At 33.4% G+C, this 57,671-nt stretch carries 49 protein-coding genes (1 of these 49 running past the window's edge); 31 read left to right on the plus strand and 18 right to left on the minus strand.

The window, feature by feature from the left end; translation table 11 throughout:
* Nucleotides 1–86: 86 nt before the first annotated feature.
* Nucleotides 87–1,013: a DUF58 domain-containing protein gene (locus DM444_RS09650; RefSeq protein ID WP_111286047.1), complete on the minus strand. Its 927-nt coding sequence runs from the start codon at nucleotides 1,011–1,013 to the stop codon at nucleotides 87–89.
* Nucleotides 1,010–3,586, minus strand: coding sequence for a M1 family metallopeptidase (locus DM444_RS09655; RefSeq protein ID WP_111286049.1), 2,577 nt, complete (start codon nucleotides 3,584–3,586; stop codon nucleotides 1,010–1,012). The genes DM444_RS09650 and DM444_RS09655 overlap by 4 nt, the downstream gene beginning before the upstream one ends.
* A gap of 974 nt (nucleotides 3,587–4,560) precedes the next feature.
* Between DM444_RS09655 and DM444_RS09665 the strand changes: the two genes are divergently transcribed.
* The 4 genes from DM444_RS09665 to DM444_RS09680 are packed head-to-tail and all read left to right on the plus strand — an operon-like array spanning nucleotide 4,561 to nucleotide 8,939.
* Complete coding sequence (locus DM444_RS09665) at nucleotides 4,561–4,986, plus strand: DUF4625 domain-containing protein (protein WP_162614945.1); 426 nt, start codon at nucleotides 4,561–4,563, stop codon at nucleotides 4,984–4,986.
* Nucleotides 4,983–5,453 carry a DUF4625 domain-containing protein gene (locus DM444_RS09670; protein WP_111286055.1) on the plus strand — a complete coding sequence of 157 codons (471 nt, stop codon included), beginning with the start codon at nucleotides 4,983–4,985 and terminating at the stop codon, nucleotides 5,451–5,453. The genes DM444_RS09665 and DM444_RS09670 overlap by 4 nt, the downstream gene beginning before the upstream one ends.
* Nucleotides 5,454–5,463: 10 nt before the next feature.
* Nucleotides 5,464–7,671, plus strand: a complete 2,208-nt coding sequence (locus DM444_RS09675) for a TonB-dependent receptor (protein WP_239455649.1) — start codon at nucleotides 5,464–5,466, stop codon at nucleotides 7,669–7,671.
* Nucleotides 7,672–7,721: 50 nt separating this feature from the next.
* Nucleotides 7,722–8,939, plus strand: coding sequence for a hypothetical protein (locus DM444_RS09680; RefSeq protein WP_111286057.1), 1,218 nt, complete (start codon nucleotides 7,722–7,724; stop codon nucleotides 8,937–8,939).
* A gap of 83 nt (nucleotides 8,940–9,022) precedes the next feature.
* On the opposite strand, the gene DM444_RS09685 is transcribed toward DM444_RS09680, so the two are convergent.
* A complete protein-coding gene (locus tag DM444_RS09685; RefSeq protein ID WP_111286059.1) occupies nucleotides 9,023–9,604 on the minus strand; it encodes a DUF4082 domain-containing protein in 582 nt (193 codons plus the stop codon).
* A gap of 195 nt (nucleotides 9,605–9,799) precedes the next feature.
* Between DM444_RS09685 and DM444_RS09690 the strand changes: the two genes are divergently transcribed.
* Both DM444_RS09690 and DM444_RS09695 read left to right on the plus strand, forming a co-directional pair.
* Nucleotides 9,800–10,507 carry a LytR/AlgR family response regulator transcription factor gene (locus DM444_RS09690; RefSeq protein ID WP_111286061.1) on the plus strand — a complete coding sequence of 236 codons (708 nt, stop codon included), beginning with the start codon at nucleotides 9,800–9,802 and terminating at the stop codon, nucleotides 10,505–10,507.
* A complete protein-coding gene (locus tag DM444_RS09695) occupies nucleotides 10,504–12,585 on the plus strand; it encodes a tetratricopeptide repeat-containing sensor histidine kinase (RefSeq protein WP_111286063.1) in 2,082 nt (693 codons plus the stop codon). The genes DM444_RS09690 and DM444_RS09695 overlap by 4 nt, the downstream gene beginning before the upstream one ends.
* Nucleotides 12,586–12,807: 222 nt before the next feature.
* Here the strand turns inward: DM444_RS09695 and trxA are convergent, their stop codons facing one another.
* Nucleotides 12,808–13,125 carry a thioredoxin gene (gene trxA, locus DM444_RS09700; protein WP_008466289.1) on the minus strand — a complete coding sequence of 106 codons (318 nt, stop codon included), beginning with the start codon at nucleotides 13,123–13,125 and terminating at the stop codon, nucleotides 12,808–12,810.
* A gap of 231 nt (nucleotides 13,126–13,356) precedes the next feature.
* Here trxA and DM444_RS09705 point away from each other — a divergent pair, with 231 nt between their 5' ends.
* The 5 genes from DM444_RS09705 to DM444_RS09725 all read left to right on the plus strand — a co-directional run bounded on the left by DM444_RS09705 (nucleotide 13,357) and on the right by DM444_RS09725 (nucleotide 19,803).
* On the plus strand, nucleotides 13,357–15,828 hold the full coding sequence (locus DM444_RS09705; protein WP_111286065.1) for an AsmA family protein: 2,472 nt from the start codon (nucleotides 13,357–13,359) through the stop codon (nucleotides 15,826–15,828).
* Between the two features lie 96 nt (nucleotides 15,829–15,924).
* A complete protein-coding gene (gene dcm / locus DM444_RS09710; protein ID WP_111286067.1) occupies nucleotides 15,925–17,160 on the plus strand; it encodes a DNA (cytosine-5-)-methyltransferase in 1,236 nt (411 codons plus the stop codon).
* Nucleotides 17,157–18,470 carry a phospholipase D-like domain-containing protein gene (locus DM444_RS09715; protein ID WP_111286069.1) on the plus strand — a complete coding sequence of 438 codons (1,314 nt, stop codon included), beginning with the start codon at nucleotides 17,157–17,159 and terminating at the stop codon, nucleotides 18,468–18,470. The genes dcm and DM444_RS09715 overlap by 4 nt, the downstream gene beginning before the upstream one ends.
* A 95-nt stretch (nucleotides 18,471–18,565) precedes the next feature.
* Nucleotides 18,566–19,330 carry an HNH endonuclease gene (locus DM444_RS09720; protein WP_111286071.1) on the plus strand — a complete coding sequence of 255 codons (765 nt, stop codon included), beginning with the start codon at nucleotides 18,566–18,568 and terminating at the stop codon, nucleotides 19,328–19,330.
* Nucleotides 19,327–19,803: a hypothetical protein gene (locus tag DM444_RS09725; RefSeq protein WP_111286073.1), complete on the plus strand. Its 477-nt coding sequence runs from the start codon at nucleotides 19,327–19,329 to the stop codon at nucleotides 19,801–19,803. The genes DM444_RS09720 and DM444_RS09725 overlap by 4 nt, the downstream gene beginning before the upstream one ends.
* 55 nt (nucleotides 19,804–19,858) lie before the next feature.
* On the opposite strand, the gene DM444_RS09730 is transcribed toward DM444_RS09725, so the two are convergent.
* Nucleotides 19,859–20,092 carry a hypothetical protein gene (locus DM444_RS09730; protein ID WP_111286075.1) on the minus strand — a complete coding sequence of 78 codons (234 nt, stop codon included), beginning with the start codon at nucleotides 20,090–20,092 and terminating at the stop codon, nucleotides 19,859–19,861.
* Nucleotides 20,093–20,435: 343 nt separating this feature from the next.
* On the opposite strand from DM444_RS09730, the gene DM444_RS09735 reads away from it, so the two are divergent.
* The gene (locus tag DM444_RS09735; RefSeq protein WP_111286077.1) at nucleotides 20,436–20,750 is read left to right on the plus strand and encodes an HPF/RaiA family ribosome-associated protein; all 315 of its coding nucleotides are present in this window, start codon (nucleotides 20,436–20,438) and stop codon (nucleotides 20,748–20,750) included.
* 77 nt (nucleotides 20,751–20,827) lie between these two features.
* Here DM444_RS09735 and DM444_RS09740 read toward each other — a convergent pair whose 3' ends face one another.
* Nucleotides 20,828–21,484 carry a hypothetical protein gene (locus DM444_RS09740; RefSeq protein WP_111286079.1) on the minus strand — a complete coding sequence of 219 codons (657 nt, stop codon included), beginning with the start codon at nucleotides 21,482–21,484 and terminating at the stop codon, nucleotides 20,828–20,830.
* 318 nt (nucleotides 21,485–21,802) lie between these two features.
* Between DM444_RS09740 and DM444_RS09745 the strand changes: the two genes are divergently transcribed.
* The 5 genes from DM444_RS09745 (at nucleotide 21,803) to DM444_RS09765 (ending at nucleotide 25,967) form a co-directional block, all read left to right on the plus strand.
* A complete protein-coding gene (locus tag DM444_RS09745) occupies nucleotides 21,803–22,291 on the plus strand; it encodes a nuclear transport factor 2 family protein (RefSeq protein WP_111286081.1) in 489 nt (162 codons plus the stop codon).
* A gap of 263 nt (nucleotides 22,292–22,554) precedes the next feature.
* Entirely contained in the window at nucleotides 22,555–23,937 is a 1,383-nt protein-coding gene (locus DM444_RS09750) for an ammonium transporter (protein ID WP_111286083.1), read from the plus strand.
* 207 nt (nucleotides 23,938–24,144) lie between these two features.
* Nucleotides 24,145–24,822: a tRNA (guanosine(46)-N7)-methyltransferase TrmB gene (gene trmB / locus DM444_RS09755; protein ID WP_095929742.1), complete on the plus strand. Its 678-nt coding sequence runs from the start codon at nucleotides 24,145–24,147 to the stop codon at nucleotides 24,820–24,822.
* 42 nt (nucleotides 24,823–24,864) lie between these two features.
* Nucleotides 24,865–25,503, plus strand: coding sequence for a LysE family transporter (locus tag DM444_RS09760; protein ID WP_111286085.1), 639 nt, complete (start codon nucleotides 24,865–24,867; stop codon nucleotides 25,501–25,503).
* Between the two features lie 137 nt (nucleotides 25,504–25,640).
* Nucleotides 25,641–25,967 (plus strand): MGMT family protein, encoded by a 327-nt coding sequence (locus DM444_RS09765; RefSeq protein WP_111286436.1) that lies wholly within the window; start codon nucleotides 25,641–25,643, stop codon nucleotides 25,965–25,967.
* Nucleotides 25,968–26,183: 216 nt separating this feature from the next.
* Here the strand turns inward: DM444_RS09765 and DM444_RS09770 are convergent, their stop codons facing one another.
* Entirely contained in the window at nucleotides 26,184–27,509 is a 1,326-nt protein-coding gene (locus DM444_RS09770; protein WP_111286087.1) for a sensor histidine kinase, read from the minus strand.
* Nucleotides 27,510–27,654: 145 nt separating this feature from the next.
* Nucleotides 27,655–29,019: a sigma-54-dependent transcriptional regulator gene (locus DM444_RS09775; RefSeq protein WP_111286089.1), complete on the minus strand. Its 1,365-nt coding sequence runs from the start codon at nucleotides 29,017–29,019 to the stop codon at nucleotides 27,655–27,657.
* Nucleotides 29,020–29,178: 159 nt separating this feature from the next.
* Between DM444_RS09775 and DM444_RS09780 the strand changes: the two genes are divergently transcribed.
* The 3 genes from DM444_RS09780 (at nucleotide 29,179) to DM444_RS09790 (ending at nucleotide 33,797) form a co-directional block, all read left to right on the plus strand.
* Nucleotides 29,179–30,417, plus strand: a complete 1,239-nt coding sequence (locus DM444_RS09780) for an efflux RND transporter periplasmic adaptor subunit (protein ID WP_111286091.1) — start codon at nucleotides 29,179–29,181, stop codon at nucleotides 30,415–30,417.
* 114 nt (nucleotides 30,418–30,531) lie between these two features.
* A complete protein-coding gene (locus DM444_RS09785; protein WP_111286093.1) occupies nucleotides 30,532–31,239 on the plus strand; it encodes an ABC transporter ATP-binding protein in 708 nt (235 codons plus the stop codon).
* A gap of 131 nt (nucleotides 31,240–31,370) precedes the next feature.
* The gene (locus DM444_RS09790; RefSeq protein WP_111286095.1) at nucleotides 31,371–33,797 is read left to right on the plus strand and encodes an ABC transporter permease; all 2,427 of its coding nucleotides are present in this window, start codon (nucleotides 31,371–31,373) and stop codon (nucleotides 33,795–33,797) included.
* 65 nt (nucleotides 33,798–33,862) lie between these two features.
* Here the strand turns inward: DM444_RS09790 and DM444_RS09795 are convergent, their stop codons facing one another.
* Nucleotides 33,863–35,464, minus strand: a complete 1,602-nt coding sequence (locus DM444_RS09795; RefSeq protein WP_111286097.1) for a L,D-transpeptidase family protein — start codon at nucleotides 35,462–35,464, stop codon at nucleotides 33,863–33,865.
* Nucleotides 35,465–35,893: 429 nt separating this feature from the next.
* On the opposite strand from DM444_RS09795, the gene DM444_RS09800 reads away from it, so the two are divergent.
* The 4 genes from DM444_RS09800 to DM444_RS09815 all read left to right on the plus strand — a co-directional run bounded on the left by DM444_RS09800 (nucleotide 35,894) and on the right by DM444_RS09815 (nucleotide 38,416).
* The gene (locus DM444_RS09800; RefSeq protein ID WP_111286099.1) at nucleotides 35,894–37,024 is read left to right on the plus strand and encodes an Mrp/NBP35 family ATP-binding protein; all 1,131 of its coding nucleotides are present in this window, start codon (nucleotides 35,894–35,896) and stop codon (nucleotides 37,022–37,024) included.
* Between the two features lie 81 nt (nucleotides 37,025–37,105).
* Nucleotides 37,106–37,345: a NifU family protein gene (locus DM444_RS09805; protein ID WP_057116000.1), complete on the plus strand. Its 240-nt coding sequence runs from the start codon at nucleotides 37,106–37,108 to the stop codon at nucleotides 37,343–37,345.
* Nucleotides 37,346–37,560: 215 nt separating this feature from the next.
* Nucleotides 37,561–38,040 carry a hypothetical protein gene (locus DM444_RS09810; RefSeq protein WP_111286101.1) on the plus strand — a complete coding sequence of 160 codons (480 nt, stop codon included), beginning with the start codon at nucleotides 37,561–37,563 and terminating at the stop codon, nucleotides 38,038–38,040.
* Between the two features lie 58 nt (nucleotides 38,041–38,098).
* Complete coding sequence (locus DM444_RS09815; RefSeq protein ID WP_091490641.1) at nucleotides 38,099–38,416, plus strand: 2Fe-2S iron-sulfur cluster-binding family protein; 318 nt, start codon at nucleotides 38,099–38,101, stop codon at nucleotides 38,414–38,416.
* A gap of 20 nt (nucleotides 38,417–38,436) precedes the next feature.
* On the opposite strand, the gene DM444_RS23605 is transcribed toward DM444_RS09815, so the two are convergent.
* Nucleotides 38,437–38,676, minus strand: coding sequence for a hypothetical protein (locus tag DM444_RS23605; RefSeq protein WP_162614946.1), 240 nt, complete (start codon nucleotides 38,674–38,676; stop codon nucleotides 38,437–38,439).
* Between the two features lie 163 nt (nucleotides 38,677–38,839).
* Nucleotides 38,840–39,058, minus strand: coding sequence for a hypothetical protein (locus DM444_RS09820; RefSeq protein ID WP_111286103.1), 219 nt, complete (start codon nucleotides 39,056–39,058; stop codon nucleotides 38,840–38,842).
* A 134-nt stretch (nucleotides 39,059–39,192) separates the two neighbouring features.
* Here DM444_RS09820 and DM444_RS09825 point away from each other — a divergent pair, with 134 nt between their 5' ends.
* Nucleotides 39,193–39,585, plus strand: a complete 393-nt coding sequence (locus DM444_RS09825) for a hypothetical protein (protein WP_111286105.1) — start codon at nucleotides 39,193–39,195, stop codon at nucleotides 39,583–39,585.
* Between the two features lie 130 nt (nucleotides 39,586–39,715).
* A complete protein-coding gene (locus DM444_RS09830) occupies nucleotides 39,716–40,258 on the plus strand; it encodes a hypothetical protein (RefSeq protein ID WP_111286107.1) in 543 nt (180 codons plus the stop codon).
* Nucleotides 40,259–40,345: 87 nt separating this feature from the next.
* Here the strand turns inward: DM444_RS09830 and DM444_RS09835 are convergent, their stop codons facing one another.
* The 4 genes from DM444_RS09835 to DM444_RS09850 form a co-directional block, all read right to left on the minus strand.
* Nucleotides 40,346–41,335 (minus strand): aspartate-semialdehyde dehydrogenase, encoded by a 990-nt coding sequence (locus DM444_RS09835; RefSeq protein WP_111286109.1) that lies wholly within the window; start codon nucleotides 41,333–41,335, stop codon nucleotides 40,346–40,348.
* 191 nt (nucleotides 41,336–41,526) lie between these two features.
* Nucleotides 41,527–42,003, minus strand: coding sequence for a hypothetical protein (locus DM444_RS09840; protein WP_111286111.1), 477 nt, complete (start codon nucleotides 42,001–42,003; stop codon nucleotides 41,527–41,529).
* An 80-nt stretch (nucleotides 42,004–42,083) separates the two neighbouring features.
* Complete coding sequence (gene mscL / locus DM444_RS09845; protein WP_111286112.1) at nucleotides 42,084–42,461, minus strand: large conductance mechanosensitive channel protein MscL; 378 nt, start codon at nucleotides 42,459–42,461, stop codon at nucleotides 42,084–42,086.
* Between the two features lie 68 nt (nucleotides 42,462–42,529).
* Nucleotides 42,530–45,001 carry a bifunctional UDP-N-acetylmuramoyl-tripeptide:D-alanyl-D-alanine ligase/alanine racemase gene (locus tag DM444_RS09850; protein ID WP_111286114.1) on the minus strand — a complete coding sequence of 824 codons (2,472 nt, stop codon included), beginning with the start codon at nucleotides 44,999–45,001 and terminating at the stop codon, nucleotides 42,530–42,532.
* 285 nt (nucleotides 45,002–45,286) lie between these two features.
* Between DM444_RS09850 and DM444_RS09855 the strand changes: the two genes are divergently transcribed.
* Nucleotides 45,287–45,892 carry a hypothetical protein gene (locus tag DM444_RS09855; protein WP_239455651.1) on the plus strand — a complete coding sequence of 202 codons (606 nt, stop codon included), beginning with the start codon at nucleotides 45,287–45,289 and terminating at the stop codon, nucleotides 45,890–45,892.
* Here the strand turns inward: DM444_RS09855 and DM444_RS09860 are convergent.
* Nucleotides 45,887–46,591: a porin family protein gene (locus DM444_RS09860; protein ID WP_111286116.1), complete on the minus strand. Its 705-nt coding sequence runs from the start codon at nucleotides 46,589–46,591 to the stop codon at nucleotides 45,887–45,889. The two genes, DM444_RS09855 and DM444_RS09860, sit on opposite strands and share 6 nt — an antisense overlap.
* A 224-nt stretch (nucleotides 46,592–46,815) precedes the next feature.
* Between DM444_RS09860 and DM444_RS09865 the strand changes: the two genes are divergently transcribed.
* The 4 genes from DM444_RS09865 to DM444_RS09880 all read left to right on the plus strand — a co-directional run bounded on the left by DM444_RS09865 (nucleotide 46,816) and on the right by DM444_RS09880 (nucleotide 53,106).
* On the plus strand, nucleotides 46,816–47,169 hold the full coding sequence (locus DM444_RS09865; protein ID WP_204251676.1) for a hypothetical protein: 354 nt from the start codon (nucleotides 46,816–46,818) through the stop codon (nucleotides 47,167–47,169).
* A gap of 163 nt (nucleotides 47,170–47,332) precedes the next feature.
* On the plus strand, nucleotides 47,333–49,540 hold the full coding sequence (locus tag DM444_RS09870; protein ID WP_111286118.1) for a TonB-dependent receptor: 2,208 nt from the start codon (nucleotides 47,333–47,335) through the stop codon (nucleotides 49,538–49,540).
* A gap of 159 nt (nucleotides 49,541–49,699) precedes the next feature.
* A complete protein-coding gene (locus DM444_RS09875; protein WP_111286120.1) occupies nucleotides 49,700–51,808 on the plus strand; it encodes a prolyl oligopeptidase family serine peptidase in 2,109 nt (702 codons plus the stop codon).
* 302 nt (nucleotides 51,809–52,110) lie between these two features.
* A complete protein-coding gene (locus DM444_RS09880; RefSeq protein ID WP_111286122.1) occupies nucleotides 52,111–53,106 on the plus strand; it encodes a Gfo/Idh/MocA family protein in 996 nt (331 codons plus the stop codon).
* Between the two features lie 196 nt (nucleotides 53,107–53,302).
* Here DM444_RS09880 and DM444_RS09885 read toward each other — a convergent pair whose 3' ends face one another.
* Nucleotides 53,303–54,274 (minus strand): outer membrane beta-barrel protein, encoded by a 972-nt coding sequence (locus DM444_RS09885; RefSeq protein ID WP_111286124.1) that lies wholly within the window; start codon nucleotides 54,272–54,274, stop codon nucleotides 53,303–53,305.
* Nucleotides 54,275–54,451: 177 nt separating this feature from the next.
* On the minus strand, nucleotides 54,452–57,671 hold the 3' portion of the coding sequence (gene dnaE / locus DM444_RS09890) for a DNA polymerase III subunit alpha (protein WP_111286442.1). The gene runs 1,319 nt beyond the window's last position; only the last 3,220 of its 4,539 coding nucleotides appear in the window; its start codon lies off the right edge, out of view; the stop codon is at nucleotides 54,452–54,454.

Genomic DNA, 57,671 nt, shown 5'->3' on the forward strand with positions numbered 1-57,671 from the left:
TCTGCGTTATTGCGGTTGCAAAGATATAACAGAATTTCGTTTCTGCAAGTGTTTTTGTAAAAAAAATGAAATAAATTTTCAAATCTTTATCCAAAGTTTTGTTTTTCAACCAAATATGTAGTCAATATTTTTTCAAAATTATCGCCCACATTTACCGAAACATACTTAATTTGGTTCTTCGCACAGGTTAAAGCCAAGTTTTTAAAGTAAGCTTCTACCCTTTTTTCATATTCTTCTTTTACATTGTCAGCAAAAATCGAAACCTCTTCGCCCGATTCTAAGTCAATGAATTTTCTTGGTGCATTATCAAAATCAAATTTTAATTCAGTTTGATTATCAACCACATGGAACAAAACTACTTTATGTTTGTTGTGTTTCAAATGTTGTAATGCGTTGAATAATTTCTCGTCATCTTGCGTCTGGAACATATCTGTAAACAAAATAATCATAGAACGACGATGCATTTTCTCTGCAATTTGGTGCAGATAGGTAATCGTGTCGGTCGTTTTCTTTGCTTTTGGCTGTTCTAATAATTGTTCCAATTTATTCAAAAGCATTCTGTGATGGCGATCGCTTCCTTTTTCTGGAGCGTAATATTCGTAATGATCTGAGAAAACGCTTAAACCAACGGCATCACGCTGTTTCTTTAGAATATTCATCAAAACCGCCGAAGCCAAAACTGCAAAACCAATCTTCTTTTCATAAAAAGGCTGATTCGATTTCAGTTCAGGATAATGCATTGATGACGAATTATCGACAATCAAATGGCAACGCAAATTGGTTTCTTCCTCAAAACGTTTCGTGTACAAACGATCGGTTTTGGCAAACAATTTCCAGTCGATATGTTTGGTGCTTTCGCCTGCATTATAAACTTTATGTTCGGCAAATTCGGCCGAAAATCCATGAAACGGACTCTTGTGCATTCCAGATATAAAACCTTCCACAACCTGATTTGCCAGCATTTCCAGATGCTGAAAACTCGAGACTTTCTCTATTTCCGATTCAATTTTCATTCGGTTTCTTTTTTAATATTTTGTGCTTTATAAAGCAAATCTGTCGCCTGAAACAATTTACGCTTCAAGATCGGACTAAAATTAGGGTTTTCTTTTAAGAATCGCTGTACTTCATCAAAAGCATATTTCGACGAATATTTTCCAACGGTATTATCGAGCCAATCTTTCGGAAAGAAAATATCTCCCGTACGCTGGATTTCGTCTACCAAATCTAGTGAAAATCTAATATACTTTTGTACACTTCCTTGACGAAGCGGATGATTTATATTTGACAAAGCCACAGAAACCCAAGATTCTTTTTCGCGATTTGCATCATCTTTTAATGATTCTATAAAAGCATTTCGAACTGATTCGTCTTTAGATAAAGATGGAAGCAAAAATTCAAATCGCTTTTGTTTGTCTGGATTTGAAATTGAATTTCTAGTTGTTTCCAAAATTTCATCGGCTTTTTGATGTTTGAAAATAGCCAGATTCATTGCCATATTCGTGTAATCGTCTTCATTTAATTTCAAACCTGTAATTGAGATTTCTCTATTCCAAACCTTATACAAACTCGCTTTTCCTGACTCAGAATAAGCAACTGAAGTAAATAAGCCAAACAATGTCTTTTTGATATTAGACGATAAATTAGTCTGCAAACGCTCGTATAGAATACCTACAAGCTGTTTTTGAACTTCATTTTGCTGTTTTTCGGTGAAAAATCTCCAATAAATAGTGTTTAGATTGTTAGAAACAATTCGCAAAACCAATTCATTTTCTTCTGATTGAATTCCTTTTAAAAAGCATTCATAAGCTTGATTTGGAGAGACGTTTCCAATTAAAGTATTTTCATAAAGATTGCTGTACGCCGAAGCCCTTGCTACCTCATCTTTTAGGTCTGCAATATAATTTAAATTATTCCCGTCAAGCGGAAAAACACCATATCCAAAACCATTATAATTGTAAATGATAGCGAGCGGTTTTTCAAGTCCGATAGCCTCTTTTAGCATCAAACTTTTATCTGTGATATTTGCCGTTAGCACTTTTACATCATTGGTATAAACTAAACCTATTTGAAAAACCTGAGGCCAGATATTATCTGATTTATCTTCAGCTTGCTGTATAATTTCAAACTTCTTGATTTTATTTTGCGTGTCATATTCTATTTTATCTGAAAAAATAGCTCTTCCAGATTTGTTTACCCAGACTTCGCTCCATTTCTTCATATCCAAAGGCGTTTCTGCATCAAGAATTTCTACGAGATTATTCCAATCGGCATTGTCATTGGCATAATTCTGAATGTATTTTTGAATTCCATTCTGAAAAGCTTCTTTTCCCATTGAAGCTTCTAATTGACGCATCATAATTGGTGCTTTGTTGTAAATCATAGCGCCATATAGCGAACCAGCATCTTTCAAATTTGCCAAATGCTGTCTTATCGGATGCGTTCCCAAAGATCGATCTTCCGCGTAAGCGCTAGCATAATGTGCTGTAAAAAACTGCAGATTATGATTGACTTTCGGGAAAATCGGATTCATAATTTTATCTGCCATAAAATTGGCGAAAACCTCTTTCATCCAAACATCGTCAAACCATTTCATGGTTACCAAATCACCAAACCACATGTGTGAGGTTTCGTGTGCAATCAATTTTGCACGATTTAATTTTTCGCTATCGGTAGCACTATTATCCAAAAACAAAGTTGATTCTCTGTATTGAATTGCACCAACATGTTCCATTCCGCCATATTGAAAAACGGGAATCGAAGCGAAATCTAACTTCTGAAAAGGAAATTTATAATTGGTATATTTTTCTAAAAAATCTAAAGATTGTTGATGTAAATTGAAAATTGTATCGACACTTGCTTTTATTTTATCAGCGCCATTTTCACGATAAAGCATTGTCATTTCCAGATTTCCTGGCTTTTGCGTCACGCTGTTGAATTTTCCTGCAACGAAAGAAAATAAATACGTACTCATTTTATCAGATTCTCCAAAAGTATAAGTTGTAAAACCTCCTTTTTCTAATTTCTCTTTTACATCGGCTCCAGCCAAAACTTTCCAATCTTTTGGAACAGAAAGACTCAGTTTATAAGTTGCTTTTAAATCTGGCTGATCGAAACATGGAAATAAAGTACTCGCACGATCCGGAACTAATAACGTGTATAGAAAATCATCGTTTCTATTTAAAGATAAATTCCCTGCGATAAACGAAATCTTAATTGTATTTTTCCCTGAAATCAAATTTCCAACAGGAATTACAATATGCCCTTTTTCGTGAACAATTGCGACCGTTTTCCCGTTTGCTTCAACTGTTTTGATGTTTTGCGATTTCTCTTTAAAGTCCAAATACAAAGGCTCGCTCACATCTGACAAGATTGCCTCTAAAACCAATTTTGAAACAATATCTTCACTTTTCTGATTCGGAATTTCAAAAAACAAAGTGTATCGAAGATTTGAAATCTGTTTTTTACGAAAATGTGCCAATTGCTCTGAAACACCATTTTCTAAAACAAGATTTCCTTTTGTTTTTGATTGTGAAAATCCAATCATAATTGTCATAAAAAAAGCAAGAAGGCTGTAGAAAATTTTCATTTTTAAGGAATATAAGATTTGCTAAAATAAGCAAATGCATTGATTTTTCATAAACAATTACTGCAACAATATTGCATTTAAAAATAAGATTTCTATATTTGCAACAGTATTGCATTAATTCTGGTTTTTAAAAACCATCAGAAGCAATTTCAACGAATGAAAAAGAAAATTAAATTTATAAATCTCTTGATGCCGTTAATCGTATTGTTCGCAATACTTTTTCCTGCTGTCCACTCGTATGAGCATATTTTGGACACGCATTCGCAGAAAGAGAAAATAGAATTTTCAGTTTCAGAAAAACCACAATTTAAGGCAAAACTTCATTCGTTTCATAAATGTTCGATTTGCGATTTTAAATTTAGCGCAGTTGGCACATTTGAAGTTGCTATTTTTCAATTCTATAAAAATATTTCTGTTGTAAAACACCTTAATTTTTACAACCAACAGCATTTTACATTTTTCAAAGGGTCGCTTTTCTCACTGCGAGCCCCGCCCACTTTTACACTTTAATTTTTTGTGCACAGGTCGCATGCCAATTCGGTTATTAATTTGTTTTTAATGATTTAAATCTCAAAACTTTTTACAGCAACCTCATTCATTTACAGCAGTTAATACTTTGTATTGACATTTCATTTTTGCATTGGAATTCAAAATTTCTTTGCTAGAATATTGCTTTTTCTGCACAAAAAAGTCCCCTTTCAATTTTATCGATTACGGCATTTAAACTAAAACTTAATTCGGGTTTTTAGTTTGTGTTGTGCTGTTTTTCAATCATTCAGAAGATATTTCACCCCGCTGGGGCTCTTCTAAAATGGCAAATCGATTTCTATAAATATTTCGTCCCGCTGGGACTTAGTCAAATGGCAAATTTTCTAATTCTATTCCGTTTCTCTGGGACTTGAATATTAGAATCATTATACCTTTTTCGTAACCCAAATACCCTTTATAAAATGATTAAAATCAAATCAGAAAAAATGAAAACAACAAAACTCATTCTGGCTTCGCTTTTTGCCGCAATTGCTTTTACAAGCTGTAGCAATGACGATTCAGAACCAGCCATTCCTTCGATTGACAAAATCGAACTAGGTCTTAACAACAGCGAAACAGCAACTATTGGCCAAGATTTCCATTTTAATGCTGAAGTAACTGCCGCTGATAAAATCAAAAATGTACAAGTGAAAATTGTACAAAAAAGCACTGAAACGTATTCTAAAACTTGGTCTCACGAAATTACTTGGACTCAATATGCGGACTCAAAAAACGCTACAGTTCACAAACATTTTGACATTCCTGAAGATGCTGCAGAAGGAAAATACGACTTCATCATTATTGTAAACGATCAAAACGGAAGCAAACTTGAAGTGAAGAAAAACCTAACGATTATAAATCAAAAAATATGAAAAATTTAAAATTCCTATTAGGCATTTTTGCTCTTGCCTTTATTTCTTCCTGCTCAAGCGATAACGCAGAAATCGACACCGAATATCCTGTAATTGATATTTCAGTAACAGATGCTTTTCCTATTCAATGCAGTACAATTGAACGCGGAAAGACCTTCACTTTCAAAGCCACTTTTAATGACAATGTCGAATTGGGTTCTTATAGCTTAGATATTCACCACAATTTCGATCATCATACTCATAGCACAGAAGTAACAACTTGTGAAATGGAAGCTGTAAAAACTCCAGTAAAACCAATGCTTTTCATCAGCAATTACACTATTCCAAACGGAGTAAAAAGTTACGAAGCAACGGCGCAAATCACCATTCCTGCCGACGTTGATCCGGGAGATTACCATTTTATGATCCGCTTGACGGATAAGGAAGGCTGGCAAACGCTGAAAGGTTTAAGTATTAAAATTTTATAAGATCAAATTAATGAAGAATGCCCTATCCATTTATTGGAAATATTGTTTTTTACTCATCAGTTTATTGGTTGCGACCGAAGCTGTTTCTCAAAATAAGCCTTCAGATAAAAAACCAGAAATCAAGGAGCTTGACGAAGTTTTAATTAACGGAAATTCTGCCGAAAAACGCAAAAAAGAAGCATCGCTGAATGTTGAAACAGTCAATAGCAGTTTTATTCAGCGTAATCTTGGCGGAAGTTTGATGCAGTCTTTGCAGAAATTACCAGGTGTTAAAACTATTTCAATTGGTTCGGGAGGTTCGAAACCGCTTATTCGTGGTTTGAGTTTTAATCAGGTGATTGTGGTTGAAAATGGTTTGAAACACGAAGGCCAGCAATGGGGCGCCGATCACGGACTGGAAATCGATCAATATGCTGTAAATCGGGTAGAAATTATAAAAGGCCCTTCTTCATTTATTTACGGATCTGATGCTGTTGGTGGTGCTGTAAACATTAAACCGCTTCCTCTTCCAACTAGAAACTCTTTTGGTGGAAGCGTTGACCTTACAGGAAAAAGCAATAATGCGCAATTTGGAAGTTCTATTAATTTATTTGGAAGAAATGAAAACTGGTTTTTCGATAGTCGAGTAACCACAATGGATTATGGCGATTATCGCGTTCCAACCGATGTGGTTCATGTGTATAGTTATGCTGTTCCATTATACAAAAATCATTTGCGAAATACAGCTGGGCGCGAACTCGATTTTCATTTGAGTTCGGGTTATTCTGGTGAACATTTTAAATCGGTTTTTTATTTCAGTAATGTGCATACCAAAAGCGGATTTTTCGCGAATGCGCATGGACTCGAACCGCGAAATGTAGATCTAGAATTACACGATAAATCGAGCCGAGATATTTTGATGCCGTATCAGCAAGTCAATCATTTGAAAGTTGGCAATACGACTTCTTTTCAATTGGGAAATCATGCTTTTGAGACGCAGATTGGTTTTCAGAATAACTTTAGAAGAGAATATAGCCATTACGTCAATCACGGTTATATGCCTCCAATTTATCCTAAAGACATGTACGCTCCGCAAGATTTGGAACGCCAATACGATAAAGATGTTTGGTCATTTTCTGCTAAAGACGAATTCAGAATTCAAAACCATCAAATTACGGTTGGTTCTAATGTAGTTTTTCAGCAAAATGAAATTGGCGGATGGAGTTTTTTAATTCCGTCTTTCACACAATTTAATGCTGGATTATTTGCATACGATAAAATTGAACTGAACGAAAAATGGTTTTTAAACGGCGCTGTTCGTTACGATTACGGAAAAATTAAAATGAAGTCTTATTACGATTGGTTTCAAAGTCCCGTTTCTGAAAACAATCAAACGGAATTGGAATATTTACAGCGTTCTCAAGATTTGACAAAAACCTTTGACAGTTTCACATGGTCGATTGGTGCAAATTACAATCCTGGAAAGCTTTCATTGAAGGCCAATTTGGGCTCGAGTTTTAGAATGCCAATTGCCAAAGAACTGGCTTCAAACGGTGTAAATTATCATTATTTCAGATTCGAAAAAGGAAATCCAAATCTAGATGCAGAACGTTCCTATCAATTGGATTTGGGAATGGAATGGAATCAGCAAAACTGGTCTTTTCAGCTAACTCCATTTGTGAATTATTTTCCGAATTTCATTTATCTAAATCCGACTTCAGCTCATGATATTTATTATGGCGCAGGAAATCAGGTTTTTGAATATGAGCAAAGTAAAGTTTTCCGCTATGGCGCAGAATTACAGACAAGATATTATTTCCTGAAATCTTTAAGTGCAGAAATCGCTGCTGAATATCTTTATTCGGAACAAAAATCTGGAAGCAAAAAGGGTTATACGCTTCCATTTTCACCGCCGCCTTCGGTTTTGCTTGGATTGAATTACGAACCTCAAATCTCCTTCTTAAAAGAACCTTATTTTTCTGTTGACTATCGTTTTACAGCAGAACAAAATAATATTGTTCCGCCAGAGAAAAAAACAGCTGAAAGTCATGTTTTTAATGTGGCTTTTGGCTCAAAAGTAAAAACAGGAAAACAGGATATCAGCATCAATATTCAGATCCAAAATTTATTTAATACAAAATATTTAAATCACACCAGCTTTTATCGACTTATCGAACTTCCTGAAGCGGGAAGAAACATTATTGTTTCTATGAAAATTCCCTTTTCGGTTTCACGATAAGTCTGACCATTCAAAATCAATTATTTACAAATTTTAAATCCTTTATTACAATGAAAAACAAGTTTTACAAATTGCTATTTTTATTTGCTTTATCGCTTTTTGCGGTTTCGTGCAGTAACGACGATGACAACCACGACGATCATGATCACGACACTTCTGAAGAACATACATTTGTTCGAATTTTACTTTCTGACGAAAAAACTACAGAGTTAACGCTTTTTGATCCTCATGAAGATAAGATCAGTTCTTTTACAGCAAAATTTGCGAAATCATCTTTGTACACAACAGAATCTGGACGTTATGCAGGAATTGTTCACAGAGACAATAATTTTGTAGAAACTTTTGACAGCGGATTGGAATTACACGGCGATCATATTGATGTTGATGATGTTCCTAAATTTGGAGTTTTAGCGACAAGCGCATTAAAACCAACGCATTTTAAAAGTAAAATTGGCGAAATCCTAACTTTTAACGATGGAGACGGAACGCTTTCTGTTGGTAAAGAAGCAGATGTAAATACCGCTGGTTCAACTTTTAAAACGATAAATGCAGGTTTATTGGCGCATCACGGTGCAATGGCAACTTTTACAAACGGAACTTATGCGATTACCGTAAAAGATAATTCGGTTACAGGAACGCTTCCAGAAAAAGTAAAAATTATCGACAACACTGGAAAAACACTTTTTGATGCTAAAATTCAAACAAAAGGAATTCACGGAAATGCTTCAGACGGCGTTTATGCTGTTTTTGGTTCTGCCAGCGGAATTTTGGTTGTAGAAAGTAACGGGAACCAAAAACTAATCGATCATCCAGAAGATTTTGGAACGGCTTGGTTTGGAAGTATTTTAGAAACGGCTTCAGCTGGAAAATTCATTGGTTATAATGCTGCAAAAGGCTCTTATTTAATTGACGTTGTAGCCAATACAGTAAAACCAATTGTTCAAAACACAACAATTATGCAGTGCAAAGTAAGCTACGATCATACAAAACTAGCTGTTTTATTGCATTCTGGAGATTTTAAACTTTATGATATCAGCAGTTTACAAGTTGCAAAAGAAATTAAAGCAACAACAGAAACGGCTACAGATGCGACATTAAAACCTCAAATGGCGGTTACAGATCGTTTTGCTTATATCACTTCGCCAACAACTGGAGAATTAATACAAGTAAACCTTTCTACATTGGCAATCAAAAAGACTAAGGTTTCCAGCACACCTTATATGATTACGATTTTAGGTTATGAAAACAGTGAAACTCATAGCCACTAATTCATTATTTAAAAAAAAACGAAAAAGGTTTGACAATCGTCAAACCTTTTCCTTTACTAATTCAAAGCTATCCAAAATAAGAATTATTCAGTTTGTTGAAAATCAAAGCTTAAATCTCCTGCATTGTAATTTGCCGAAACATTTGTCGGGAAAATTTGTGCAGTTCCAGAAACCCATCTGTATTCGTTGAATGTAATGTTTCCAGCAACAATAGGATACGTTACGTTCGAATTGTCAGCTTTGTTCTTTTTATACCAATCGTTAGAATTCATGGTAATCATGTATTTTTTGTCTTTTTCTAAAGCCAATTCGCTGATTTCTTTAGAAACTTGTACGTCTGCCGTTTCAACATTTAAAGTCTCAGAACGCAAAACAGTTTTTGCTGTATAATCCCAAATCGTTACCCGCACAGACGGGTTTGTCGACGGAAGCTTGAGCGTAATCGCTTTAATTTTTCCTTTGACCGTAGGCGTAAATACCAATCCGAATTCATAATCTCCAGAATTAATGAAGTTTGATACTGTACTAAAACCTGTTGCAGTATAATAAGCGTCAAGCGGATTCTCTTTTTCAAATTTTGGTGTATTGTCATTGTCGTCGCTGCTACAAGAAATAGCCAAAGCGGCAGTTAGTAAAATGGTAAAAATGGTTTTGAAAGCTCTCATAATAATCTAGTCTTAAAAAATTGGTTAAATGGTTCTTATTTAATTCAATAACATTATTTTTGTAAAACTCAAAAGTTCGTTTTTTTCCGTTTCCGAATGATTTACAGGACAAATTTGAATCAATAAAATCATTGGAAAAACCACCAATAGACGAACAGCATTTTAAATAGACAGACAACATAAATCTAGGTTCGAATGATGAAAAAATACAGTTGTATTATTGTTGATGATGACGAAATTGATAGGTTAACTGTATTGTCATTTGCCAAAAAGTTTCCTGTTCTGGATATTTTGGGTGTTTTCGAAACTGCCGAAGAAGCGCTTTCGTTTCTAGAAAAAGAAAAAATAGAAATCTTGTTTTTAGATATTGATATGCCTGGCTTAAACGGAATTGAATTTAGAAAGCAAGCGCTCGAAGTTCCTGTCTGCGTTTTTATAACGGCACATCCTGAACATGCTGTAGAAAGTTTCCAGATCGAAACACTTGATTTTATTGTAAAACCTTTAAAACTAGATCGCTTTACTCAAACCATAAATCGTATTGAAGAATTTATGGAAATCAAACTGAAAGCTTCTCTATTTGAAGCGAGTATTGGTGGCGATACTATTTATATTAAAGAAGGACATGAACAAACCAAAGTAAAACTTCACGAAATTTTATATCTCGAAGCGCTAAAAGATTATACTTTGGTAGTTACAGACCGAAAGAGGCATTGCGTGCTTTCGAGTATCGGAAATTTACTGAAAGAAGATCATTTTCAGTCTTTTGTCCGAATACATAGAAGTTATGCCGTGCAGAAACAATATGTTCAAAAAATAAATTCGAATGAAATTGTTTTGAATAATAATGCCATTATCCCAATTGGAAGAAGTTATAAGGAAAACTTAAATCTAATGGCATGAAAAACTTAAAGTTCCTGCTTTTATTTTTTATAAGTTTTAATGCTTTTTCTCAGCGGGAACCTAATTTGGCACGTTATAAAACTATTGACGAAAAACTTAAAGTATGGCTGAAATACTCCACATCACTTTTAGATACCGAAGATTATTCGAGACTTATTCCTACCGCAGACAAAGGAATTTTGCTTTCTAAAAACAACAATGCTTATTTAAGCCGCTTTTATCTTCAAAAAGGACTTGCTTACGAATTCACTAACAATCAATATCAAAAAGCATTAATAAATTATGAACTGGCTTGGAAATATGCCCATAAAGCCAAACATCTAAAAAACGAAACGACCATTTTAATGCGTCTTAATTACGTTTATTATTCGGTTCAGGATACCGTAAAAAGCAAATCTTTGGCAAACTATATCGAACAAGTTTTAGATACTACAAAAAGCAATTATACCAAAGCTATTTTAAACGGAAGTTTAGCCGAATATTATCAGAATAATGCGCAATATGAAACCTTTATTGGTTATCAGTTAAAAGCGATTTCATACAAAAAACTGCTTAAAAAAGATAAAGTCAACGAAGAGAATATCGGAATATCTTATCTTCAAATTGGAAGTGCTTACACTAAAATGAAGCAGTATAATAAGGCGATAGAATATTTGAATGAAGCAAAGCCGTATATAAAAAATTCTCCCTACGTAAGTGCTTTTTTATGCAATTATTACTTGCAGAGTTTTGTTCCTTTAAAAAACATTGACAGTATTACAAAGTATTACAAACTCATACACATTTACCCTTCTAAAAAAGATTCTCTATTTCTTAATTTGAGTTTTGCAAACCGCAGTATGTCTGAGTATTATGCAAATGAACGCAAGCCTGACATCGCATATATTTATGCTGAAAAAGCCATTCGGTTTGGGCAAAAATCCAATGACGGAGATATGATCATGGAAGCTAATACCATAATGGGAAGAGTTTTATATGAAAAAGGAGAATACAGAAAAGCGATCGAAACACTGAAAAAAGCTTCAAAAAATGCCTTGCATTATGACAAAGAATCTTTTGTCATGATCAATAAAAAACTGTCTCAAAGTTATGCCGCGCTCGGACAATGGAAAGAAGCTTATTATTATAACGAAATCTACAGCAAAAACAATGACGAAATGATGGCACAGTCTGCTAAACAAAGCATTGCAACTGCCGAAGCGCGTTATCAGAATCAGACTAAACAGCAAAAAATCAAAAATCTTTCGACAGAAAATGACATTAAAAACATTCAAATTAAAGAAGTAAAACAACAGCGTATATTTCTAATTTCGGGAATTGCTTTGGTTTGTATAATTGGGTTATTGTTAATGAAACAAAGTCAAAATCGAAAGAAAACCAATTTGAAGCTTCAGGCTTTAAATCAGGAATTGGACGAAGCCAATAAAATTAAAACCAGATTCTTTAGTATTTTAAATCATGATTTACGAAGTCCTATTTCAAATCTGATTCATTTTTTACATCTTCAAAAAGAAAATCCTGAATTGATTGATGAAGAAACCGCATCGAGAATGCAGCATAAAATTACAACTGGAGCCGAAAATTTATTGTCATCGATGGAAGATATTCTGCTTTGGAGCAAAGGACAGATGGAAAACTTTAAACCTCAGCCTAAAAAAATTGCCGTAACTATTTTATTCGATGAAACTGAAAAACACTTTTCAAATATTGAAAACGTTGAAATCTTGTTCGAAAATCCTGAAAGCATAATTTTAGAAACAGACGAAAATTATCTAAAAACCATTATCAGGAATTTGACAGGAAACGCCATAAAAGCATTAGACAAAACTCCGAATGCAAAAATTGTATGGAAAGCTTGGCATGAAAATCAGAAAAACTATCTTTCTATTACAGATAACGGCCCAGGCGGAACGCAAGAAAAATTCAAGGCTTTATACAACGATTCAGAAGTAATTGGGATCAAATCGGGTTTAGGATTGCACTTAATTCGGGACTTGGCTGCAGCCATTAACTGCAAAATCGAAGTTTGCTCGAAGCCAAATGCAGGAGCAACTTTTACCATTATTTTTAACGCATAAAGTTATTTTTAACACATAGAAACATAGAATTTTCTTTGTGATTAAAGGCGTTTCACTTATTTAAATTCACATAGCTATGTGTAGAAACTAGTTTTTCTCTTTGATCTCCTTTACGCTAAAAACAAAATCTATGTTTCTATGTGTTAGAAAAAACTCATTTTATATCCAATAAAAAAGGTCCAACTTTCGTCGGACCTTTTTTATATTAATCGTAATCTGAGATTACAATAAAGCGTCTAAACTATCTGCGTAGGCTTGTTTCGGAGCTACTCCTACTTGTTTTCCTACTACTTCACCATTTTGAAACACCAAAACGGTTGGTATGTTACGCACACCATATTTTGCAGCGAATTCTTGGTTAGCATCTACATCTACTTTACCAACAACTACTTTACCAGCGTACTCTTCGCTTAATTGGTCAATGATTGGACCAACCATTCTACAAGGACCACACCATGCTGCCCAAAAATCTACCATTACTGGTTTATCTGATTTTAAAACTACTTCATCAAAAGTAGCATCTGTTATTGCTAATGCCATAATATATTAAGATTAAAATTATGTCTGAATATTTAACTTTCAAACTACAGTACAAATTTAAAAATTTAAAATAAATCAAACACGATTACTAAATTAGTTTTCATTATAAATGTATTGTCATTAATTATGAACTATACAAAACTAAATTTACAATTTATTTACCTGAAAATCAAACTAATAAAAAGTTAAAGTTTTTTGTAGTATCTTTAATACATTCAAAATTCGGCTACTATGAAAGAAGCTTTATCCAAAACCAAATCCTTTCTGCAATCTGATTCTTTTAAAAAGTATGCCAAACGTTTTGGATATTTTATCTTGGGCTTAATTGCAATTCTTCTGCTTGCTTGCGGAGGTTTGTCCATTTATTTCAACCGACACAAAACCGAAATTATTGCGAAAGTCAATACCAAAATCAACGAAAATATAAATGGTAAATTTCATATTACCGATTTCCATTATAAGTTTCTAACGGGTTTTCCCTACTTCACATTGGCATTAAATGATGTCGAAATAAAAGACAATAAATGGCCAACTCACAAGCATACTCTGCTTAGAGCAAAAGAAATCGAAGCACGATTAAATGTTTGGAGCTTACTACATCATGAAATCAACATTCATAAAATCTTAATCAACGACGCCGATATTTATATTTATAAAGCCGAAGATGGTTATTCTAATGCTAATATTTTTAAGCCAAAAAAGAAAAAACCTAAAACCGATAAAGAGAAACCTGAAACTACAATTGATCAAGTTAGCTTGAGTGAAGTTCACGTAATTATCAACAATCATTTAGGACATAAATTGTTTGATTTTGATGTGGCGAGTTTGGAGTCAAAAGTAAATTATGATGACGACAGCTGGCAGACTAATCTGTATTTGAAAACCAAAATTAACAGTCTAGCTTTTAATACCGTTCATGGAAGTTTTGCCAAAGAAAAAGTTCTAGAAGGCAATTTTGACATTTCGTATGCTGAAGCCAATCAAAAAATAGATATCAAAACTCAAAAACTCAAAATTGGATCTGATGCCTTTGATATTGTTGCTTTCTTTAATATCGGGAAAAGCAATTCGCTTTTCGGAATCAATATAGGAACGGATATTTTATGGCAAAATGCTTCTAATTTATTGTCTGGAAATATCAGTTCGAAGCTGAATAAATTCGATATAAAAAAACCGATTAAAGTAAACTGCGACATCAAAGGCGATTTGAATGTTGAGGGCGATCCGAAAATTGTAGTGCAAGCAGACGTGAGAGACAACGAATTGAGCATTCCGGATGGTTTGTTTACCAATTGTTCTTTCAAAGGAATTTTTACCAACACTTTTAAACCCGAAAAGGAATCCAGCGATCCGAATTCAGCTATTATTTTGACCAATTTTAAAGCTGAATACGAAAGTATTCCATTAAAAATTGCACAAGCGGTTATCAATGATTTAGAAAAACCAATTGCAACTGGAGTTGTAAATTCTGATTTTGATATTTCAAAATTGAACGGAATGATGAACGAGAAAATTATTCATTTTGAAAGCGGTCATGCCAAAGCCAATTTGAAATTTCAGTTTGACATTGTCGATTTGTACATTAATAAACCCAAATTTACAGGCGATGTAGATATTACTGATGCCACATTTGATTATCTTCCAAAAAGCATTCACGCCGAAAAAACGGCAGTGCAATTGTCGTTTACGCAAGAAGCGCTTTACATTAAAAAAATTGCCTACAAACACAAAAAGAACATTATCCGCATTGACGGAAAAATCGATAATTTCCTGAATCTCTATTACGATGCACCCGAAAAAATGGTCGTAAACTGGAATATTTACTGTCCAAATATTGACGTAAAACAGTTTTTGGGCGTTTTAAAAAATTCTCCAAAACAGAAAGTAGCAGAGAAAAAAACAGTTAAAAAGAATGTCAATTTTACAAATCAGTTAAGATCGGTAATCGAAAAATGTACGGCTGTAATTAATCTAAAAGCTGATAAAATCACGTATGGCGCGCTTACTGCAACCAATACGCAAGCAACGCTACAGATGCTCAATTCTAAAGTTCTGCTCAAAAACGGAAAACTACAAACCTCTGGCGGAAATATTAATTTTAGCGGTTCTGTTCAACCAAGCGGAAATCGTTATGTTTTTACTTCAAACGCGCAAGTAAACCGAGTAGATATTGCCAGCTTTTTAAGGTCTTTCAACAATTTTGGAATCAAATCTTTTAGTCCCAAAAACATTCGCGGCCGATTAACCAGCAATGCTAATGTTGCAGGTTTAATGAGCAGTACGGGAGATTTGATTGTGAACTCGATGAAAGGAAAACTCGATTTTAATGTCAACCAAGGCGCATTAATCAATTTTGAACCGATTATGAAAGTCGGAAAATTTGCTTTCCCGTTTCGTGATGTAGAGAATATTACTTTCAGCGATTTGTCAGGTTCGCTTAATCTTCGCGGCGAGCAAATCGATATCCATAAATTGACTATAAGTTCGAGCGTTCTCAACCTTGATGCAGAAGGCGTTTATTCTTTCGGCCGAGGCACCAATCTCGCGCTTACAGTTCCGCTAAGAAACTCCAAAAACGACGCCAAACTCGCCACCAAAGAAGAACGAAAAGCCGTTCGCGAAAAGGGTATTGTCCTGCATTTGATTGCTTATGATAATGAAGGAAAAATGAAGGTTAAGTGGGGGAAGAAGGATAAGGGGTAAGCAAATAATTACTGCTTATCAACTCCGTTTTGTGGAAAACATAATTCCTGATTTTGGATTATTATTCCTAAATTGCACCACTAATTTTAGCGCAAAATGAAGGGAGAAGAAAAGATCAACATTGACGAATTTGATGGTAAAAAATTTAAAAATCGCTTTGTAGAAGAAGACGATAATAGAAAAGCCGTTGTTACACATTATCTGCACAATTATCACAATGGCGTTAAAGATCATTTTGAAGAAGAAGCTGCTCACTACATAAAACAAATTGTTGAATATAAGAATGAAGAAGAGAAACTAAATATGGTTTCTGATTCTGCATTACAACAATTACTTTTTGAAGTGGAAGATGTTCCGTTTCCTACTCCCGAAAATTATACTTTTAAATTTATCGACCTTTTTGCAGGAATTGGTGGTTTTAGAATTGCATTGCAGAATTTAGGTGGTAAATGTGTTTATACGAGTGAATGGAATGTAGATTCGCAGAAAACATATCGTGAAAATTTTGGTCAAATTCCATTTGGAGATATAACACAAAAAAGTACAAAAAATTATATTCCAGATGATTTTCAAGTTTTATGTGCTGGATTTCCATGCCAAGCCTTTTCAATAGCTGGCTATCGAAAAGGTTTTCATGACACTAGAGGAACTTTATTTTTTGATCTAGAAAAAATTATTGAAACCAAAAGACCTAAAGTAGTTTTTCTTGAAAACGTAAAAAATCTAGTTTCTCACGATAAAGGAAACACGTTCAAAGTAATTTTAGAGATATTAGAAGAAAAACTTGGCTACAAAGCATATACTAAAATTTTAAATTCTTCTACGCACGCTAATGTTCCGCAAAATAGAGAACGTATTTTTATTGTAGCATTTGACAAAGAACAAGTTCCAAATCATGGAGATTTTAAATTTCCCGAGCCTATTCCTTTAACTAGAACAATCCATGATATTTTAGAAAAAGGAAAACAGGCAGATAATTTATATTACAAAAAAGACCACCAATACTATCCCGAATTAGAAAAAACAATAACTTCAAAAGATACAATATATCAATGGAGAAGAGTTTATGTTAGAGAAAACAAAAACCAAGTTTGCCCAACTTTAACAGCTAATATGGGGACAGGTGGGCATAATGTGCCTTTGATACTAGATGATTATGGCATTAGAAAATTAACTCCAAAAGAATGTTTTGCTTTTCAAGGATATCCAATGGATAAATATATTTTACCAAATATTGCCAATAGTAAATTATATATGCAGGCTGGAAATTCAGTTACAACACCATTAATTGAAAGAATTAGTCAAGAAATTTTAAATATTTTACGCCCATGAGTGTTTGGGATAAATTTTCCATCGAACAACAAAATGAGTACATAAAGTTTTTGCAAGTTTATGGAGCATTATCAAACCTCTTTCGCCAAAAACAAGGAGATTTAATTCCGTATCTTGATTCTAAATTTCAGGAAACTGTCTTTACAAAAATTTTTAATAGTCAAAATGTTGATATTGGAAATACTCCACACGACGTACTTTCAATATTTGATAATGAACGTATCGGAATTGGCTTAAAGACTTGGATGGGAAGTAAGCCATCTTTTCAGAAAGTTATGCAACTTAAGCGTTATCAAAATGATATTAATGAATATCGTAGCGACTTACATTCCTTAGCATATAAAATTTCTGAGATTAAAAATCAGAGAATGCAAAGTGATTACGAACGATTAGGACTATCTGAAGACAAAAATATATATCATTACATAACACGTGATCAAGGTGTTTTTACTATTAATGAATGTGCATATCCTTTAATTGATGTACATAAAATTAAAGATTTTAATGCAACATCATCCGCTTTATCTTGGTCTGATGGAAACAAAGATTATAGATATACATTTGCTGATTCTCAAATATGGCAAAAATTTGACTCTGACAAATACAATACTATCACACTCAATAAATTTGATGTGAAAATTATTGAGGATCCTTTTTCATTTTTACTGAAAGCATACTTTGACCTTGTTGAAACAACAAAAGTTGCAGAACCTGATATAATTGAAGTTTACTTACCTCTATATTCATATCAATCTAAGGAAATAGGAGAAAAATCTGGATTAAATGCCTGGAATGCTGCGCCTAAAAATAAAGGAAGCAATACTCCAAGGCCTTTAAATGAAATTTACGTCCCTATTCCAAGAGAATTTCATAAAAAGCATCCTGATTTTTTTACATCTAACATCTTTGAATTTGAAAAGATTAAAGAAGATTATAAAGGCCCTTCAGATGAAAAACCTGAAGTACGTTTTTCATTAAAGCTACCAAATGGAAAAATAATTCCTGCTTTAGTTACCCAAGACAACATGAAAGGTTTGCAATCTGGAAGCAATACTTTAAAAGATGAAAACGGAAAAAGATTTGGACAATCTGCGTTAGGTCAGTGGCTACTTATAGATGTTTTAGGGCTCAAAGAAAGAGAACCTGTAACTCGTGAATGGTTAGAAAAGAAAGGAACAGATTCCGTTCGTTTGTGGCGGAATAAAAATGATTATAGTATAATTAATATTGATTTCGCTCCTATTGGCTCTTTTGAATTGTTCATGAAAGATGAACCAGTTCCGCTGGATGAAGATAATTTCACAATTTAGAGACAAGTTTATTTAAATCTACATAATAGAACTAATTTTATCAAACGAATAATCATATTAACGATTACTTTTTATAAATTTCTAAAAAACTTTTTATGGCAGGAGAAAATTGGACAAGGGAACAAACAATTGTTGTACTAAACCTTTATTGCAAAATACCATTTAATAAAGTTAGTTCCAATCATCCAGATGTTATTAGAATTTCAAAAATCATCGGAAGAAGTCCAAATTCGGTGAAAATGAAAATTGGAAATTTTGGAAGTTTTGATTTAGAACTAAAAGCAAGAGGAATTGTCGGATTAGGAAACACGACCAAGCTTGATAAAATTGTCTGGGATGAGTTTAGCAATAATTGGGAAAATCTCGGTTACGAAAGCGAGCTACTTATTTCTAATTTTACAAATGAACCAATTGAAAAAACATCCAGAATTGATCTCGATAACTTACCTTTAGGAAAAGAGAGAGAATCAATAATTAGAGCAAGAGTTAATCAGAGTTTCTTTCGCTCTACGATTCTTTCATCATATAATTCAAAATGCTGTATTACGGGATTATCAATTCCAGATTTTCTTGTCGCCAGCCACATAATTCCTTGGTCAAAAAATGATAAAATTAGATTAAACCCTCATAATGGGCTTTGTATAAATTCAATTCATGATAAAGCTTTTGACAGAGGTTTCATAACTATTACAACTGATTATAAAATAAAGATATCACAATACTTCAATGAATATAAATTTGAAAATGCGGTAGAAGATTTCTTTTTAAAATACCACAACAAACCAATCATTTTACCAGATCGATTCCTTCCCTCCAAAGAGTATTTAGATTTTCATCAAACGACAATTTTTAAAAAATGAAATTTATAACTGAAATAATTTTTGGCAAAGAACAAATAATAAAATATCGAAACAACGAAACTTTTGACGATTTTGAAAAAGTAATTAATATAAAAAAATATATTTTCGAAACTCAATTAGAAAGAAATGCATTTTATAAAGGATTGGCAGAAGGCGTTGGTTGGTCAGAATTTGAAGTTGTAAAAGAATTTGAAGAAACTGACCATAAAGAAATAAATGAAAAGGAAGAAAATAAATTCAATTATTGGTCATTTATCGAAGAATACTATCCAAATTATTCAAGTTGTGATAATGTTTTACTAAGTGATATTTTAACTAGAAAACTTGAAGGAGAAGAAGTTTGCATTGAAGATGAAGAGTATATTAAAAATTGGGATATTAGAAAAGAATTATTCGAGGTAGACAAAAATTTGCTTTGTGATGCTTTCGAAAATTATTTTGACACTATTTATCCTCAAAATACAGATATTTAATATTCTTTTACAAGAATCAAAAAAGCCACTTTCCCAAGTGGCTTTTTCTCATTTCTTACTCAATCACCAAATAAGGATCAAGAATTTCTGCTAATTCATTTAACCAAAAGAAGCCATCTTCAATATTTACGGCTTCGGTTTTCATAAATCCATCTTCTCGTATTGCATTTAACGCAATTAGGAAATTTACTTGCCTAATCGTTTTTGCCATACTTTTAAAATCAATTGAATTGTTGAAGAATTCAGTTAATCTCAATTCGGTTTCTTTGGAAAGGGTGTTGGTACTCATAATCTTGAATTTTAGGAATAAAAAACCCATGTGGCTTAGCTGTCCTGCGCATTCAAGAACGCGCTACGGTTGTTTCCAATAACGTCAGCATACCACATGGGCAAGAATTTTTTTGTGTTCATAATCTTGAATTTTAGGAACTCCAAATATATGAAAAACAAAAATAAATTGTAGGTTTTTTCTTTATTTCAAAAATAAAATACTCTAAGTATATTTTCTCCAAATCGAAATTACAAAATTGAAAAATAAATCAATTTAAAATTTCATAATATTTCCTTAACCTACTTGTCTTTTATCTTTAAAATCGATAAGTTTGAGAATGAATCATTAAATTTTATTTGTTATGAAAGTACAAATCAACACCGACAAAAACATTGAAGGAAGTGCAAGATTAGAAAGTTATTTTTCTGGAGAAGTAGAAAAAAGCTTAGACCGTTTTCAAGATAAAATTACTCGCGTAGAAATTCATTTTGGAGATGAAAATGGAGAAAAATTCAGCTTGCATGACAAAAAATGTGTGATTGAAGTTCGTCCTGTAAAACTACAGCCAATTACGGTTACAGAACACGCCGATACTCTAGAAAAAGCCTTTAGCGGTGCATTGGCCAAAGCTAAAAAAACATTGACTTCTACTTTCGAAAAAATAAAAGCACATTAATCTGTGTTCCTTTCTATAAAAAAAAAGACGTTTCAGCTGAAACGTCTTTTTTGTTTTATATTATTATGAGAATCTTATTATTCTTTCGGTAAAGGAGCTCCAACTGCAACATCGCAACGATGCCCCGGTTTTCCGTGCGGCGGATTCATTCCTTCTGCTACTGTAGCTTCTCCACCATCTGTACTCAACAATGCTGGAACTGCATTTGGCTGAGGGCTTACAGTAAAGTTTTGTGTAACTGTTCCTGTTTGTGCTGTAGTTGACGCTGCTGTATTTTTTGCAACAGGCGAATTTAATGGTGATCCTACCGGAATATCACATCTATGCCCTGGCTGTCCATGAGGCGGATTCATTCCTTTTGCTACTTTTACTGGTGTTGTCGTAGTGGTAGTTACAACTTGAGGCTGACTTACCTGTACAGTTTGTCCTGCTTGTGCTGTAACCTGTCCTTGTTGTGGTGGTGCAGAATTTAAAGGTGCTCCAACTGCAATATCGCAGCGGTGTCCCGGTTGTCCGTGAGCAGGATTAATTCCTTTTGTATCGCTTAAAACCGTATTTGGATTTGTTGCAGGAGTTTGTGCTACTGGCGCAGCAGGTTTTGTTGTATCTTTTGCAAGTCCTAATCTTACTAATTCTGAGGTTGCTGTACTTTCTTGCGGTTCTAATTCCTTTTTGCAGGAAATAAAAAGTAAAGAAGTAACAGCTAGTGAGCCTAGAAGTATTTTTGCATTCATGACTGGGGGTATTTTTATTGAGAATCAAATATAGTGGTTTTTTGAGAGATTAAATGACATGAATAATGTTAATGATAATTAAACACAGGATTTTAAATTGTTTTGATTTTATGTCATCCTGAGGAACGAAGGATCACACACGGAGCTCTACAAAGATTGGCGAATCTCTTTACGGAGTTTCTAGTGTGATCCTTCGTTCCTCAGGATGACAAACAGTACTTTTATTATATGTGAGCAGGAGATTAAAAACTTCCACTTCCTTATATCCCTTATATGGTTCAAAAAAAATTATACCTTTAAACTCAAATACTATATCTCATGAAAAAAACACTTCTACTTCTTTTATTTGTTGCTTCTTTTGTAAATGCGCAAACAGACAAAAACAAAATCAATCAGACTTTAGATGCGTGGCATAAAGCTGCGGGCGAAGTAAAATTTGATGCTTATTTTAATACATTGGCAGACGATGCAATCTATATCGGAACTGATGCAACTGAGAATTGGACCAAAAAAGAATTTTCAGTTTGGGCAAAACCTTATTTCGATAAAGGAACGACGTGGAATTTTAAAGCATTAGAACGTCATATCTTTTTTGATAAATCAGGAAAAATTGCTTGGTTTGACGAATTACTAGATACGCAAATGAAAATCTGCCGCGGTTCTGGAGTTTTAATAAAAGTAGGGAACGAATGGAAGATTCAGCATTATGTTCTATCGATGACTGTTCCAAATGACGAAGTTGATGCTGTAACCAAAATAAAAGCGCCAATCGAAGATGCTTTGATTGCAAAACTTCAGAAAAAATAAAACATTTTACATATTTGTTATTATAAACGTAACTTTTCTAGCACTTTACAAGCGCTGTTGCTAAATTAATTTTAATAAATTCGTTAAAAACAGCGCTTTTTTGTAACTTTAGAATAAGATACTGTCAAAAAAACGACCTGTATTTTACAAAATCAATCAAAATAAAACCTATACCTCTATTTTAACAGCCTTTAAAACAAGAATCTTTATTTTTTTCTAACTTTGACCCCAAAAAAAATAGGGTTAAACAAAGTATTTTAAAAATGAAAATAGAAAAACGCTGGATTATTTCCTTTATTATGATTAGCGTCGTATGTACGATAGGTGCATTTTGGCCAACAGTTACAGAAAATAACTATGTTTTATCAGAATTTGGAACTACGGATCATATCGTTCCTGCCGATGTTGCCTGGATGCTTACTTCGAGCTGTCTGGTTTTAATCATGACGCCAGGATTGTCTTTCTTTTATGGCGGAATGGTAGGAAAGAAAAACGTTATTTCGACCATGCTTCAAAGTTTTATCTGTCTGGGTGTCGTGACGCTTTTGTGGGTTGTAGTTGCATTTAGTTTGGCTTTTGGAGAACCGGTTGGTTTTGGTTCTGGAGATCATTTTTACAGCTTTTTCGGTAATCCGACCACTTTTGCTTTTATGGATTATGTTGGAGTTTTACCTAATAAACAATTGGCAAGCACAATTCCGTTTATGCTTTTTGCTTTGTTTCAAATGAAATTTGCCATCATTTGCCCTGCGATTATTACGGGTTCATTTGCAGAACGCGTTCGTTTTATCTCTTATTTAGTTTTCATTAGTTTATTCACAATATTTATTTATGCTCCTTTATGCCATGCGGTTTGGTACCCAACGGGTGTTTTAGGAAGTTATTTTGGTGTTAAAGATTTTGCAGGAGGAACTGTGGTACACATGAGTTCTGGTTTTGCTGCTTTGGCTGGAGTAATTGTTTTAGGAAAAAGAAAAAACAGCCAGCATATTCCAACCAATATTCCATTTGTATTATTAGGAACGGGAATGCTTTGGTTTGGCTGGTTCGGATTCAACGCTGGATCTGCTCTTGCTGCCAACGGAACTGCTGCTATGGCTTTTGCAACAACGACAACTTCGTCTGCCGCAGCCATGCTAACTTGGATTTTCTTTGACAGAATGAACGGAAGAAAAGTTTCTGCTCTAGGCGCTTGTATTGGCGCTGTTGTTGGTCTTGTTGCCATTACGCCTGCTGCTGGTTTTGTTTCTGTGCCAGAAAGTATGTTCTTCGGTTTCATTACCGCTTTGGTTTCTAACACTGCTGTAAATTGTAAATACTCTAAAAAGTTTGATGATACGCTTGACGTATTTGCTTGTCACGGTGTCGGCGGAATTATGGGAATGATCTTAACTGCTATTTTCGCTCACGGCGAAGATGCAAGTTTACTACACGGCGGATGGAATGTTTTCGGACATCACATGATGGCGTTGGTTTTGGTTTCGATCTTTACTTTCTTTGGAGCTTATTTCTTATTTAAAGTAACCAATTTCATTATTCCGTTAAGAGTTTCAGAAGAGTCAGAACACATCGGATTGGATTTATCTCAGCACGATGAATCTCTTGACCCAAAAGCACAACCCATTACTGAACCACATTACGGTTAAAAAATATTTTTTTTCAGCCACGAACTACACGAATTTTCACTAATTTTTTTTCTGCATTGCAGTTAAATTGATTCGTGCAAATTCGTGTAATTCGTGGCAAAAAACAAAATATACTTCACATGAATTCGTGGCTGAAAACTTTTTAAACCTAATTACGCTATTTTCATTCGTTTATATTCCTTAATTTTGCCGAAAATTTTTGTAAAAGTGGGAAGTAAAAATAAACTAAAAAGATTCAGAGAGAACGAAACATTTCAAAACGTTTTTCAGCCAACCAGAGAAGAAGTTGTAGGCGATTTAATGCCTTTAAAAGGAAAATGGAATTCTGATTTCTTTAAAAATGATAATCCATTAGTTTTAGAGTTAGGATGCGGAAAGGGAGAATATTCTGTTGGATTAGCAGAGAAATACCCAAACAAAAATTTTATCGGAATTGATATTAAAGGTGCTCGTTTCTGGCGTGGTGCTAAAACTGCTGTTGAGGACGGACTTCATAATGTTGCTTTCGTACGTACACAAATCGAATTGATCAATCATATTTTTGCTGAAGGCGAAGTTGACGAAATCTGGATTACTTTCCCAGATCCGCAGATCAAATACAAAAGAACGAAACACAGAATGACGAATTCTGAGTTCTTGAAATTGTACAAAAAAATCCTAAAAAAAGACGGTGTTGTAAACCTTAAAACCGATAGCGAATTTATGCACGGTTATACTCTTGGATTGCTTCACGGAGAAGGACACGAAGTTTTATACGCAAATCATAACGTATACAAAAACGAAGGAAGCCCAGAAGTTGTGACTTCTATCCAGACTTTTTACGAAAAACAATATTTAGAAATTAATAAGGCAATTACGTATATTCGTTTCAAAATTAAAGACTAACTTTAATTTTGAAACCTTTATCTAACCGATTTTAATAACTAAATGACCTACCTTACTCCTTTACTTTCAGGTTTTATCGCTGCAGCCATTGGGACAATTCCGCCAGGATTGCTCAACATGACAGCGGCCAAAATAAAAATGAAAGAGGGAAAAAAGAATGCATTGTCATTTGTAATCGGCGCTGTTATCGTTATTTTCTTTCAGGCTTATGTCGCAGTATTATTTGCACGTGTTATAGACAATCGCCCAGATGTTGTAACCTTATTGCGTGAAGTTGGTTTTGTTATTTTTTCGATCTTAACTATTTACTTTTTATTTTTTGCGAAAGATCCAATAGCAAAGAAAAAAACCAAAATAAAGAAGAGCAGTAAAAAAAGTAGTTTCTTTCTCGGAATGCTGCTTTCTGGATTAAACTTCTTTCCGATTCCATATTACGTTGTTGTAAGTGTTACATTGGCTTCATATAATCTTTTTACATTTCAAAACCCAATTATACTAACATTCGTATTAGGTTCTGTTCTTGGCGCTTTTGGAATTTTATACAGTTATATCGCTTTTTTCGGAAGAATAGAAAAGAAAACCGATTATTTCATGCGTAACATGAATACCATTATCGGAACCATTACTGGATTAGTCGCTGTTGCAACACTTTTCAATATCCTAAATTACTACTTCGGATAATTTTATAGCCACAGATTTCACAGATTAAAATGATTTTTTTTTACTTTGTGGCTAAATATTTTTCACGCAGATTTTTACGATTTTTTGCAAATAATCAATTTAATCCTTTTAATCTGTGGCAAAAAAAAGACAAAACCATGGCAGAAGAGAATTTTTTTGAAAGAGTTTATGTAATCGCCAGACAAATTCCGTTTGGAAAAGTTACTTCTTATGGTGCAATTGCAAAAGCGTTAGGCACAGCACGTTCTGCAAGAATGGTGGGCTGGGCAATGAACGCTTGTCATAATATGGATGATGTTCCTGCGCACAGAGTCGTTAACCAAAAAGGGCTTTTGACAGGAAAACATCATTTTGACGGAACTAATTTAATGCAGCAGCTTTTGGAAAATGAGGGAATCAAAGTAGTTAACAATCAGATTGTAGATTTTGAGAAACATTTCTGGAAACCAGAAGTTGAAAGCTAAATATTTATTTCACGCAGATCTTTTTAGATTTAGCTGATGAGCGCAGATCTTTTTACTGATTTTTTCAAATTTAATCTGCTCAAATCTGTAAAATCTGCGTGAAAAAAACTTTGCGACTTCTCGACTTTACGAAATTAAAACCATTCTCGATATTTATTCTCTTTGCGTAGACGCACTGCAGTGCGTCTCTACGATAAAATCTTTGTGGCAAACCCACTAAATCAAGCAAATCACAAAACTCGTTTGATCTTCGTCGGTTTGATAGCTTAGATAACCTCCGTGAGCTTCAATAATATTCTTAGAAAGCGTCAAACCAATTCCCGCGCCATCCTTTCTTGTGGTGAAAAATGGCAAGAAAACTTTATCTCGAATCTCAGCATCTACTCCTTTTCCGTTGTCTGAAATCACAATGAAAAAACGATTGTTTTCTGTATAACTGGAGATTATTAATTTCTTTTCTTCTTTTTCTTTTAAAGCATGAATACTATTGGTAATCAAATTGATAATCACCTGCTCCATCTGATTTTTATCAATCATAATAGAACGGGAACTATGTATTTCATTTATCAACTCGATTTTTTCTTCCTTCAAGATCGGACTCATAATTCGAAGACAATCTTCAAACAAAGCATTGATTGGCGTCATTTGTTTATTTGGTGTTGGCAGCATTGCCAGTTTACGGTAATTCTCCACAAAAAACTGTAAATGATCACTCCTATTTATGATTGTCGAAATACTGCTTTTGATGTCTTCAAAATCATCTTCTTCCAACTCTTCCTGATCTACAATATGAAGCAGATTCTGCGAAAGCGCACGAATAGGCGTTAAAGAATTCATTAATTCATGCGAAATGATCTTCATCAAATTAATCCATGCTTCTTTTTCTTTTTTCTCAATAACACGCTGAATACTATCCAGCAAAATGATAAAATACTCTTTATTATAGGTTTGTGTCCGCGAAGTCTGGAGCATAAAAGTCTGCAAATCCTGATCTTCAATTTTGATTGAAATAGCCGTTTTAAGTTCTGCAAAACCAACTTTTTCAATCTCGCTACATAAACTCGGAAGATAGTTTTTTAGGTATTTCCAATGGTTTACTTTTGGTACTTTAAAAAGATTCGAAAAGCAGTCATTCATTATAAAAATAGACCAATCATCATCTTGTCTTTCTAAGATTAAAGCAGCAGTATCAATACTGTTCAAAATCGAACGGTAGATTAATTCTTTGGAAATCTGCTCTTGTTTCTGAACTTTTAAAGTGTCATATAAAAGATACAGGCTATTAAAATTGTCTTTTTTATGTTCTTCTGGGAAATGGGTAGAAAAGTCGTCGTGTAGAATCGAGTTTATCGTTTTGTCATAAAACAGCAATTGGTTTTTGACATAAAAATACATTTCGAAAAGAAAAATTAAAACAAAAACTCCAACTAATAAAGCATTGTATTGAAATCCTTTATATAACAATAGCGCACTGCAAAGAAAGAGTGCCATTACAAACACGACTCTCACGAACAAGGCATTATAAAACTTCCAATTCTTCATTATTTTTTTGAATTGCCTCCAGCTTTAGCTGGAGAGATATATTATTTACAGAAATAGGCTTTAGCCAAAACGCGTAAGTTTGGCTAAAGCCCCAATCTTATCTCAATATTAACATCCAGCTAAAGCTGGACGCTACTCATTTTCTTTAATTCTTCAAATCGTATTTTTCAATTCTTCTGTACAAAGCGGCACGAGACAAACCTAATTCTTCGGCAGTTTTACTGATGTTTCCGTTATGTTTAAAAAGTGCTTTTTCAATTGCGCCTTTCTCCATTTCTGATAACGGATTTTCATCATTTTCCTGAATTTCTTCGAAGTCCAAAATATCCAAATCCATTACAGAAATGGTATTATTATCTGCTAAAATCAAAGCGCGTTCGATTTTGTTTTCCATTTCGCGAACGTTTCCTTTCCACGGATATTTTTCAAGATATAGATCAACATTATCTTCAAAATGCCATCCCGAAGCTTCGGGAGCATGATTGTATTTTTCAGCAATCTTTTCTAAAATAAAGTTTGCCATCGGCACAATATCATCTTTTCTTTCGCGTAAAGACGGAAGATTTATTTCCATTGTATTAATTCGATACAGCAAATCTTCACGGAATGTTTTATTTTTTACTTCAGTTTTAATATCGCTGTTTGTTGCGGCAATAACACGAACATTCAGCGGACGCGGTTTGCTTTCGCCTAAACGCGTTACCGTTTTGGTCTGTAAAACATGCAATAATTTAGCTTGAAGATGCAGCGGAATATTTCCAATTTCATCTAAGAAAATAGTTCCGTTCGATGCATTTTCAAAACGTCCCGGAGTATCGATTTTAGCATCGGTAAAAGCACCTTTGGCGTAGCCAAAAAGTTCGCTTTCAAACAAATTATCGCTTAGTGAACCCAAATCTACATGTACAAAAGGCTGATTTTTTCTTTCTGAATGTTGGTGAATATATTCAGCAAAAACATACTTTCCTGTTCCGTTTTCACCCAAAATTAAAACGTTTGCATCTGTTCGAGCAACTTTTTCGGCGATAGAATAAGCTTGTTTGATTTTGGCCGAAGTGCCAACAAAATATTTCTTTTCGTTTTTTTCTTCCTTTTCTACAGAGGCTTTTTTACTGTTTTTTCTGCTTTCAGTAACCGCTTTATCAATGATTTCTAGCAGTTTTTCGTTATTCCAAGGTTTTAGAACATAATCAAAAGCTCCAATTTTAATTCCCTCTACAGCTGTTTCAATTTTACCAAAAGCTGTCATTAAGATAACGATTGTACTCGGAGAAAGCGTTTTGATTTCTTTCAGCCAATGAATTCCTTCTCGCCCATCTTCAAAACCAATTCGGTAATTCATGTCCAACAAAACCACATTTATGTCATTTTCGCTTAAGATCGAAATGATTTTTTTTGGACTATTAGTTGTAAAAATGGTCTCAAAATGCTTTTTAAGAATCATTTTTGCAGAAAAAAGAATTTCTTCCTGATCGTCAACAACTAATATTTGGGCTAGTTTTTTTCTCATGTGGTCTTTTTTCTGTCCGCTTTCGAACGGTCAACTGTTCATTATCGGACACTGCTTTTTTGATGTGTTTTCTAGAGCCTCTTTAAAATCAATACTTTACAAATAATAAATTTTATGGCACAGTATTTACCTATTGATTATCAGTAAAATAAATAAAAAATGGACACGATAATTCCTCGTAAAAATAAAAAATTTAGATATCTCGCAATAGCAATTGCTGTTTTTTTAGTTTTGCTAGCCATCACGATTTTTGCTTTTAATACCAAAAGGACTTTAAATGTAAAAGCAGAAGAATTGGTAGTTCAAAAAGCAGAAAAAGCTTTTTTTGAAGATTTCGTTGTTTTTCAGGCAAAAGTAGAACCTTTGAATATGATGCTGGTAAACGTTACTGAGGGCGGTTCTGTAAAAGAAATCTTTGTAGAAAATGGCGCAATGGTTACTAAAGGACAATCGCTGGCTCGTTTATACAATCCGAATACAGAATTGAATTATCTTACTCAGGAAACAGCTATTATTGAGCAAATCAACAATTTAAATACAGGGAAATTAAATATCAGAAATCAGGAATTGAACTTGACAAAAGATTTAGTTTTAATAGAACACGATTACAATGATGCTAAAAGATTGTATGAAATGAATGCTAAACTTTATGAGAAAGATGTAATTTCTAGAAATGACTGGAATACTTTTAAGGAAAGTCTTCGTTTTCAGGAAGAACGTAAAAGAACAATTCAGCAGAGCATTCAAAAAGAGAAACAAAGCAATCAGGTTCAGATTTCTCAAATAAACCGTTCGATCCAGACTATGGAAAAGAGTTTGGATATTCTTAGAAACAACAAAAAGAACTTTTTAATCACAGCGCCAGAAACAGGACGATTGACTTCTTTTGAACCTGTTTTAGGAAAAACTTTTCAGGCGGGCGCGAGCATCGGAAAAATTGATTCTAATAAAGGCTATAAACTTACAGCAGAAGTAGATGAGTTTTATCTTGAAAAACTGAGAGAAGGTTTGAAAGGACAAGTAGAGTTTAAAGGAAAAAATCTTGAAGTTGTTGTGACCAAAGTAATTCCAGAGGTTAAAGGCGGCCGATTTACAGTTGAATTAGCTTTTGTTTCAAAAGAAAATATTGTCTTGCAGGATGGACTTAGCTTTGGCGTAAAACTGATTTTGTCTGAAAAGAACAAAACTTTAGTTATTCCGAGGGGCGCTTTTAATCAGGAAGCGGCTGGAAAATGGATTTTTGTAGTAAAAGGAAACAAAGCCGAAAGGAGAAACATCAAATTAGGTCGCGAAAATCCTTCTTATTATGAAGTCTTAGAAGGTTTAAAAGAAGGCGAATCTGTAGTTACTTCTTCTTACACCGATTATAAAGATATCGAAGAGCTTTCTCTTGAATAATTAGTTTTCAGTCGCAGTCACAGTTTTCAGTTACAATTTACAATTATAAAAAAATCATCGTTTCAATCATCAATCAAAAAACGCATTTAATAACATTTCAAAACCTTAAAAATTATGATCACAATTCAGAATTTAACCAAAGTTTTTAGAACAGAAGAAATAGAAACTGCTGCTTTAAGCGGTATCAACTTAGAAATAAAAAAAGGAGATTTTTTAACTATCATGGGACCTTCTGGCTGTGGAAAATCGACTTTACTAAACATTATTGGACTTTTGGATAGTGCAAATGATGGAAGCTATAAATTATTGGATCAAGAAATGATTAGCCTAAAAGAAAAAGGAAGAGCAAAAGTTAGAAAAGAAAATATTGGTTTCATTTTCCAAAACTTCAACTTAATCGATGAGCTTTCTGTTTATGATAATATCGAATTGCCTTTGCTTTACAACAATGTAAAAGCTTCTGAAAGAAAGCAAAAAATTGAAGCTATTGCTGAGAAGTTAAATATCTCTCATCGTTTGAAACATTTTCCACAACAGCTTTCTGGAGGACAGCAGCAGAGAGTTGCCGTTGCAAGAGCTTTGGTAAACGATCCAAAGATTATTCTTGCCGATGAGCCAACAGGAAACTTAGATAGTAAAAACGGTAATGAAGTAATGGAACTTTTAACCGATTTACACGCTAAAGGCGCTACTATTTTGATGGTTACCCACTCTGATTATGACGCTTCTTTTTCGCAAAGAACCATTCACATGAAAGACGGAGTTATATTTTCTGAGAAATTAAATCAACGTAATGTTGATGTTTTTATGGACGCTAAATAATAAAGTGATGATTAAAATTATTGTTACTGCACTCGTAGTTCTGGTAGAACTGGTTTGCAAAATATTTACTATGATTTAAGACCGAAAGGTTTTCAAGAACAACCATATCAACTATAAAAATATACATCAAAATGATTTTTAACTGGTTTAAAATATTTATCTATCATTTAAGACAAAGCAAACTGTTTTCGTTTTTAAATGTTTTAGGATTAAGCATCGGAATTGCTGCGGTGATTTTTGCAATTTTATATTGGAACAATGAGCATTCTTACGATCAATGGAATCCTGAAAAAGAAAGCTCTTATTTGGTTCTTAATAAAATTGGTTCGGGAGATATTTGGGCTTCCAATTCAATTCCGTTTGGAGAAACTTGTAAAGCTAGCATTCCAGAAATTGAGAAAGTTTGCTTTATGAACAATTGGTATGACGAGGAAATTATCAAATATAAAGATCAAAAACTATTGACTAAAAACATCATGGTTTCTGATGAAAATTTCTTTGACTTTTTCCCTTTCGAAATCATCCAAGGTGCTAAACAGAATATTCTAAAAGAAAAAAACAGTGTTGCTATTTCTACAGAACAAGCTCAGTTGCTTTTTAAGAATGAAGATCCTATTGGAAAATCTATTTTATACAAAAACAACAATTATACTGTTAAGTCGGTTTATCGATTAATTAAACCTTCATCTATTGAGCCAACTTACGTTTTCAGCGGTGTAAAAAGAGAGGGAGATTTAAACAGCTGGGGGAATTTTAATTATGGCTTAATGGTCAAAATTAAAGATGGAGTAGATCCTGCTCTTGTTTTAAAGAAAATGCAGAATGTAGTTTTTGTAAACAGAACTGTTAAAGATGCCAAAGAAAGCGGACAAACTGTTGAACAGTATATTAAAGAGAATGGTGAAGTAAAAGTGATTATAGATCAGTTGAAAACCTCTCGTTTACATGGGACAAAAAGTTCTGGAGGAAGAAACTTTCCTGAGGGTTATGGTAATTTAAAATTACTTTATATCATGGTAGGTTTATCTATTTTGATTTTAGTTTTATCATTGGTAAACTATATCAATTTAGCAACTGCATCGGCAATAAAACGTGCAAAAGAAGTTGGAGTTCGTAAGATTGTAGGCGCTTCAAAAAACCAGATTATTACTCAATTTATTTTTGAAACCGCTATAATTGTAACGCTTGCCATTTTATTTGCTTTGGCAATTGTTGAACTTGCATTACCGTATTATAATAATTTCCTAAACAAAACGCTGACTATGAATGGCAGTGAATTTTACCTGCAGCTTGTTTTAATATTTGGATTAGTAATCATTTTTGCTGGTATTTTCCCTGCCATTTATATCTCAAATTTTGAAACTCTAAAAGTTTTGAAAGGGAATTTTTCTAGAAGTAAAAGCGGAATCTGGATTCGTAATTCGATGCTTATTTTTCAATTCGGAATTGCGGCATTCTTTATAATCGGCGCATTGATTGTGAATTCTCAAGTCGATTATATGATGGAGAAAGATTTAGGTTTCAGCGGAGATCAAGTAATTTCAATTCCATTTAACAGCCTTGATAGATTTAAACGAACAGACGAGTATTTAACTGCCAAACAGGAAATCAAAAAAATACCTGGAGTTTTAGATGTTTCTACTTTTGCAGGATCTTTTGGAGGAAGTACCAATTCTAGCTCTGGCTTTAAACACAATGGCATTTTTGTTCAGCCAAGAAATGTCGAAATGGATTTTGGTTTCTTGGATATGATGAAAATCAAAATCGTAAAAGGACGTGATTTATCTCCTCAATATGCTTCAGATACTATAAGCAGTATGCTTATGAATGAAACTTTGGTAAAAGCACTTAATATTAAAGATCCAATAAACACGATTATAACTTCTGGATGGGGAAATGAAAAAGGCAATTTGAAGTTTAAAATTGTAGGAGTTGTAAAAGATTTCAACATCACTGGTCTGCAGGATAAAGTTCCGCCAATGGTTTTTATAAATCTTAAAACTTTAAAATGGAATAACTTTAACAATGTCCTTGTAAAGGTTTCTCCAAACAATTTAACAGAAACATTAGAAAAATTGAAATTATATTGGGAGAAAAACGTAAATCCAGACTACCCTTTTGACTATCAATTTGTTGACAAAGGATTTGCAAAAACTTATGAAGAGCAAGTCAAACAAAAAAACCTCTTTTTCATCCTAAATTTAGTCGTAATCATAATTGCTATATTCGGATTGTTCGCTTTGGCATCATTTTCGATGGAGAGAAGATTGAAAGAAATCGCCATTAGAAAAACATTAGGAGCAGAAACAGATATTCTCCTAAAAGAATTATCGAAACAATATATTGTTTTTTGTTTAATAGGATTTGGAATTGGAATTGTTCCTGCTTATATATTATTACAGAAATGGCTTGAAGATTTCGCTTTTAGAATTGGAATATCATCCGTTCCTTTTGTAATTGCACTGATTTCTCTTTTGATTTTAACTTTAGTAATTGTTTTAACAAAAGCGTTTCAGGTAACCAAAATAGACGTTTTAAAATATCTAAAATACGAATAAGCTTGTAGACCATTTTTTTTAAAGAAGCCCGACAGATTTTTTTAAATCCGCCGGGCTTCTATTTTTTAGTCCTTCATTGTTATCGCATCATTATAAATCAGCTTGTCCAAACTTTGGTCTCGATCATATACATCTGGGAAAAAATTGACTTCTCCATTGTCTTGCACCCAACACGTAAAATAACCTATATAAACCGGAATTTTACGTTTAAGCATACAGGTTGTTTCTTTTCCGCCGTTCATAGCGCTTTCGATTTTATCGGCTGGCCAGTCTGGATCATCTTTCAAAATATGAAGCGCAAGCTCTTTGGCTTCTTTCACATTTATACAGCCGTGGCTAAAAGTACGTTTTTCAAATTCAAACAAACTCTTTGCAGGCGTATCATGCATATAAATATCATTTGGATTTGGGAACATAAATTTCACTAATCCCAGAGAATTTTTAGGCCCTGGTTTTTGTCTTACTTTCCCTCCGTTCCATTCCATATTATGTTCTTCCAAATAGTTTTTATCACTTGCAATCTGGAGTTTTAGTTCATTTTGAATAATGCTATTCGGCACATACCAATACGGACTAAAAACAATTCGATCCATATTTCCGCTAAAAATTACCGTTTCGCTAAGCCTATTACCCACAAAAATATCCGAAACTAGATCATACTTTCCATCCTTGACATAAAACAATCTAAACGAAGGAATATTAACCATAACATACTCGTCTGCTTTTGCCAATTTGGTCGGAATCCATCTGCATCTTTCCATATTTAGCATAATAGTTCTAATTCTTTTACCTATCGGCTCATTCATCTGATTGATAATATCTCTGGTTAGAGCATAATTTATCTTTAAATTATATCTTTTTTTATAATTTAAAACTCCCGCCATTAATTCTTCATCATAAATATCACTTCCTGAATCTTGTTTTAAATCTCCAACTACAAACAGACGGTTTCTAATTTGTTTGATGGCAATAGCGGTATCGTCTGGTCTTAAATCTTTAAAAGTAGAGCTGTCAATTGTAATTTTCTGCCATAGATTATCGGTTTCTATTTTACGGTATTTTTTCAGCGCATCTTTTAATCTATAATATTGGCTAAATAAAAGATTATCATCTTTATCCAATCGGTCTGAATCCACCATTAATGAATCTAGAATGTGAGAATATGAAATAGATTTTGCAGGCAGATACCATCCTATTTTTTTTAATGTTGCAGGATCAACTCCAGAATACACATTGCTCGCATAAAATACATACATGCTGGTTAGCAATAATTCGGTATCAAGTTGTGTTGGTTTGTTTGAAGAACTTTCATTAAATGCCTCATCGATTTCTTCTTTGTAAGGCATTTTTTCTTCAATTCCCTGATCTTTCAGAACATTTACTTTCTGGTATAATAATGACCCAAATTCAGAGATGCTTTTATCATCATACCAAATAGATTTATAGTCTTTGGCTTTGTAAATACCCTCAACATCTTTCTGATATTTTTTAAGTTTAGGATATTTTTTAAAAAAGGCATTAATTGAAGCAGCATCGATAGTAATAACCGAAACCGCTTTTCGATTCGTTAAATCAGCCTTGTTTTTGACATTGCTGGGCAGTGAATTAAATGAAAATGCAAAAAAACTGACTGTAACAATAATTAAAGAAAAAGTAAAATTTCGCATGTTTTTAAAGTTTTAAATTAGTAGAAACAACTTTAAAAAAATACCGAAAACCCTTTAAACAGTTCTAAAGAAATAAGTTCTCAGATACTTTTTAATAAATTGATAATCATCGGTTTGGGGTACTCAAATATAACGAAGTTTTGTGAGAAGTGGCTCTTAAAAAGCAGAAAATTTATACAAAAAGACATCTTATTTAGATTGCCAATCAATTAGTTGTGATCCAAAACAGTAATTTATTTTAAAATCTTTATTCAAAATCAAGTTCGAAAAGTAATCGAGAATAATTTTGAATAATCTCTCTATCAATAATTACAATTCAAAAAAGGCTTAATTCCGAACTTAATCTGTTATCTTTGCACCCTGAAATCAGTTTAAATAAATATAATCTTATAAGACTGCTTTCTAAGAATAAAAAATAGCCCATTTACAATGAAACTAGATAGAAAAGAAATTCTAAAAGCCTTAGAGACAATCACTATTGCTGGAGAAGGAAAAAATATGGTTGAAAGCGGCGCTGTAACCAATGTTATTACTTTTGGTGATGAAGCTGTTGTAGACTTAGTATTGCATACACCTGCTATGCATATCAAGAAAAGAGCAGAAGATGATATTAAAAAAACAATTCATGATTTAATATCGCCTGATGCTAAAGTTAAAGTAAATATTAAAGTAGAAACTCCAGAGAAACCTGAAATTAAAGGTCGTGCTATTCCTGGAATCAAAAATATTATTGCAGTTGCTTCTGGAAAAGGAGGAGTAGGAAAATCTACTGTTACTGCAAACTTAGCTGTTACTCTAGCTAAAATGGGTTTTAAAGTTGGAGTTTTGGATGCCGATATTTACGGACCATCTATGCCAATTATGTTTGATGTTGAAAACGCAAAACCAGTTTCTGTAACAGTTGACGGAAAATCAAAAATGAAACCAATTGAAAGTTATGAAATCAAAATGCTTTCAATCGGATTCTTTACTGCACCAAGTCAGGCCGTAATCTGGAGAGGACCAATGGCAGCAAAAGCATTAAACCAAATGATTTTTGACGCAGATTGGGGAGAATTAGATTTCATGCTTCTTGACTTACCTCCTGGAACTGGAGACATTCACTTATCTATTATGCAATCGCTTCCTATTACTGGAGCTGTTGTAGTAAGTACTCCACAAGCAGTAGCACTTGCAGATGCTAAAAAAGGAGTTGCAATGTTTATGCAAGATAATATCAATGTTCCTGTTTTAGGAATTATTGAAAATATGGCTTACTTTACACCAGAAGAATTGCCGGAAAACAAATATTATATCTTTGGACAAGAAGGTGCAAAAAACCTTGCTGAAGATTTAGGCGTACCATTTTTAGGTGAAGTTCCAATTGTACAATCTATTCGTGAAGCAGGAGATTATGGTCGTCCAGCGGCATTGCAGACAGCTTCTCCGATAGAAAAAGTTTTTGAAGAAATCACTAGAAATGTGGTACAAGAAACAGTAAACAGAAACGAAAGTTTACCAGCAACAGAAGCCATCAAAATTACAACAATGGCAGGTTGCTCAGCAGTTAAGAAAAACTAATTAGATAATGAGATAATTTGCCAATTAGATCATAATTGAAATTTTCTAATTGGCACCTTTTCACAATTGACACATTATATTATGACAACAGAAGAATTAACAAATAATGTTTTATTGGCCTTAGATGAGATTAGGCCTTTCCTAAAATCAGACGGAGGAGACATTTCATTAATTTCCATTGAAGATGATAAACATGTAAAAGTTCGTTTAGAAGGCGCATGTATTAGCTGCAGTGTAAATCAAATGACACTGAAAGCTGGAGTTGAAACAACAATAAAAAAATACGCCCCACAAATTGAAACAGTGGTAAATATAATGTAACAACCTCTGTATTGTTTTTTGAAAGTATTTTATTAGGCTTTAACAAGAATAATAAGCCTTATTATGATTTGTTTAAATAAATCGTAAAAACATCTTCAAAAAACGATCATTTTTGCGACATTCATAAAAAACTACTCAAAGTTTTAAGAGTTTTGGTTACATAATTATTACATTTTTAACTTAAATTTGTAAACGTAACCCTAAATCTTAAACTTATGAGAAACTTTTACGCTCTTTTTTTATTATTTTTTATAAGCGCTGTAAATGCACAACAGGGCCAAACACTTTTTGCTGACAAAGCTTGGGTAAATGAATCTGAAGAATGGTCAGATTTTCAATATTCGGGACAAATTATTTTTTCTACGAATGGGAAAACTGAAGAAGGCGCTTTAAGAATTGGCAATTATGATTTTTTATATGACCTTTGCGACGGAAAAGCAAAGTTCACTAATAAAGCAACTTATAGTTCTGCCGAATTCTCGCATCCGCGAAAAGTAAGTGCACAAACAGACAAACAAGGAATTTTAAATTCTACTTACGAAGGAACTTTAATTTTCCAGTCTGATAAAGATTATTACTCTGTTGTATCTCTTGTGACGATATTAGAAAAAGGAGGCAATATTATTGGTGTAAAAATGCGCCTTAAAGATGGTAATCCAAAAGAATATGCTTTTAGCTTAAAAGAAAAAAGTTAAAATTAATAAGAGTTTGAACACGTTTTCAAATTCTACAATAAAATTCCAATAATCAAAAATGGATGTATTAATAAAGATTAAAGATCGAGAAGGAGTTATACACGAATTACAGGCTCCAACTGATATGGCAATGAATATAATGGAGTTATGCAAAGCATACGAACTTCCTGTTGAAGGAACCTGCGGAGGAATGGCTATGTGCGCTTCTTGCCAGTGTTATGTTCTAAATGATGTTGCATTACCGGAAATGGGAGATGATGAAGAAGCCATGCTTTCGGAAGCATTTTACGTTAAATCTAATAGCCGTTTAGGTTGTCAGATCCCAATTACTGAAGATTTAGAAGGACTGGAATTAGAACTAGCTCCGGAATATTAAAAAATAGAAAAGCGAGAATTTTATTGATTCTCGCTTTTTTTGTTTTTCAATTTCCATAAGTAATAACTGCAAACCGATAAACAGAATGTTAATAAAACCGTTCCCATTATTAAAACTTCCTTTGTTTGTTCTTTATAAACAATCATATTAGTTTCATCAAAATAATTCCCCTCAGAATTAAAATTAAATGACATATATTGTATTAGATTATATCCTAAAACAATTATCAATACCAACAAAATAAGAAATACTATTTTCATCTCTTTCCTTTCAAATGTTTATAATTAAATTATTTAATATCCCTGCTTAATTCTCTCTATATGGAGCAAAAAACTTTTATATTTATTTGATTGTCAAAATCTCCAAAAAAACATAAAAAACAAAATGATGTTTTTCATTTTTTATCTTTAGGAATTATCTATATTACTCTTTATACTTAAAATTAATCACAGCATTTTTCTGTTCTGTCGATGTTATTTTAATTTCATATTTTTTATCTCCGGCTTTTATTTTCATTAATGCCGTATTTGGTGGAATATCTCCAAAATTTTCGGCGACTAAAATAACTTCATGAAAATTATTATAATCGTCCATTTCTAAATTCACAATCAGCGGTCTTTTAGTCAATTCTTCGTCCCACATAGATTTAAAACTATCATATTAAGCCATTTCTAACTCTTCCTATTTTTTACCTCATCTTAATATTCTTATGTCTTTTAGAGTGTATTGAAGAAAAGCCTTGAAATTACTTTTGTCGAATAAAATTTTAATTAAAAATGAACAAGGTAAAATCCTGCTTTAGCTTACTTCTTTTACTCGCAATATTTGCTTGCGGGAATAAAGAAAATATAGTTTCTGAAAAAGAAGCCAAACCTAAAATTGAGAAATCAATTGAATCTCAAAAACAAGTAATAGATGATGAAAGTATACCATCAGAAGATTTATGGGAAAACTGGAATCCGAAAATCGAAGCTTATTTCAGGCAAAATTTAAAAAAGAGCATGATCAAGAAAGGAATTAAAGAAGAAGATGCTTCAAAGTTTGCCGAATGTTCTATTACAAAAATGAAAGAACAAAACCTAATGCCTAAAGCGGTTCGAGATTATAAAAACTCTATGGAAATATTATCAATATCTGTTAGCTGTTCGCAAGAAATCGAGAAAAAATAGTTTTTCAAACTCTAATAAAAAGACTTATCCTATTAGTAATTTGACTTTTACAGGTTATTTAAGGAATCGCTCCTAAGTACATTTGCAAAAAATTAAATATCTGATTTAATCAGTAAAAAAAATAAACAAAATGAAAAAATTTCTAAATTACATCAGCATTGCATTAGTTACTTTAACGCTGTTTTCATGCAATAAAAACGAATGGACACCAGAAAAAGAAGCCGATTTTAAAAAGCAATTTACAGAAACTGCAAAAACTAAAGGAAACGGAATGTTCTCAGACGAACAAGCAACTTATATTGCAGACTGTGTTTTTGATAAAATTAAAGCGGATAATTTAAAACCAAACGATATTAAAAAACCTGGAGTTGTAATGTCTGTAAGACAAATGGGAGCTAAATGTTCGCAAGAAGCACTTTCCAAATTTAAATCTAATACAGCAATAAACAATAACTGGACAGCAGAAACCGAAAAAACATACAAAAGCGTTTTAAAAAGAAGCTTTATGCAAAACGGTGTAATGAGCGACAAAGCTGAATTTCTTGCCAATTGCGCATTGACAAAAATGAAAGAACAAAATATTGGTCCAGCAGATTTACAAGATCCTAAAAAAAGTAAAATAGCAAGAGAAATAGGAATTCAATGTGGTCAGGAATTAATGAAAAAGAAGTAAATTTCTAGTTCTAAAAAATCAAAAAAACCGTAATTACATTACTGCAATTACGGTTTTCTCTTTATAACAATTTTATTTAATCTCTAATTATACTAAACCAGCTTGAATTAAGTATTCAGCGATTTGGATTGTGTTTGTTGCAGCTCCTTTTCTTAAGTTATCAGCAACAATCCACATGTTTAATGTATTTGGCTGGCTTTCGTCACGACGAATTCTTCCAACAAAAACATCATTTTTACCTTCTGCGTATAAAGGCATTGGGTAAGTAAACGTATCTAAATTATCTTGTACCGTTACTCCGTCAGTATTATGAAGGATTTCACGAACTTCATTTACATCAAAATCATTTGTAAATTCAACATTTACCGCTTCACTGTGTCCGCCAACAACTGGCACACGAACTGCAGTTGCAGTAACTCTGATAGTATTATCTCCTAAGATTTTTTGAGTTTCGCGAACTAATTTCATTTCTTCTTTAGTGTATCCGTTTTCTTCAAAACTATCGCAATGTGGAATCGCATTTCTGTGAATTGGATATTTGTAAGCCATTTCACCTTGAACTCCAGCGTACTCGTTTTCTAATTGTTTTACCGCTTTTACACCCGTTCCTGTAATAGATTGGTAAGTAGAAACAATGATTCTTTTAATGTTGTATTTTTTGTGCAAAGGAGACAAAGCCAAAACCATTTGAATAGTAGAACAGTTTGGGTTTGCAATAATTTTATCTTCTTTAGTTAAAACAGAAGCATTGATTTCTGGAACTACCAATTTTTTAGTTGGATCCATTCTCCATGCAGATGAGTTGTCGATAACAGTTGTTCCGGCAGCAGCAAATTTTGGAGCCCATTCTAATGAAGTATCTCCACCAGCTGAGAAAACTGCAATATCAGCTTTCATATCAACAGCTGTTTGTAAACCTACTACTTTATATTTCGTTCCTTTATATTCGATTTCTTTTCCAACTGATCTTTCTGATGCAACAGGAATTAATTCTGTAACAGGAAAATTTCTTTCTGCTAATACTTTAAGCATTACTTCGCCTACCATTCCAGTAGCGCCTACAACTGCAATTCTCATTTTTATATTTTTAAATAATCAATTAATCTAATTTGTAACGCAAAAGTAAGTATAATAAAAGTCTCTGCAAGGTGATTCACAAAAAATAACAAATTGTTACAAAACAAACATTTTGTAACAATTATAAGCTTCATTATTTAAAACATCTAACCTAATAAAACTGTTTTAAAGCCTATATCTTTATAAATCAATTATTTTATTATAAATCCAGCTATAACATTATCTTTAAATTGTGCCCTATTTAACTTCTCATCCCAATAATAACATTCTGACATTCGATAATGGTCAAGATTTAACTTATGAAATTCATTTTTACTATTAAAAGCATCAACACCTATTTCTTTCAGCATTAAATTAATTTCTCCTTCATTAATTTTTACGGCACTTTTATAAAATTCTCCGTAAAATTCATAACTCAAATATGCAATTATATAATCTTCCAGTTCGATTTCTTTCGCAAAAAAATGAACTAATTCATCGCCGAAACGCAAATTCTCATTATCCGAAACATAATCTAAATTTAATTTTAAATACCATTGAAAAAGATGATCTTCATCTAAAAAGATAATTGCAAAATCATCTTCAAATGCAACCGCAAGTCCATAAAATTTTATTTTTTCAATATTAATTGGCATTCGTCCAATTAAAGCACTTGTATTATGTCCCATACTTTATTAATTAATTCTTGTAAAAAAACCGCCTCTTTAGAAGGCGGTTAAATTAGACTTAGTGTAGCGGTATTATATTTTTATTTATTTTTCAATAAATCTCTAATCTGTGTCAATAATTCTTCTTGAGTTGGTCCAGCTGGAGGCGGTGGCGCAACATCTTTCTTTTTAGCATGGTTCATCGCCTTAATTATCAGAAATAAAACAAAAGCCACAATTATAAAGTTAATTACTGCCGATATAAAGACTCCGTACTTTACACCTCCAAAAGCAGTTAATTGTTCAATAGTCGATAAATGCGCAGCATCTAAAGCTGGTTTCAATAATAATGGCGTAATTACATCTTCAATAAATGAGCTTACAATTTTACCAAAAGCAGCTCCAATGATCACCCCGACAGCCAGATCGACTACGTTGCCTTTCATTGCAAATTCCTTAAATTCTGAAAAAAATCCCATATTTGATCTGTTTAGTTGAATAATAAATGAATATCGAAAATACGCAATTTTATTGGAATTTCTTAAAATTATCTGAAAAATACCCTCTTTACTCTCTGCGAAATACTGGTCATTATCTCATACGGAATCGTTTTTAAAGCCTCAGCCATTTCAATAACAGTCGGGCTTTCGCCAAAAATAATTACCGAATCGCCTTCTTTGCAATCTATATCGGTTACGTTGACCATTAGCATATCCATGCAGACGCTTCCGACTATTTTGGCTTTTTGATTTTTGATGGTGACATAACCCACTTCATTTCCCCATAATCTCGCAATTCCATCAGCATAACCAATCGGAATTGTGGCAATTTTAGTTGCTGCATCGGCCATAAAACGGCGTCCGTAACCTACGCTATCACCCGTCGGAATGGTTCTAACTTGAGAAATAATCGATTTTAGAGTTCCAACGTTTTCCAGATATTTCTGCTCCGACGGATCATTTGAAACTCCATATAAACCAATTCCTAAACGCACCATATTATATTGCGCATTTGGGAAATTGCTAATTCCAGAAGTATTCAAAATATGTCGAATTGGGTTGATATTTAATTTGCTGATTAATCTTGAAGATAATTTTTCAAACAATGCAATCTGCTGATTCACAAAATCGTAATGTTTTGGATCATCGCTTGTTGCTAAATGCGAAAGAATACTTTGAACGCGAACAGTTGCATTTCCTCTTAAAGTTTCGATCAATTCTTCGAGTGTATTTTCTTCAAAACCTAGACGATGCATTCCTGTATCGATTTTGATATGAATTGGGAAATCCTTTAGATTTTTTTCGCGTGCAATTTTCAAAAAGGCATTTAATCCTTTTATGCTATAAATTTCGGGTTCCAACTGATATTGAATAATGGATGGAAAACTTGTCGATTCAGGATTTAAAACCATAATTGGAAGTTTTATTCCGCCGTTTTTCAACGCAATTCCTTCATCGGCGAAAGCCACACCCAAATAATCTACTTTATGATGTTCTAATAATTTGGCAATTTCTAAACCTCCATTTCCGTAACCAAATGCTTTTACCATTACCATCATTTTGACATTAGCCGCCAATTTGGATTTGAAATAATTAAAGTTGTGGCTAATGGCATCGAGATTAATCTCTAAAACCGTTTCGTGTGTTTTCTCTTCAAGAAGCGAAACAATTTCTTCGAACTTAAATGACCTTGCTCCTTTTATTAAAATAGTTTCATTATTGAAATTCAGATTGTCAATTTCTGCAATAAAATCAGCTGTGTTTGGAAACATTACGCTATTTGGAAATTTAGCTCCAAAAGAAGAAATCGTTGAACCAATGCCAATTATGCGGTTTATTTTATTATCTGAAATTAATTGAGCCACTTTAGAATACAATTCTTCATTGGCGAATCCGCTCTGGAAAATATCAGATAAAATAACGGTTTTTGAAGCTCCTTTTTTCTTTTGGCTTTCTAAGAAATCCAAAGCAATTTTAAGCGACTGAAAATCGGAACTATAACTATCATCAATAATACTGCAATTGTTAATTCCGTTTTTTACTTCCAAACGCATTCGAACTGGATAAAGCATCTCGATTCGATTCTGAATCGTTTCTTGATCGTAATCAAAATGCAATAAAACCAACAAACAGGAAATCGCATTTTCTACAGAAGCCGAATCATTAAACGGAATTTCTAAATTGAATTTTTCGTTTTTGTATCGATATTGGATAAAAGTATGGTCGTTTTTATGTTCTCGTTTTTCAATAAAAACATCAGCTTTTTTATCTGTAAAACTCCAAGAAAACAATTTTCTCGGATGATGCATATATTCGGCAATAAATTGAGACAAACAAGAATCTACCACTTCATTTTTTTGATAAATAATGATTGGGCAATCTTTAAATAAAATCAGTTTTTCATCAATTTTCTGCACTAAATTTAAAAAACCCTCATCGTGTGCAGAACCAATACTAGTTAAAATTCCAATATTAGGTTTGATGATTTTCTCCAGTTTCACCATTTCATTAACCGTTGAAATTCCGGCTTCGAAAATTCCTAAATTATGTTTTACATTAATTGCAATTACCGAAAGCGGCACTCCAACTTGAGAATTGTAACTTTTTGGACTTCTAATAATATTATAATCAGGACTCAATAAGAAATTAAGCCATTCTTTTACAATCGTTTTGCCGTTGCTTCCCGTTAATCCGATAACTGGAAAATGAAACAGATTTCTGTAGTAAGCCGCAAATTCCTGAAGCGCCTGACGTGTGTTTTCAACAACCAAAAAATTAGCTTTGTCTGCATAACCTTCAGGTATATGATGAACTACAAAATTATGCACGCCATTTTCGATTAAATCGGGAATAAATAAATGAGCATTGTTGTTAACGCCAGCCAGAGCAAAAAATAAAGTCTGTGATCCGTTTTGAAGAGAACGGCTATCAATTGAGATATGATCGATTAAAACATCAGCATCTGAGCCAATCCATTTGGCATTTAGAACTGAAACCAGGCTTTTTAAATTTATGCTCATTTAGAAATTTCTTTTTTTCAAAATTAAAAAAAGGTTTGCCACTAATGTCCCAAATTTTTACAAATTAATTTCACGCAGATTTAAAAAGATTTAAGCAGATGCGCGCAGATTTTTTTTTAATTAAATTGGCTTAGATCTGCCTCAATCTGCAGAATCTGCGTGAAAAATATAATCTTTTCAATCCTGAAATCTGTGGCTAAAAAAATAATTCATGTGAATTCGTGTAATTCGTGGCAGAAAACATTTATTGATTATATTTGTTTTTATACCAAAAATTTAATCATTTTGAAAAAGTTACTGCCCGTTTTCTCTTATATATTACATCCCATTTTTATATCAGTGTACGCCACTTTATTTTATCTTTTTTATAAAGAAGATGTATTTAGTGTAAATGAGAAATATTATGTTTTAATTCAAATTTTGGTAATAAATGTGATTGTTCCAGTCTTGTTTTATTTATTATTGAAATCGACTGGACATGTAAAATCGATTATGTTAAGCCAAACTACAGAACGTACAATTCCGCTAATTTTGCAGTGCTTTCTATATATTTTATTGGTCAAAAGAAGTATCGTAATTACTCGTTATCCTGAGCTTCATTTCTTTTTTCTCGGAGCATTATTTAGTTCGATTTTGGCTTTGGTATGTGTATTGTTTAAAACCAAAGCAAGCTTGCATATGGTTGCGATAAGCGGTTTCACCATTTTTGTAATTGGCTTAAATATTCATCTTCAACTGCATAATCCATATTGGCCTGCGTTACTGATTTTATTGTCAGGAATTGTAGCTTCATCTCGCTTAGAAATGAACGCTCATACTTCAAGAGAAATATTAATTGGATTGTTTGTTGGAATAATGCCGCAGCTTTTATTTTTATATCTGTGGTTATAAAATATAGAATATCAATCCCGCATTTAAGGTTTTCATATTGATTTTTTCGCCAGATAAAGTCGTCGCAGAATTAAACAACGGACTTAAACCATAATAGAGGTAAACATTCCATGTATTGTATCCCGCTGCAATATAAGGTCCGTATTGGAATTTATTGATATCTCCGTTATTTTTGATTTTATATGTTTTTTCGCCATCATCTAAAACAGATGTACTCGAAAAGATATAGCTCAATTTTACTCCGCCATAAATACGCCAGAATTTAGTACTTTCATAAGTCGAGTTACGCCATCTAAATTCTATTGGAAGATCTACGGAATATTGTCTATAACGATTAGAAACAAATTCGCTAGAATTATTCACACCATAAATAATGGCACCTGAAGCATCTTCAGAAATCGTTAAATTTTGATAGTAGTTTTGATAACTTAAGCCTAATCCTGTAGCAATAGCAATGGTTCTAGTTTTATTAACAGGCATATCGCGCAAGAAACCTCCCGAAAGTCCAAGAGAAAATTTATTCTGTTTGAAATCGATTGGAATATCAGTAAACATGTTATACGTAACCGAAAAATAAAACTGATCTTCTCGATACAAAGAATCTATTTTTATAACTGGTTTTATCTCAGGTTTAACATCTTCTTGTGCAAAAGAGTTAAAGAAAGTGAGTAAAAATAAGCAGCTAAAAATAATTCGCATATCGTAGTTTTGGTTTTAAAGAGATGATTTTAAACAAACGCTATTTTGAGCGTATTTATTTCACATACAAATATAATATAATGGTTTCTGTAGTTACGATAAGAAGTCGAAATATTCTCTTTTTGATCGCGAATAAAATTAATTGCTGCATTTTCTTTAATAAATCGATTCGAAGGCTTAAAAAATAAATGAATTTTCTTTTATCTTTTATACCTTTGCAAATCATGAAAAGAAAGCAGCTCATATTAAGTTTATCTTTTGCTGTAACAATATTGTTCTCGATATTGTTTCAGTCGATACACAGCTATGAGCATATTGTAAAACAGCTTTCAGAAAAACAATGCCATCATAATTACAATGATCCGAGTGGCGAAATAACGCATCAACATCATGATTATGACGTTTGTTTCGTTTGTCATTTTGCTTTTGAATCTTTTATTCTTCCTCAAAATTTCTCTTTTGAATTTCATTCATTTGATAGAGAAACACCTTATTTCTTCCCATTTTCAGAGAAGATTTTTTCTGTTTCAAACACTTCGTATTACTTACGAGGTCCCCCTGCTGTTATAGTTTCTTAAGTTTCGATTATTCGAAAAAACATCACATTTCTTTTAGTTTAAAATTCAAAAAAACATTGAGTTTCCTAATCCTATTTTTATCAATCAGGATCAGAATGCTTTATTGTTAGTTTTGATTTTCATTCGAAGAAAAAAATCAATTTAACTATAGCATCATTTTCAAATGAAAAAATTTATAATTGCCCTTATTTTAGGGTTTTCGGGCATGCTTTCTGCTCAAAATTCGGTTTCAGGAACCGTAACCGATAATCAGAATAATCCATTGCCAGGAGTTTCTGTTTATGCTCCAGAATTACACAAAGGAACAACAACAGATGCAAACGGAAAATACGAATTGAACAATCTTCCAAACGGAAGTCTTCGTGTTGCTTTTACATATGTTGGTTATGCAAATCAGAATAAAACGATTGCAAAATTGCTGAAGCAAAATACATTAGACATTACGCTTGAAGAATCTATTTTGGAAATGGATGAAGTTGTTGTTTCTACGCCTTTCAACAAATTGCAATCGCAAAACGTAATGAAAATCGAGCACGAAAGCATCAAAACCTTACAGCAAAAAGGAACTTCAACTTTAATTGAAGGTTTAGCGACAATTCCTGGAGTTTCTCAGATTTCTACTGGAACTTCTATCGGGAAACCTGTAATTCGTGGACTTAGCGGTAATCGTGTTTTGGTTTATTCTCAAGGTGTTCGTATCGAAAACCAACAGTTTGGAGACGAGCATGGTTTAGGTTTAAATGATGCCGGAATAGAAAGTGTTGAAGTTATTAAAGGCCCAGCTTCTTTATTATATGGTTCTGATGCTTTGGGTGGCGTTTTATATTTCAATCCTGAAAAATTTGCTGATGCAGGAACTTTCAAAGCTAATTTCAGCCAAAAATATTTTACTAATACAGAAGGAAGCAATTCTTCTATCGGATTAAAAACTTCTACTGATAATTGGAAATTCTTGGCTCGCGGAAGCTACAACACACATTCTGATTACAAAATTTCTGGCGGAGACCGAGTGACAAATTCACGTTATAACGAAACAGATTTTAAAACCGGAATTGGATACAGCAATTCAAGTTTTTCAAGTGTTTTAAGATACAACTACAACAAACTGGATATTGGAATTCCAGAAGACGGAATCGCGGAACAATCTTCTAGCAAAGACACACAATTTCCAAGACAAGGAATTTTCAATCATTTATTGAGTTTAAACAATGTTATTTTCTTCGAAAATTCAAAACTAGATGTTGATTTAGGATATATTGCCAATGACAGAAGCGAGTTTGAAGACAGTAATGAAGCTTCTCTTCACATGAAATTGAATACGTTCAATTATAATGCAAAATATCATTTTCCGAAATTCGGAAAAGTTGAAACTATTTTAGGAGTTCAAGGAATGCATCAAACCAACAAAAATTCTGGCGAAGAATATTTAATTCCAAATGCTACAACGAACGATTTTGGAGTTTTTGGAACTGCAAATTACGAATGGGATAACAGCGTTATTCAAGCTGGATTACGTTTTGACAACAGAAATATTACTTCAATTGCACACGGAACTGAAGGTGAAGAGGGATATTTTTTACCACTTGATAGATCTTTTGACAGCTTTAATGCTTCGTTAGGTTATAAAACAAAATTGGCAGAACCTTTAACGCTTCGTTTAAATGTTGCGACAGGATTTAGAGCTCCAAACTTGGCTGAATTAACTTCAAATGGCGTTCACGAAGGAACAAATCGTTACGAAATTGGAAATGCCGATTTGAAAACAGAACAAAACGTTCAGACCGATTTGAATTTAGAGTACAAAAACACGCATTTTGAATTTTTCGTAAACGGATTCTATAATCACGTAAACAATTATATCTACACTTCGCCAACTGGAGAAGTTAGAGACGATAATGATGTGTTTGCTTATGTTCAGGACAATGCACAATTGTACGGTGGGGAAGTTGGTTTGCACTTTCACCCGCATCCATTAGACTGGTTGCATTTTGAAACTAGTTTTGAAACGGTTACAGGTAAAAAAGAAAACAAAGATTACTTGCCTTTGATTCCTGCAAATAACTGGAATAATACACTTAGAACTGAATTTAATATCAAAAACTGGTTAAGCGAAGGTTTTGCTTCTTTGAATGTTTCTTCGACTTTCAACCAAGACAATGTTAGTGGTTTCGAAACGGCATCTAAAGGTTATACTTTGGTGAACTTAGGTTTTGGAGGAACAGTTAAATTAGGAAAAACGGCTTTCGATATCAACTTAAACGGAAACAATTTATTTGATAAAAAATACATTGCGCACCTTTCTAGATTGAAAACAGACGGTATTCCGAACATTGGAAGAAATATCGTTTTGGGGGTTAATTTCAACTTATAATTTTAAATTTAACCGCAAAGAACGCAAAGGAAAACGCAAAGTTCACAAAGTTTTATTTGCTTTGCGAACTTTGCGAAAAACTCCTAGCGTTCTTTGCGGTTAAACATTTATCAATTCTCACAAAAAGTGCTATTTTTGTTACAACAGATAAAACTAACTATGAAAAAAACATTTTTATTAATGGCAATTACAACCGCAGGAATTTCGTTTGGGCAAGGCAAAATACAATATCCGCAAACCAAAAAAGGAGAAACTGTCGATGTATATTTTGACACAAAAGTAAGCGATCCTTATCGTTGGCTTGAAGATGATAAATCTGCTGAAACTGGAGCTTGGGTAAAAGCTGAAAACGAAGTTACTTATGCTTATTTAGATAAAATTCCGTTTCGTGACGAACTTAAAAAACGAATGGAAACACTTTGGAACTACGAAAAAATCGGCGCTCCATCTAAAGAAGGAAAATTTTCTTATTATTCTAAAAACAACGGACTTCAGAATCAATCTGTTGTTTACAGAAAAGATCAAAACGGAAAAGAAGAGGTTTTCTTAGATCCGAATACTTTTTCTAAAGATGGAACAACTTCGCTTGGCGGTTTAGATTTTTCTAAAGACGGAAACAAAGCTGCTTACGCAATTTCTGAAGGAGGAAGCGACTGGAGAAAAGTAATTATTGTTGATGCTATTTCTAAGAAAGTTCTTGAAGATACTTTGGTTGATGTAAAATTCAGCGGTATTTCTTGGTACAAAAACGAAGGCTTCTACTACTCTAGTTATGAAAAGCCAAAAGGAAGCGAATTGTCTGCAAAAACAGATCAGCACAAATTATATTTTCACAAATTAGGAACTTCTCAAAAAGACGATAAAGTTATTTTTGGAGGAGATTTAAAAAGAAGATATGTTGGCGGTTATGTTACTGAAGACGACCATTTCTTAATAATTACAGCTGCTAATTCGACTTACGGAAATGAGCTGTATATTAAAGATTTGACTAAACCAAATAGTCCAATCGTTACAATTGTAGATAATTTTAATTCTGACAATTCAATTATTGAAAATGAAGGAACAAAATTATTCATTCATACTGATTATAATGCACCAAACGGCCGCGTTGTTGCTGTAGATGCGGCTAATCCAAAAATAGAAAATTGGAAAGATTTTATTAAAGAAACTGAAAACGTATTGAACCCTTCAACTGGCGCTGGATACTTTTTTGCTAATTATACAAAAGATGCCGTTTCGTTTGTATTACAATACGATTACAACGGAAAATTAGTTCGCGAAATCAAACTTCCTGCCGTTGGAACTGCTGGAGGATTTGCTGGAAAAAAAGACGAAAAGATTCTTTATTACAGTTTTACAAATTACACAACTCCAGGAAGCATTTATTCTTTTGAGCCAAAATCTGGAAAATCTGAAGTTTATCAAAAACCAAAAGTTGATTTCAAAAGTGAAGATTACGAGTCTAAACAAGTTTTCTATACTTCAAAAGATGGTACAAAAGTTCCGATGATTATTACTTATAAAAAAGGAACAAAATTAGACGGTAAAAACCCGACAATCCTTTACGGTTATGGCGGATTCAATGTTAGTTTAACACCAAGTTTCAGTATTGCAAATGCTGTTTGGATGGAAAACGGAGGAGTTTACGCTGTTGCTAACTTAAGAGGAGGCGGTGAATACGGAAAAAAATGGCATGATGCAGGAACTAAAATGCAGAAACAAAATGTATTTGATGATTTTATCGCTGCGGCAGAATATCTAATCGCCCAAAAATACACCTCATCTGATTATTTAGCGATTCGCGGAGGATCTAATGGAGGTTTATTGGTTGGTGCTACTATGACTCAGCGACCAGATTTAATGAAAGTGGCTTTACCAGCCGTTGGAGTTATGGATATGCTTCGTTACAATGCATTTACTGCAGGTGCAGGATGGGCTTTTGATTACGGAACTGCTCAAGATAACAAGGAAATGTTCGAATATTTAAAAGGATATTCTCCAGTTCACAACGTTAAAAAAGGAACTCATTATCCTGCAACAATGGTTACAACTGGAGATCACGATGATCGTGTGGTTCCTGCACACAGCTTTAAATTTGCTTCTGAATTACAGGAAAAACAAGCAGGAGAAAATCCAGTTTTAATTAGAATTGATGTAAAAGCAGGGCACGGAGCAGGAAAATCTGTTGCGGCGTCTATTCAAGAAAATGTAGATATTCAAGCTTTCACGCTTTACAATATGGGTTTTAAAGCTTTACCTAAAAAATAAGACTTTAAACTGATTTTTTTTAGCCACGAATTCACGAATTTATTTCTGAATCTCGTGGCTTTTTCTTTGTCTTAAATTACACAAAATTTCTTTTTCTTTTCTCTCGCAGATTTTGCAGATTGAGCAGATTAAAATAATAATCTATTTTAATCTGCATACATCTTTTCAAATCTGCGTGAAATAAATTCGTGCAATCGATACAGATTTTTTAAACATAGAGATTAAAATAAATTCGTGAATTCGTGGCTAACTTTTTTAAATAAACCATTTATGCTAAATTTGAGAAACTAAAAACTTAAACAATGGAAATTATAAAATGGGGAATTATTGGCTGCGGAAATGTAACCGAAGTTAAAAGCGGGCCAGCTTTTCAGAAAGCTCCAAATTCGGCTTTAGTAGCAGTTATGCGAAGAGACGCTGCACTTGCCGAAGATTATGCCAAACGCCACAATGTTCCGAAATGGTATTCTAATGCTGAAGATTTAATTAATGATCCAGAAGTCGATGCCGTTTATATTGCTACCCCTCCATCTTCTCATAAAGAATATACCATTTTATGTGCTAAAGCAGGAAAACCTGTTTATGTTGAAAAACCAATGGCTTTAACTTTTGAGGAATGCAACGAAATGATCAGCGCTTGCAAAGAACATAATGTTCCTTTATTCGTCGCTTATTATAGAAGAGCTTTACCTCGTTTTTTAAAAATAAAAGAAATAATCGATCAGGGAAAATTAGGGAATATCAGACACGTTAATTGTGTTTTATATCATCCTTTTGAACAGCGTTATGATGATGAAATCAATCTTCCGTGGACTGTTTTGCCACATATTTCTGGAGGCGGAATTTTTGTTGATTTAGCTTGCCATACTTTAGATTTCCTAGATTTTGTTTTAGGTCCGATAAAGTCTGTTCGCGGACATGCAACTTCTCAATTAATGGCTTATCCAGCCGAAGATGCTGTTTCAATGTCATTCTTATTTGAGAACGGAATTCACGGATCTGGTATTTGGAATTTTGCAAGTTTCGAGCGTTATGACAATACCGAAATTGTAGGTGATAAAGGAAAAATCTCTTTTTCTACTTTTGGAAATGACCCGCTGCATATTCAATATGTTAATGGAGAAAAAGAAACCATTACGATTGAAAATCCGCTTCATATTCAACAGCCTTTTATTGAAACTGTTATTGCCGATTTATTAGGAAATGAAGGTGCTTCTCCTTCTAAAGGAACTTCTGGCGCCAGAACAACTTGGGTTATTGATCAAGTTTTAAAGGAGTTTAGAAATTCGAAATTATAATTAGCAAATTACGATTTTGTCATCCTAACGAAGGAAGGATCATACTTGAAACTCCGCAATCTAAATCATCAATCGTTGTCGAGTCCCTAGAGTGATCCTTCCTTCGTCAGGATGACAACAAGACTCAAAAAAAAGAGGATATTCGAAAGAATATCCTCTTTTTATAAACTATAAACTATAAAAAAAAATGGAAAAATTATAGGCTGTATTTTACACCTAATGTTAATCCTAATCCAGAAATACCAACATAAGAACTTAACTCGTCCATTTTATCATTTGGTCTAGTTGTATCTGCCGTGTCTGATGTTGCAGTATTTGGATTGAATAAAGGATTGTTAGAATTTACATCTAATTTCTTGTGATAGTTTGTATATCTCTGTGATGTAGTTCTAGTTGCTAATGCATCTTGTCCATTTACTGTATATTCTGTAGTTTCTTTAGTCTTACCATGAACAGTAAAGTTACGGTATTCTAACTCTGCGAAAGCAGAAATGTGTTTTCCTAATTTATAAGACGTTCCTAATGCTGCCATAAATCCAATTGTTGGATTTGGTTTCACAACATCTTTAGAATAGATATCATTTTTAGCTACTTGATTAGCTCCTACATAAGTCAAAAGCTCTCTATCTGTTTTAATATCTAATGTCCCGTGAATTGGCACAATAACTCCAACTTTAGTATATGGTTCAAAACCATGAGCATCACCTAAAAACATTACAATAGAAGGCGCTAAATCAAATGCTTTGATTTGTCCTTCAGCTGTAAAGCTAATGTATGTAGCTGCTGTAGTAGCTGCATCGTATCCATAAAGTCTATCTGTTGTTTGAGCCATAGTCTTGCTATTACTGATGTAATAATTTGCAGACATCTCAACTCCTAAACGAGTAGAAAAACGGTAACCAGCAGTAATACCACTTCTGAAACCTTGTCCAAAAGAACCAGTTATACTTTCTCTTGAAACCAATTTATTGCTAGTTAAAGTACCTGAATAAATATCTCTATTAGGAGCTTGTCCTCCTACTTCAGGAAATTCTGTAGATGCTGTTTGGTTAAAATATGATCCACCCAATTTAAAATACCAGCTTTCTGGTTTTTCTGCTTTTTCTGTTTGCGCCATTGTGGCCATAGAGCAAACTAATAATCCTAATAAAAATAGGTTCTTTTTCATAATTTTGATTTATTGATTAGTACAAACTTAGGATATTTTAACATATTCTTATGGTTTGTAAAGTTAGACTTGGAACGAAAACGTTGTAATTTTGGGCAATATTACTAAAAAACTATTATGCATGCATATTTTTAACATAAAAATTTAACATGTGTTTAAATTTTAACTGTTAATTTTTTAGTTCAGTTTAAAATTAATCTGCATTTTCTCCAATTCCTGCAATAACTCAGCTGATATTTTGATCTTCAGACGACGGCTAGGCATCGTCAATTTGGTAACTACTTTTATCTCTTCGACTTCATTTACCTCTTGTATTTTTGTATCTTCAAGTGCGGCATCTTCATTTTCATTTTCACCTTCAAAAACAGCATCATCAGAATCTTCAAAATCTGTCGGCGTTTCTACCTTAACCAGTTTTTTTATTTTTTCTAATTCCATGATTTCAAAAGTCACAGAATTCTCTCCTTTATTTTCATTAAATAAATGGCTAAGCTTATGTATAAATTCAGGCTGAAGATCTTTTATATTCAATAGAACGATCAGCTTTTTAGCGAAAGCTTCTAAAATATCCTGCAATTGGCGAATCTCAACAAACTGCATTCTAGGGTCTGATTTTTTGCCCGTATCATGATTTACCCAACCGTCTTTGATCAATATTTTCAAAAAGGCAAAATTATTCTGAATTAAGAAATGGCGGAATTTCAAATATTCTTCACCAAAAATCTTAAACTCGTAACTTTCATCATAACCTTCTAAGTTAAATGCCGCCCATCCTTTTCCGTTTTTGGCAACACGATGCTGTACATTATTTATAATTCCGGCAAAATGTAAATTCTTTCCAACATATTCATTCATACTTTTCAATGCTTCCAATCGAGCATTGCAGAAGTATTTCATTTCAAATCTAAAATCATCCAGCGGATGTCCAGAAATATAGATTCCGACAACTTCCTTTTCTTTGGCTAATTTTTCCATTGTGCTCCAGTCTTCGCAAGGAGGTACAACTGGCTCAGCAATTTGCACTTCACTGGTTTCTCCAAACAAACTTACCTGAGATGAGTTTTCATTTTCCTGAAACTTCGATCCATAACGCATGGCTTTTTCGTAGAATGTAATTCCGTCACCATCGTCGTGGAAATACTGCGCTCTGGTTGTTCCCTCAAATGAATCGAAACCTCCAGCCAATGCTAAGTTTTCAATCGCTTTTTTATTTGCCGCACGCAAATCAATTCGCTTCGCCAAATCAAAAATTGATTTATATCTTCCGTCTTTTCTGTTTTCTACAATCGTTTCAACCGCTCCAGAACCTACTCCTTTAATTGCACCCATTCCGAAACGAACGGCATAATCGTCGTTTACGGTAAATTTATAGTACGATTCGTTTACATCTGGTCCAAGAACCTGCAATCCCATACGCTTACATTCTTCCATGAAGAAAGAAACTTGTTTGATATCGTTCATGTTATTCGAAAGTACCGCCGCCATATATTCAGCAGGATAATGCGCTTTTAAATAAGCCGTTTGATAAGCAATCCAAGCATAACAAGTCGAGTGCGATTTGTTGAAGGCGTAACTCGCAAATGCTTCCCAGTCTTTCCAGATTTTTTCTAGAACTTTTGCGTCGTGACCTTTTGCAGCCGCTTGCTCCACGAACTTTGGCTTCATTTTATCCAGTACGTCTTTTTGCTTCTTACCCATCGCTTTACGTAAAACGTCGGCCTCACCCTTTGTAAATCCTGCCAAAGACTGAGACAAAAGCATTACCTGCTCTTGGTAAACGGTAATTCCGTAAGTTTCAGATAAATATTCGGCACAAGCATCTAAATCGTATTTGATTTCTTCGTCACCATTTTTTCTTCGAACGAAAGATGGAATATACTCCAAAGGTCCCGGACGATAAAGTGCATTCATGGCAATTAAATCTCCAAAAACCGTTGGCTTCAGATCTTTCATGTATTTCTGCATCCCGGGCGACTCGTATTGGAAGATTCCAACGGTTTCACCTCTTTGGAAAAGTGCATACGTTTCTTCATCATCGATTGGAAATGTATCTGGATCCAGATCTTTTCCTGTTCTGTATTTTACCAGTTTTACGGTATCTTTTATCAGCGTAAGGGTCTTCAGACCCAAGAAGTCCATTTTCAGCAATCCGGCACTTTCTGCAACCGAGTTATCAAACTGTGTTACATATAAATCAGAATCTTTTGCTGTCGTTACAGGAACATAGTTCGTAATATCCGACGGCGTAATGATTACCCCGCAGGCATGAATTCCTGTGTTACGCATCGATCCTTCCAGAATTTTTGCCTGCTGAATAGTTTCTCCTGCCAAATCATCTTCATTGGCAATCGCAATTAATTCTTTTACATTATCAAATTCGTCTGAACGAAGGGCTTTTTTAACTTCCTCTTCACTCTCTGAAATAAAACGCGCCAAATTCCATTTGGACGGCATCATTCCCGGAATCAGTTTCGCAATTCTATCGGCTTCGAACAACGGTAAATCCAATACACGCGCCGTATCACGAATCGCCGATTTGGTTGCCATTTTACCATAAGTGATAATCTGTGCTACCTGTTTTTGACCGTATTTGTTGATTACATAATCCATTACACGTCCACGACCCTCATCATCAAAATCGATATCAATATCGGGCATGGATACACGGTCAGGATTTAGGAAACGCTCAAAAAGTAAGTCGTATTTAATGGGGTCAATATTGGTAATTCCGAGACAATAAGCAACGGCCGAACCCGCTGCAGATCCACGCCCAGGACCTACGGATACATCCATTTTTCTAGCCTCGGCAATGAAATCCTGTACAATCAAAAAGTAACCTGGATATCCAGAATTTGAAATTGTCAGCAATTCGAAATCTAGACGTTCTTGAATTGATTCGGTAATTACGCCATATCTTCTTTCTGCTCCTCTCATTGTAAGATCTCGCAAATAAGCATTTTCACCACGAACACCATTATCTTTTTCATCTTCAGGATCAACAAATTCTTCTGGAATATCAAACTTCGGAAGCAATACATCACGGTAAAGTGAATATCCTTCAACCTTATCAATAATTTCCTGAATATTGATAATCGCTTCTGGCAAATCAGCAAAAAGCTTTTTCATCTCGTCTTGCGACTTGAAGTAGTATTCCTGATTTGGAAGTCCGTAGCGGTAACCACGTCCACGTCCAATAGGTGTTGCTTGTTTTTCACCGTCCTTTACACACAATAAAATGTCGTGCGCATTGGCATCTTCTTTATTTAAATAATACGTATTGTTAGTCGCAATTAATTTGACATTATGCTTTTGCGAAAATTCAATCAGGGTTTTGTTGACGCGATTTTCGTCTTCCTGATTGTGGCGCATCACTTCTAGATAGAAATCTTCGCCAAAT

The sequence above is a fragment of the Flavobacterium ginsenosidimutans genome (assembly GCF_003254625.1).
Taxonomy (GTDB): domain Bacteria; phylum Bacteroidota; class Bacteroidia; order Flavobacteriales; family Flavobacteriaceae; genus Flavobacterium; species Flavobacterium ginsenosidimutans.

Excerpts from the sequence above, each read along its gene's own strand:
- DM444_RS09790 (WP_111286095.1), top strand. The coding sequence starts at position 31,371 with ATGATTTTTAACTGGTTTAAAATATTTATCTATCATTTAAGACAAAGC.
- DM444_RS09670 (WP_111286055.1), top strand. The coding sequence starts at position 4,983 with ATGAAAAATTTAAAATTCCTATTAGGCATTTTTGCTCTTGCCTTTATT.
- DM444_RS09675 (WP_239455649.1), top strand. The coding sequence starts at position 5,464 with ATGAAGAATGCCCTATCCATTTATTGGAAATATTGTTTTTTACTCATC.
- DM444_RS09850 (WP_111286114.1), bottom strand. The coding sequence starts at position 45,001 with ATGAGCATAAATTTAAAAAGCCTGGTTTCAGTTCTAAATGCCAAATGG.
- trxA (WP_008466289.1), bottom strand. The coding sequence starts at position 13,125 with ATGGCATTAGCAATAACAGATGCTACTTTTGATGAAGTAGTTTTAAAA.
- DM444_RS09720 (WP_111286071.1), top strand. The coding sequence starts at position 18,566 with ATGGCAGGAGAAAATTGGACAAGGGAACAAACAATTGTTGTACTAAAC.
- DM444_RS09745 (WP_111286081.1), top strand. The coding sequence starts at position 21,803 with ATGAAAAAAACACTTCTACTTCTTTTATTTGTTGCTTCTTTTGTAAAT.
- DM444_RS09840 (WP_111286111.1), bottom strand. The coding sequence starts at position 42,003 with ATGGGACATAATACAAGTGCTTTAATTGGACGAATGCCAATTAATATT.
- DM444_RS09780 (WP_111286091.1), top strand. The coding sequence starts at position 29,179 with ATGGACACGATAATTCCTCGTAAAAATAAAAAATTTAGATATCTCGCA.
- DM444_RS09885 (WP_111286124.1), bottom strand. The coding sequence starts at position 54,274 with ATGAAAAAGAACCTATTTTTATTAGGATTATTAGTTTGCTCTATGGCC.
- DM444_RS09690 (WP_111286061.1), top strand. The coding sequence starts at position 9,800 with ATGATGAAAAAATACAGTTGTATTATTGTTGATGATGACGAAATTGAT.
- DM444_RS09820 (WP_111286103.1), bottom strand. The coding sequence starts at position 39,058 with ATGTGGGACGAAGAATTGACTAAAAGACCGCTGATTGTGAATTTAGAA.
- DM444_RS09680 (WP_111286057.1), top strand. The coding sequence starts at position 7,722 with ATGAAAAACAAGTTTTACAAATTGCTATTTTTATTTGCTTTATCGCTT.
- dcm (WP_111286067.1), top strand. The coding sequence starts at position 15,925 with ATGAAGGGAGAAGAAAAGATCAACATTGACGAATTTGATGGTAAAAAA.
- DM444_RS09785 (WP_111286093.1), top strand. The coding sequence starts at position 30,532 with ATGATCACAATTCAGAATTTAACCAAAGTTTTTAGAACAGAAGAAATA.
- DM444_RS09705 (WP_111286065.1), top strand. The coding sequence starts at position 13,357 with ATGAAAGAAGCTTTATCCAAAACCAAATCCTTTCTGCAATCTGATTCT.
- DM444_RS09655 (WP_111286049.1), bottom strand. The coding sequence starts at position 3,586 with ATGAAAATTTTCTACAGCCTTCTTGCTTTTTTTATGACAATTATGATT.
- mscL (WP_111286112.1), bottom strand. The coding sequence starts at position 42,461 with ATGGGATTTTTTTCAGAATTTAAGGAATTTGCAATGAAAGGCAACGTA.
- DM444_RS09810 (WP_111286101.1), top strand. The coding sequence starts at position 37,561 with ATGAGAAACTTTTACGCTCTTTTTTTATTATTTTTTATAAGCGCTGTA.
- DM444_RS09795 (WP_111286097.1), bottom strand. The coding sequence starts at position 35,464 with ATGCGAAATTTTACTTTTTCTTTAATTATTGTTACAGTCAGTTTTTTT.
- DM444_RS09665 (WP_162614945.1), top strand. The coding sequence starts at position 4,561 with ATGAAAACAACAAAACTCATTCTGGCTTCGCTTTTTGCCGCAATTGCT.
- DM444_RS09685 (WP_111286059.1), bottom strand. The coding sequence starts at position 9,604 with ATGAGAGCTTTCAAAACCATTTTTACCATTTTACTAACTGCCGCTTTG.
- DM444_RS09865 (WP_204251676.1), top strand. The coding sequence starts at position 46,816 with ATGAAAAGAAAGCAGCTCATATTAAGTTTATCTTTTGCTGTAACAATA.
- DM444_RS09860 (WP_111286116.1), bottom strand. The coding sequence starts at position 46,591 with ATGCGAATTATTTTTAGCTGCTTATTTTTACTCACTTTCTTTAACTCT.
- DM444_RS09815 (WP_091490641.1), top strand. The coding sequence starts at position 38,099 with ATGGATGTATTAATAAAGATTAAAGATCGAGAAGGAGTTATACACGAA.
- DM444_RS09760 (WP_111286085.1), top strand. The coding sequence starts at position 24,865 with ATGACCTACCTTACTCCTTTACTTTCAGGTTTTATCGCTGCAGCCATT.
- DM444_RS09770 (WP_111286087.1), bottom strand. The coding sequence starts at position 27,509 with ATGAAGAATTGGAAGTTTTATAATGCCTTGTTCGTGAGAGTCGTGTTT.
- DM444_RS09695 (WP_111286063.1), top strand. The coding sequence starts at position 10,504 with ATGAAAAACTTAAAGTTCCTGCTTTTATTTTTTATAAGTTTTAATGCT.
- DM444_RS09870 (WP_111286118.1), top strand. The coding sequence starts at position 47,333 with ATGAAAAAATTTATAATTGCCCTTATTTTAGGGTTTTCGGGCATGCTT.
- DM444_RS09880 (WP_111286122.1), top strand. The coding sequence starts at position 52,111 with ATGGAAATTATAAAATGGGGAATTATTGGCTGCGGAAATGTAACCGAA.
- DM444_RS09750 (WP_111286083.1), top strand. The coding sequence starts at position 22,555 with ATGAAAATAGAAAAACGCTGGATTATTTCCTTTATTATGATTAGCGTC.
- DM444_RS09730 (WP_111286075.1), bottom strand. The coding sequence starts at position 20,092 with ATGAGTACCAACACCCTTTCCAAAGAAACCGAATTGAGATTAACTGAA.
- DM444_RS09775 (WP_111286089.1), bottom strand. The coding sequence starts at position 29,019 with ATGAGAAAAAAACTAGCCCAAATATTAGTTGTTGACGATCAGGAAGAA.
- DM444_RS09715 (WP_111286069.1), top strand. The coding sequence starts at position 17,157 with ATGAGTGTTTGGGATAAATTTTCCATCGAACAACAAAATGAGTACATA.
- DM444_RS09830 (WP_111286107.1), top strand. The coding sequence starts at position 39,716 with ATGAAAAAATTTCTAAATTACATCAGCATTGCATTAGTTACTTTAACG.
- DM444_RS09765 (WP_111286436.1), top strand. The coding sequence starts at position 25,641 with ATGGCAGAAGAGAATTTTTTTGAAAGAGTTTATGTAATCGCCAGACAA.
- DM444_RS09725 (WP_111286073.1), top strand. The coding sequence starts at position 19,327 with ATGAAATTTATAACTGAAATAATTTTTGGCAAAGAACAAATAATAAAA.
- DM444_RS09650 (WP_111286047.1), bottom strand. The coding sequence starts at position 1,013 with ATGAAAATTGAATCGGAAATAGAGAAAGTCTCGAGTTTTCAGCATCTG.
- DM444_RS09875 (WP_111286120.1), top strand. The coding sequence starts at position 49,700 with ATGAAAAAAACATTTTTATTAATGGCAATTACAACCGCAGGAATTTCG.
- DM444_RS09740 (WP_111286079.1), bottom strand. The coding sequence starts at position 21,484 with ATGAATGCAAAAATACTTCTAGGCTCACTAGCTGTTACTTCTTTACTT.
- DM444_RS09835 (WP_111286109.1), bottom strand. The coding sequence starts at position 41,335 with ATGAGAATTGCAGTTGTAGGCGCTACTGGAATGGTAGGCGAAGTAATG.
- DM444_RS09800 (WP_111286099.1), top strand. The coding sequence starts at position 35,894 with ATGAAACTAGATAGAAAAGAAATTCTAAAAGCCTTAGAGACAATCACT.
- DM444_RS09805 (WP_057116000.1), top strand. The coding sequence starts at position 37,106 with ATGACAACAGAAGAATTAACAAATAATGTTTTATTGGCCTTAGATGAG.
- DM444_RS09735 (WP_111286077.1), top strand. The coding sequence starts at position 20,436 with ATGAAAGTACAAATCAACACCGACAAAAACATTGAAGGAAGTGCAAGA.
- DM444_RS23605 (WP_162614946.1), bottom strand. The coding sequence starts at position 38,676 with ATGAAAATAGTATTTCTTATTTTGTTGGTATTGATAATTGTTTTAGGA.
- DM444_RS09825 (WP_111286105.1), top strand. The coding sequence starts at position 39,193 with ATGAACAAGGTAAAATCCTGCTTTAGCTTACTTCTTTTACTCGCAATA.